Source organism: Geothrix sp. PMB-07, from assembly GCF_030758935.1.
In the GTDB taxonomy this organism is placed as follows: domain Bacteria; phylum Acidobacteriota; class Holophagae; order Holophagales; family Holophagaceae; genus Geothrix.
The window spans coordinates 1,987,643-2,045,313 of the sequence record NZ_CP132333.1; the positions used below are offsets into that span (position 1 = coordinate 1,987,643).

Here is a 57,671-nt window from a genome sequence, read left to right on the forward strand (position 1 = left end):
TGACTGGGGGGAGCTGAATCGCTACCGCTCGGAAAACCGGTTGCTGCCACCCCCGAAGGCCGGGGAGGCACGGGTGGTGTTCCTGGGGGATTCCATCACCGAGGCCTGGCCGCTCCAGAAATCCTTTCCGGGCCGTCCCTTCGTGAACCGGGGCATCAGCGGCCAGACCACGGCCCAGCTTCTGCTGCGGTTCCGGCCGGATGTCATTGATCTGAAACCCCAGGTCGTCTTCATCCTCGCCGGTACCAACGACATCGCAGGAAATACCGGTCCGGTGACCGAGGCGGAGATTCTCGGCAACCTGGCCTCCATGGGTGAGCTGGCCCAGGCCCACGGGGTTCGGCCCGTCTTCTGTTCGGTGCTACCCGTGCACCGCGCCACACCTACCAGCCTCGATTTCTGGGCCACCCGGCCCATGTCCCGCATCCGTGCCCTCAACCAGGGCCTGCAGCAGTTGTGCAAGTCCAAGGGGTATACCTACCTTGACGCCTTCACCCCGATGCTCGATGAGGCGGGCCAGCTGAGGCCCGACCTCGCAGACGACGGCTTGCACCCCAACGAGGCCGGCTACCGGCAGCTGGGGACCCTCGTCACGGCCGCGCTCCGGGGCCTCCTGGGCGGGGGTTGAGGCTAGTCTAAAGAGATGACGCGCCGCGAACGCACCCGCCTCCTCCTGCTCTGGGTTTTCCTTGGCTTCCTTCCCTTGCTGGTACGCCCGCTGTGGGAGCCCGATGAAGGCCGCTATGCAGAGATCCCGCGGGAGATGCTCGCCACGGGCGATTGGCTGACCCCCCGCCTCAACGGCGTGCTCTATTTCGAGAAACCGCCACTGCAGTACTGGCTGTCCGCGCTCAGCATGAAGCTCTTCGGGCTGAATGGCGCGGCGGCGCGGCTACCCCTGGCCCTGGCTTCTGGGCTGATGATCTGGGCGGCCTGGCGGCTTGCCAAGCGGCTCGGCGCCCGGGATCCCCTTTGGGCGCCTTTCATGGCCGCCACGGGGCTGCTGGGCTTTCTGGTGGGTCAGCTGCTCACCCTGGATGCCCTCTTCAGCGCATTCCTGGTGGCGGCCGTCGCTGCGTTCGTGGAGGCCGTGGCGCGTCGGCGGGAAGGCTCGCCCGCCCGGGCCTGGACCCTGCTGACCTTCCTGCTGCTGGCTGGGGCCATGCTTACAAAAGGCTTGGCGGAATTGATCCTCACCGGAGGCATTCTGCTGTTCTCCCTGGCTTTTGCATGGAAGGACCCGGAATTGCGCCGCACCGTCATCCGCACGGCGCTCGATCCGCTGGGTTGGCTGCTCTACCTCCTGCTGGCCGTGCCCTGGTTCTGGGCCGTCAACCGCGCGAATCCTGGTCACGCCCAGTTTTTCTTCATCCACGAACACTTCACGCGTTTCCTTACCCACGAGCATGCGCGCCAAGGCTCCAACAACTGGTTCTTGGACAAGCTCTACTTCGTGGGAGTGCTGGCTCTGGGCTTGCTGCCCTGGCTGTCGGCCACCCTGGTGGGATTGAAACGCAGCTGGATTTTCTTGAAGGGCAGGGGCCCCCAGGGGCAGGATCAGCTGGCGCGCTGGATTGTCGGCATCACTGTGCTGGGCTTCCTCTGGCCATTGGCTTTCTTCAGCCTTTCCGGCTCCAAACTCGCCCCTTACATCCTTCCCGCACTGGTGCCCCTGGCGGCCCTGGCCTGCACCTTCGAGCGCGAAGGCGAGGAGGGCGCGGCCCTGCGGCGCATGGGCTGGGAATTGTTGGTGCTTGGCGGTATTTTCCTTCTTGCGGCCTTTCTGTTCCGGAAGGATCTGGAGGGCCTGGGCTGGGTGCTGGCCATGGGAGCGGGTTTCGCAGGCCTGGGGCTTTGGGCCCAGAGGCCCTCCGGGCTCTCCGCACCGCGCCTCCAGGCAGCTCTGGGGGTGGCGCTGTGGCTGCTGGTGTTGGCCGTGCAGTCCGCCGCCGGGCCGGGCAAGGCCGTGGCCGATCTGGTGCGCAAGGCGCCAAAGGATGCTCAGTGGATCAGCTATGGCAACTATTTTCAGGGCCTGCCTTTCTACGCCCACACCAGGGCCGTGGTGGTGGCGGGGACCGGCGAGCTGGCTTTTGGCCGTGACCGCCTTGCGGATGCGGAACGCTGGTTCAGCGAGGATCCCATGGCCCTTGGGGCCGTGGCCGACCGCCTGAAGCGGGAGGATCCCAGCCGCCCCGTTCTGGTCATGGCCAAGGCTTCCAGCTGGGAGCACCTGGATGCCGCTGAGAAGGCCCGTTGGGCGGAATTGGTTCGCAATCCCGCTGCCGTGGTGGCCCAACGGCGCTAGGGCCTTCGGTTGCAGCCCGATCCTACTTCACGGCCTCTTTCACGCCCCTGGCCGCTTCCTTGGCGCCCTTGGCGATGCCTTTGCCGGCCTGTTTGGCTCCGCGGCCCACGGCCTTGCCCCCTTCGGCGGCGGCCTGGCCAACGGTTTTACCGCCCTTTTTGAACCCTTGGCCGATCTCTTTACCTGCCTGCTTGAGGTCGGCCTTCACGCCATCGGGATCAAGGATGGGCGTGGCCAAGAGGCACAGGCTGAGCAGGGTGGGAGTCATGGAGCCATTCTAACCGGGTGGCGGGAAGGCTTTTCCGGGAGAAGATGGAAGCATGCGTGGCATGAACCCCCGGCAGTCCTTTCTCATCCGTTGCACCGTTTGGTTGCGCGCCCACGCGCCGGAGCTGCTCATGGCCGCGCTCCTTCTGGCGGTGCTACCCATGCGGGATCTCTGGACCCCAGATGAGCCGGATTTCGCGCAGTGCGTGAAAGAAATGAGGCTGCGCGGAGACTGGCTGCTGCCCTACCTGAACGGTGTGCCCTACAGCGAGAAGCCGATTCTGTATTACTGGGTGATGAAGGCCTCGGCGGTCACCATGGATGCCCTGACCGGGGGCCTGGGTTTCACCCAGGGTGTGGCTGCCTGGGCGCTTCGGTTGCCATCGGTGGTGGTGTCAGTGGCCTTCCTGTCGTCTTTCCGCCGCTGGGTGCAGCGTTTCATGGAGCCGGGCCTCGCCGAACCCGCGGCCCTGGTTCTCGCGACCACGCCCCTCTGGTTCTGGCAAAGCCAGTTCATCCAGATCGACCTGCTGTTCACGGCGCTGCTGGCCTGGAGCTGGCTGTGCTGGCTGGCGGGCTACCTTCTGCTTCGCGGTCCGAATGCGTCGGGCAAGGGTGAGGAGCACCGCCTCTGGTTCCTGAAAGCCTACGTGTGGCTGGCTCTGGCCTTCCTGGCCAAGGGACCTCTGGCACCTGTGCTTTCGGTGCTTCTTCTGGTGGCCTTCCTGGCCTGGCAACGCGATTTCCCGGTGCTGCGCAGGGCAGGGCTTTTCGCAGGGTTGGCGCTCATTGTGCTGTTGGTGGCGCCCTGGTACGTGGCCGCGGGCTGGCGCGGCGGAGCGAGGTACGCCTACGAGCTGATCGTGTTCCAGAACTTCGAGAGAGCCACGAAAGCCTGGGATCACATCCATCCCTGGTGGAAGTACGGCGAATACATCCTGGGGGACTTCTTTCCATGGGTGCTGCTGCTACCTGCCACCCTCCTGCATCTGCGGCGGGGAAACCGACTGACGGATCCGTCCAGGCGCTTCCTTCTGCTGGCCTTCCTGGTACCCGTGGTCTTCCTCAGTCTGGTGCAAAGCAAGCAGGGCAAGTATCTCCTCATGGCCTATCCTTTTCTGGCCCTGCTGGTGGCAGACCTCTTCCATCAGGTGGACCCTGCTCGGGACCGTCGTTTGGGGGGATGGCTCGGCGGCGGCCTGGCCCTGCTCGGGGCGGCGCTCACCGCCCTGGCCCTCGGCGTGGGGGGAGCCGACCTCCAGGCCCAGCTCGCTCCCTTTCAGACGCCCGTGCGCATCCTGGCCATGGTCATGATCTCTGGCACGGCGTACGTCCTTGTTCAGGCCACCCGGGGGCGTGGGGCCCGGTTGATACCTGGCACCGCCATCACCCTGGGGCTGCTCTACCTCCTGGGTGGCACCTGGGGCTTCCGTCTGTTGGATCCGATGAAGTCCTACCGGCGTTGGACAGCCGCTGTCCAACCACTTATCCACGGCCGCCAGGTCTTCACCTGGCAGACCATCCGGAGTGGGTTCATGGTCTACACGGACCATCTCATGCCGGAGCTTCGTTCTGCGGAGGCTCTGGAGCACATGGATTTCGAGGCAAGACTGGTGGCCCGCCGCGGGGATTGGGAACAGGATGCCTGGGGTATGACACCGGCTTTGCGTGCCGGGTACGAGGTGATCCTTTCCGTTCCCACAGGCGGGGATGAGATCCTGCTGTTGAAGAAGCGCCCGCGATCCGTTTCCCAGGAGGCCCCATGAGCCCCAATGTGAAGGCCATCCCGCTCATCGTCCTGGGGGTGCTGCTCAATGCCGCCGCTCAGATCTGCCTGAAGAAGGGGCTGCAGGCGGCCGGCGGCATGCAGGTGGCCGTGGGTCCCCTGTTCCGCCTGATGCTTGAACCATGGGTGTTGGCAGGACTGGCCTGCTATGCCGTGAGTGTGGTGGTGTGGCTGGGGGCGCTGTCCCTGGTGCAGGTGAACTACGCCTACCCCTTTCTGGCCCTCGGGTTCATCGCCAACGCCCTCATGGCCCGGGCCTTCCTGGGCGAGGCCATGACCCCCATGCGCTGGGTGGCCCTGGGGATCATCGTCCTCGGCGTGGGTTTGCAGGCCCTGAGCGGACGAGGGAACTAAAGGCCAGGTGGACCTTCCGGCTTGTCCAGTGCTCCGCCATTCCTTGATATCCTGACCCTTCACTACCCAGAGGTCCCCCCATGAATCCTCTCTGGCTTCTGGCCACTGTGCCTGTCCTGGCTGCTCCTGCGCCCAACGCTTCGCCTTCATTGGCCGTGCGGTGGGAACTGCTTTCCAACCGGGACCAGGGCCAGGAGAAAGTGCGCATGGCCTTCCACCTGCGCAACAGTGGCAAGGAGCCCTGGGCCATGGAGGGGTGGTCGCTCTATTTCCACTTTGCCATGGCGGCGCACAAGGAGCCCCTGGCTTCAGGCCTGCGCATCGAGCATGTCTCTGGCGATCTGTTCCGCCTCCGCGCGCAGGGCGCGCCGGCGCTGGCCCCAGGCCAGATCCTGCGTGTCGAGTTCACCAGCGATCCCTGGGTGATCAAGCAGTCCGATGCGCCCAGCGGGGCCTTCCTCGTATTCGATTCGGCCCCGGCCAAGGGACAGCCCCTGGCCCTGGAGATCACGCCCCTCACCAGTCAGGCTTTGGAGCGTCCCGCGGGCCAGCGCACACCCGGCATCTCACCCGAGCAACGCTACGCGGAGAACGCTCGGCAGGGCCATCAGGCCCCGGCGGACTTGCTTCCCACGCCCGTGTCCCTCAGCCTGGGCCAGGGCACCTTCAAACCTGCGGCCGACTTCCAGGTGGTGGCAGAGTCGTCCCTGGCGCAGGAAGCTCAGCTCGCGGCCGACATCCTCCAGCCGCGGTTGGGACGCAGGCCCGTCGTAGCTGCCCAGGGACACGGCTTGGTGTTGGCCCTGGGCGCGGTGCCCGGTCAGACCAGCCCGGAGGCCTACCAGCTGAGTGTCCGCGAAGGCGGGCTGCGGTTGACTGCACCCAGCCCGGCAGGGCTCTTCTATGGCCTGCAGTCGCTGCAGCGTCTGTGGCCATCCAAAGGCTCCCTGCGCCTGCTGGAACTCACGGATGCGCCCCGCTTCGCCTACCGTGGCTTCATGCTGGATGTGGCCCGCAATTTCCAATCCAAGGAAGCTATGCTGCGGGTGCTCGATTTGATGGCCCGCCTCAAACTGAACACGCTGCACTTCCATCTCACCGACGACGAGGGATGGCGGGTGGAAATCCCGTCGCTCCCCGAGCTCACCCAGGTGGGTTCCCAGCGGGGCTTCGGTAACGGCACAGCCACCCTTCCGCCCGCCTGGGGGTCAGGTCCCGAGGCCGGGAAGGCCCCTGGCAGCGGGTTCTATTCGCGCAAGGATTTCATCGAGATCCTTCGCTACGCCACGGCTCGTCACATCGAGGTGATTCCCGAAATCGAGATGCCGGGCCATGCCCGGGCGGCCGTGCAGTCCATGAAGGAGCGCACGCGGCGCCTCCAGGCGGCAGGTGATCCCGGGGCCGCGGCCTTTTTGTTGCAGGATCCCGGCGATCAGTCCAAGTACACCTCCGTCCAGCTTTATTCCGATAACGTGATGGATCCGGGAATGCCCTCCACCTTTGCCTTCATCGAGCGGGTGGTGGATGAGGTGCAGAGCCAATTCAAAGAAGCCGGTGCTCCCCTGCGCACCTTGCACATGGGCGGCGACGAGTTGCCTGGGGGGGCCTGGACGGGTTCGCCAGCCTCCCTGCGGCGCGTCGCTGAAGCCAAGCTGAAGGGGCCTGACGACCTCTGGTACGACTTCTATGATCGCGTGCAGACGCTGCTGCAGCGGCGGGGCATCGCCACCGCAGGCTGGGAGGAAATCGCCCTGCGCCGCACCACCCTGGATGGTCAGCCCCACAACATCCCCAACCCCGATTTCGCCACGCGCAACCTGCGCAGCTATGTCTGGAACAACATGATCGGATGGGGCGCCGAGGATCTGGCCTACCGCCTCGCGAACGCCGGCTATCCCGTGGTGCTTTGCCCGGTGTCGAATCTCTACTTCGACATGGCCTACGATCCCGATCCCCGCGAGGCCGGCTACTACTGGGGCGGCTTCAATGATCTGGACAAGCCCTTCCGCTTCATTCCCCTGGACTACCTGCGCAACACCACCGAGGACCGCCTCGGCGCGCCGGTGGATCCCAAGGTCTTCGTGGGCAAGGACCGGCTGACGGCCTATGGCGCCGAGTGCATCGCGGGCATCCAGGGCTGTCTATGGTCCGAAACGCTCACCTCGCCCGAACGGCTGGACTACCAACTGGTGCCCAAGCTCTTCGCCCTGGCAGAACGGGCCTGGGCGCCCAATCCCGCTTGGGCCACAGAGCCCGATGCTGCCAAGGCCGAAGCCCAGTACCAGGCCGCCTGGGGCACCTTTGCAAGCACCGTGGGTCTGAAGGAACTGCCCCGCCTCGATGCCGAGGGCCCGACCTTCCGCTACCACATTCCCACGCCGGGCTTGAAGGTGGAGCAGGGCCTGATTTACGCCAACCTGCAGGTGCCGGGCTTCACGCTGCGCTACACCACCGATGGCAGCGAGCCAGGGCCCACCAGCCCGGTGTGGTCGGCACCCGTCAGCCTCCACGGCACCATCCGCGTGGCGGCCTTCAATGCCAAGGGGCGCAGGGGACTCAGTTCCTCCGTGACCATGCCCTGAGGCTTCAGACCTTCGGCAGTTCCAACCAGAAAATGGCTCCTTGGCCCTGGCCGCTCTCCACGCCCACGGAGCCGCCCATGGCTTCGGCCATGCGCTTCACCAGGGAGAGCCCCAGTCCTACTGACGCCTCTCCGGCGGTAGGCTGGGCGCTGAGGCGGGCGTACTCGCAGAAGACCCGGTCCATGTCCTCGGGAGTGAGGCCGGGCCCCTGATCCTGCACCGAGACCCGCCACCACAGCTCCGAGCCCTCCAGTCGAAGGGTGACGGTGGTTCCGGGGGTTGAGAACTTGGTGGCGTTGCTGAGGAAGTTGTCGAGGATCTGGCCCACCTGAGCGGCATCGCCCTTGGCCAGGGCGGGGCCGGGTGACTGCAGGGCCAGGGCGATGCCTTTGCGCTCGGCAGCTTTGCGGGCTCGCTCAAGGGCGCCTGCAAGGATGGCGGCGAGGTCCAATTCGCTCATCTCGGGCGCGGCGGCATGGCCCGCCTCGATGGCGTGGACATCCAGCAGGCGCTGGATGAGGCTTCGCATGGTTTCGCCCAAGGCCCGGATGGCTCCCACGGTTTTCCTGCCTTCTGGATTCTGCACATCCTCTTCCAGGAGTTCGCAATTGAGGAGGATTCCGGAAAGCGGGTTGCGGAGATCGTGGGCGGCGAGCCCGATGATTCGATTCTTGGCGTCGTTCAGTTCGTAGAGGCGGCGGTTCACCAGCTCGAGGTCCCGCTCTCGAGAGCGCAATCCCTCCGTGGCTTGCGCCACAGCGAGGCTCAATTCCCGGTTGCGCTGGTTGATGCGGCGCATGCGCCAACGGACGGCCAGCCACAAGCAGCCCAGCGCCAGCAGGCCCCACAGCGCGTAGGCGAGGGGATGCTGGTACCACGGGGGCCGCACGTGGATTTCCAGGCTTCGACTGGGCCCGGTCTGGCCCAGGAAGGACACCATCCGCACCTCGTAGGTGTGGTGCCCTGGGGAAATCTCCGGGAATTGCAGCGCCGTGCCCGCCAGGGCGGCCCAGGTACCGCCCGGTTCCCGGAATTCGAATTGGGCCCCTTCTCCCCGCACCGCACCAGGGAATCCCAGTTCCCAGACCACAGATCCCTGGCCGTGGCCAATGGTCAGGACTGGCTCCGGGCCGGGCCGCACCCAGGCCCCGCAGCGGGCTTCCAGCAACAGAGGCGCCGCCAGCGGAGGGAGGGTGGATACCTTGTCAGCCCTGATCTCGCCAAGGCCGAGGGCCGTGCCCACCCAGATGCGGTCTCCTTCCAGCAGCAGGGCATTCTGATTGGTGTCTTCGGCGGGCAGTCCCAGATCGCTGCCGAACCGCTGCAGTTGCCAAGGGCTTCCCGAAGCGCGAACCACGCCCCGGTCTGTGTTGAGCCAGATGGCGCCCGCCGCATCCTGGCGCACGGCATACAGGGTGCCGATGCCTGGCAGGGCCTCCGGGCCCAGGAGGGTGCGCAGCGTCCAGCCTGAGGCGCTCCGCTCCAGGCCAAAGACTGTCGGAGGATTGAACTGCACGGCCAGCCCCTGCGTCGGAGTGGGGAAGGTGAGATCCACCAACCGTCGCCCCTGCATCGGGATTTCCTCCCAGGTGCTGCCGACTCGGCAGAACACCCGATGTTCATGGATCAGCCATGGGCGACCCTGCTCATCCATGAGGAGCCCTGGATTCCCGCCTGCCGGGGCCTGCAGAGCTTCCCAGCCCCAGACCCAGTGCCGGGCCTTCCAGGTGGCCACGGCCAGCCGACCTTCTGGATCCACCACCCACAGGTGATCGCCCTGGATCACCGGGCCCCGCACGACATCCATGCCACTTGGCTCCAATGCGATGACCAGCACTCTGGCTTGAAGGGTGCGGGGATCCACCCGTAGCAGCCTGCCCCGGCTCCGCAGGTACATGCAGCCATCGGGTCCCGGCTCCAGGCCATGGGCGGAGGGCGTGTTCGGCACGGACCGCCAGCCCTGGCCGTCCTGGCGGAAAAGCCCCGCCTCCGAGGTCACCCAGAGGGCACCGGAGGGATCCCTCTTGATGTTCCAGATTTCCTTGGCCGGCGGAAAGCCGGGTCCGGCGTGGGCCGAGACCAGGCCAGGCACGGGGATCCTCACGAGGTCCGTCCGCGCGATCCAAAGGTTGCCCTCCGCATCCAGGCAACGGGCCTCGGCCCCATACAGGCTCAGGTCTCGCGGCATGGGAAGGCTGATCAGGGTTCCGGCTCGCCCACAGTGCGCTTGGCCATCCTGCAGAATCCAAATCCGCCCGTCGCGGAGGCTGGTCATGCGGTTGCCATCTCCGGCGGGTGTGAAATCCAGCGTCCGCCAGCCCAGGCCGCCCGGCGGAAGATGGCACAACCGACGATTGGTCAGGAGGTAGAGATGCCCCTCGGCATCACAGCGCAGGGGCCCCTGCACACGTTCGGCGCCGATCAGTTCCAGCGTGGGCAGGGCCGCCCACCCCTGGCCATCCTCCCGCCAACAGCGCCCCCCGCGGTTCGCCACCAGGCGATTTCCCTGCCAGGCCAGGCTGGGGGAACCTTCGGCCTCATCACCGGGAAGGGCCAGGGGTTCCGGCGTTCCGCCGGGCGATAAGCGAAAAGCCCGCCCCGAGGCCACCACCGCCAGGGTTCCGTCGGGCCGTCCAAAGAGCCCCTCGGTCCGGCGGCGGCTCTTCACGGCGCGATCCCGAATGCTGGTATCCACCCGCCAGGCTCCGTGCTCCCAGCAACCCAGGCCCGCGATGGACAGCACCCAGATGCGGCCATGGCCATCCTGGGCCATGTCACCAATGCTTCTCCCCTTGAGTGCCTCGGGAAGCTCCACCTTCAGGAAGCGGAGGCCGTCGCCCAGGAAGAGGCCCCCCAGGTCTGTGGCCACCCAAAGGCGGCCCTCGGCATCTTCGACCACGGATCGGGGATAGGCGCCTGTGAAGCCGCTTCGCGGCGTGAGAATCTGCGCCGAGGGAAGGCCCTTCGGAGACGGCGCTTCCCCCGCCCAGGCCAAGCCCAGGAGCAGCATCAAACCGATGGGACGGAGGTCCATTTCACCTCCGGGGTGTGGGTGGGGAATCCCGGTATCTGCCTATCGGGGGGTGTCCGAACAGGCATGAGGAAAGGCCGGCGGGTTCCTGCCGCGGGTGGAGGCTGGGAACACGAAGGGGGCGCGGCCACATGGCTGACTTTGCCGGGCACCGCTTCCAGGGGCCCTTCTGCGCTAACGTGGTTGAGGCTCCGGTATTGATGCCAGAGCTGAACCTGCTTTGAAGCCAACCCCGTGCGAGAAACCCCGGCGAGCCCTTCTTTCCGCGACTGAGCCAGTACCAGCGTAAAGTGCCCGAAGCCTTTGCTTCGCGGCATGAGGGATCCTTACTCTTGGACGCGTCATGCCCCATCAGCACCTGATCGACATCTTCCGGCAGCATGCGCGGGACTGGGCGGATCAGCCCGCCCAGCGGGTAAAGGTGGAGGGCGCCTGGCGGGACACGTCCTGGGCTGAACTGGGCGGGGCCATGGATGCCGTGGCCCGGGGCCTCATCCGTCTGGGCCATCAGCCTGGCGACATGGTGGGCCTCTGCGCTCGCAACATGCCGGAATGGACCCAGGCCGACCTGGGCATCCTCGCGGCCCGGGGCGTCACTGTGCCGCTGTATCCCAACAGCACGCCGGATCAGGCGCAGTTCATCCTGCGGGATGCGGGCATCCGGATCCTCTTCGCGGGAGAGCAGCCAGAAGCTGATCTGGGGCTGCGCTTCCTGGCCTCCGGCGACATCGACCACCTGATCGCCCTGGACCCGGCTGTGGATCTCCATGGCCACCCAGCGGCCATGACCTTCGAGGCTCTGCTGGCCCTGGATGCGGATGGTTCCTGCGGGGAAGCCTTGGCGGAAAGGGCCGCCAACCGCCGCATGGATGATCTGCTGACCCTGGTCTACACCTCGGGCACCACGGGCGAACCCAAGGGCGTGATGCTGGATCACGCGAACCTCTCCGAGGCCATGCACCTTCATGATCTGCGCCTGAAGCTGGAGCGGGGCGATGTCTCCCTGGCCATGCTGCCTCTCTGCCATATCTTCGAGCGGGCCTGGACCTTCTACGTGCTCTACCGCGGCGCGGTGAACGTCTACCTGCGGGATCCGCAAACCGTCATCCAGATCATCGGCGAAGTGAAGCCCACGCACATGTGCGCGGTGCCGCGGGTGTACGAAAAGGCCTTTGCCGGCATCCATGGCCGCATCGCCAAGGCTGGCTGGCCCGTGCGGCGCCTCTTCCGCTGGGCCATGGGCGTGGGCACCGAGGTGGTGAAGCTCCGTCTGGCGGGGCGCAAGCCCACGGGCTGGCTGGCCCTGAAGCACCGTCTGGCGGAGCGGTTGATCTTCCGGAAGCTGCGCGATCTGTTTGGCGGTCGCTGTCGCTTCTTCCCCGTGGCGGGGGCGGCCCTGGCCGATGACGTCAACGTGTTCTTCCAGGCCATCGGACTCAACCTGAAGTACGGCTACGGGTTGTCCGAAACCTGCGCCACGGTCTCCTGCTATCCCGATGACACGCTGCCCATCGGGACTTTGGGGCAGCCGCTCGAAGGGCTGGAAGTGAAGCTGGGCGAGGACAACGAGATCCTCGTGAAGGGGCCCACGGTCATGCGGGGCTACTGGAACCGCCCGGAGGAGACGGCCAAGGCCATGACGACCGATGGATTTCTCCGCACCGGGGATGCGGGATCCATGGATGCGCGCGGCAACCTCGTTTTCATCGAACGCATCAAGGAGCTGATGAAGACCTCCAACGGGAAGTACATTGCCCCTCAGAGGGTGGAGGGAACCCTCGGCAAGGATGCCTTCATCGATCAGATCGCCATCATCGCGGATTCCCGGAACTTCGTGTCCGCCCTGATCGTGCCCCACTTCGAGGGGCTGGAGGAGCACGCCCGGTCCATCGGACTGAAATACCGCACGCTGGCGGATCTGGTGGAGCACAGCAAGGTCGTGGAGTTCTTCGAGAGCCGCATCCAGCATCTGCAGAAGGAGCTGGCCCACTTCGAGCAGGTGAAGAAATTCACCCTGCTGAAGCGGCCCTTCTCCATGGAGATGGGCGAGCTGACGCCCACCCTGAAGCTGCGCCGCAAATCCATCGAGGCCGCGTTCAAGGCCGAGATCGAAGCCATGTACCGCAGTGCGAAAGCCTGATCTCCTTCGCTGAGGGAGAGGATCCGGCACCATGCAAAATTCCTGTTGGGATGTCTACGAAAATTATCGTATCATGACCAAACCCCAACCAGGAGCATTCATGACAGCCATTCTGAGGCGCATCCTGTTCGTGACCATTCCGCTTCTGCTCGTGGCCCCTTGGCTCTGGGCGGGAGATGTCCAGGCGCCGGTGGCCAAGCAGGTGGAGGCCTACCTGCGGAGCGAAATGCACGAGCGCCGCATCCCGGGGCTACAAGTGGCCGTGGTGCAACACGGAAAGATCGTGCAGTTGGGTGCCTACGGCCTGGCCAACCTCCAGCACCAGGTAGCCGTCACCGACCACACGGTCTTCTCCATCAACTCGGCCACCAAGGCTTTCACGGGCGTGGCCATGATGCAGCTGGCCGAGGAAGGGAAGGTGGATCTCGATGCGCCGGTATCCCGATACCTTGAGGGCCTTCCCGCACCTTGGCAGCCGGTCACCCTCCGGCAGCTGCTGACCCATGTCTCGGGCATTCCCAACATCGTGAATCAGCGCACGTCGAATCTGACGCGGGAGGGAGGCGATGAGGCCGCTTGGGCCCACATCCAAACCGTACCCGTGGAATTCCCCGCGGGTACCCGGTTCAGCTACAACCAGACAAACTATCTCCTGCTGGGGAAGATCATCGACAAGCTCAGCGGCATGCCTTTCACAAAGTTCATCACGAAACGGCAGTTCAAAGTGGCGGGTATGGCAGGCAGCGGGTTTGGTGATTCCCGCGATGTCATTCCGCAGAAGGCCGATGCCTACCGAGTGCGGCCCGGTGGTGGATGGGGCACCGTCTATGAAGAATTCCCCGCCTTCCTGCGCACAGGCGCGGGCTTGAACAGCACCGCCGAGGAGGTGGCCCGATGGATCCTCGCCCTACGGCAGGGCCAGTTGTTCAGGCAGGCTTCCAGCTTGAAGGCGCTCTGGACTCCGGGCCAGTTCAAGGATGGCACGCCAGCCCCCTGGGCTCTCGGGTGGCCGACCATCCGGCGCCCCCAGCATCGGGCCGTGGCGGGAATCGGTGGTGCCCGGTCGGCGTTCTACGTGTACCCCGAAGATGATTTGGCCGTGGTGATCCTCAGCAACCTGTCCGGCGGATCGCCGGAAGAATTGATCGATACGGTAGCCGGGTTCTACCTTCCGGCATTGCGTGAGGTGAACGGCAGCGGCTTCGCCCTTTATGAATTGCGCACTCGGCTGGAGCAGCGCGGATTCGGGCAGGCTGCCCAGTTGGTGCGCGAGGCTAGGCAGAAGGATCCGAATTACCAGTTGGGAGAGAACGACCTCATCGCCTGGGCCTACCGCCTGCTTGAACGGCGCCAGACCGCTGAAGCCATCCACATCTTCCAATTGGCCGCCAGCCTCCATCCCGCCAGTTCGAATGCCTACGACAGCCTGGCGGAGGCCTATGAAGCTGCATCGGACAAGGCCTCGGCGCTATCGAACTATCGGCGTTCCCTGGAGCTGGATCCGAAAAACGAGCACGCCATCGAGCGAATCAAGGCGCTGCAGTCAGTCACCGGTGGGTCTCCGTCCAAGTGAGGAGCGGCTCAGCCCTAGCGGAACTCCCCGAACCGGATGAGCTGCAGCACAGGCTGCCTCGCCTCCCGGGAGGCGGCGAGGTCCACTTCCACTTCCAGGGCCCAGTCGTTCAGTTCAGCCCGGTCCACCAGCATCTGCTGCACCACGAGGGTGCCCGCATCGTCAGCCTTGGGCTGGACGTAGGTGTGGCGGAGGTTGCGGCCTTCAGGATCGAAGCGTGGGCCTTCGTGAGTGGCGGCGTACGACGCGGTAAGGGCTTTAAGACGGTCGGAGGTCCACGGTTCGCCTTCACCATCACAGGGCTCGCTCCCCGCACCAGTAGCTTCCTGCAGCACACCCATGGCCTCCTCCCAGTCCTGGGCGTGGAGGGCGTGGAGCAGGGCGAAGAGGCGGGCTCGGATGGCGGCGGTGAAGGCCTTGCGGTCGCGGGTGATGTCCCGGGCTGCTTCTTCGGCGCCGGGCATGGCCAGGGCCTCCTCTCTGCGCTCGAAGGCGGGGTTCTGCATCTGTTCCCAGGCATCCAGCAGGCTGGAATCCACCTGACGCAGCATGGCGGCGAGGTAGGCCTCCATCTCGCGGACTTCGTCGGTTTTCGCGGCGTCGGGCACGGTCCTGGCCAGCACCTTGAACGTGCTGTTGATGTGCCGCAGCAGCAGGCCCTCCGCCCGCTGCAGCTCGTAGGTGCGCACGTAGTCGGCGAAGCTCAGGTAGCTCTCGAACATCTCGCGCACGATGGATTTGGGGCGGATGTTTTCCTGGCCCACCCAGGGATGCTTGTCGGCGAATTCGTTGAAGGTGGCATAGATGAAATCCCGTAGCGGCTTGGGGTATTCCAGCTTCTCCAGTTCCTCCATGCGCTGCTCGTATTCGATGCCCGCCAGTTTCATCTCAGCGACAGCCTGGCCCTTCAGCTTGTGGAGCTGGCTGCGCAGGATGAAATCGGGATCCTCCAGGATGCTTTCCACCAGGGTGATGAGATCCAGGGCGTACTCCGGCGATTGGGGATCCAGCAGCGGCAAGGTGTCCAGCAGGTAGAGGCTGAGGGTCTCGTCCATGCCGAAATCCGCCTGGAGATCAGCATTCACCCGCACTTTTCGTCCTGCTTCGTCAGGCGCCTGGAACTCGACGATGCCGCGCACCACCAGGGTTTTGAAGAGCTGCCAGCCGCGCCGGAAATGCACTGCCTTCTGGAATGCCGTTTCATGGCAGTCGTGAATGAGCCGACGCATGGCTTGGCACCCATCGCCCCGGCGGCTCAGCACGTTCAGCAACATGCCGTGGCTGACCTGGAAGCGGCTGACGAGGCGCTCGGGGGCCGCAGCCTGCAGCTTCTCGAAGGTGGTCTTGTCCCAGTGGGCGTAGTTGCGCTCCGGGGCCGGGCGCTTGACGAACTTCTTCCCGGGCTTCTGCGACAGGCGCATGTTCTCGATGACATGCTCAGGGGCCTGGGCCACCACGTACCCCACGCGATCGAAGCCCTTGCGGCCGGCGCGGCCCGAGATCTGGTGGAAGTCGCGGGCCGAGAGAATGCTCGTCTTCTGGCCGCCGTACTTGCAGAGCTTGGTGAAGAGCACCGTGCGGATGGGCACGTTGATGCCCACGCCCAGGGTGTCGGTGCCGCAGATGACCTTGAGCAGACCCTTCTGGGCCAGGCGCTCCACCAGGATGCGGTACTTGGGCAGCAGGCCCGCGTGGTGCAGGCCGATGCCCTGGCGCAGCCAGCGCTTGAGGTCGGGGCCATAGGGGCTGTTGAATTTGAAGTCGCCGATCTCCGCGGCTAGGGCCGTCTTCTCGTCGCGGGTGCTCACGTTGAGGCTCGTCACATCCTGGGCGCTGGTGGCGGCTTCGGCCTGGGTGAAATGCACCAGGTAGACCGGCCCCTTGCCTTCCAGGAGCAGGTTCTCCAGGGTGCTGGAGAGGGGCAGTTCTGCGTAGGTGAACTCCAGCGGCACTGGCCGGTCCGTGGCCTTCACGGCCACCGTGGGCAGGCCGTTGAGGCGGGTGAGTTCGGTCTCAAAGAAACTGGTGTCACCCAGCGTGGCGCTCATGAGCAGGAAGCGGGTCTGCGGCATGGCCAGCAGGGGCACCTGCCAGGCGAAGCCCCTATCCCGGTCGGCGTAGTAGTGGAACTCGTCCATCACCACATCCTGGATATCTGCCTCGGCACCTTCGCAGAGGGCCATGTTGGCCAGGATTTCCGCTGTGCAGCAGAGGATCGGTGCGCCGCGGTTGACGGTGGCATCCCCCGTGGACAGGCCCACATTCTCGGGGCCGAACTCGCGGCAGAGGGCCATCCACTTTTCGTTCACCAGGGCTTTGATGGGGCAGGTGTAGATGGAGCGCCGCCCCGCAGCCAGGGCGCCGAAATGCATGGCCGAGGCCACCAGGGATTTGCCCGACCCCGTGGGCGTGTTCAAGATGACGTTCTTCCCCTCGAAGAGTTCGAGGATGGCCTCCTCCTGGGCCGGATAGAGGCTCAGTCCCTTGGCATCGGCGTAGGCCAGGAAGGCGCCAAGAAGGTCATCAGGGCTGGTACTGCCATCGGCGGGCAAATGGGCGATGAGGCTGGACGTCATGCAAAGGCTCCAGAGCCATCATCGCAGGTGCGGCGGTGGATCTAGGGTTCCGGGCTGACGGCGACCTCCACCAGGTGCAGCAGCTCTTCCACCACCTCGCGGCGGGTGGAGTCCAGCTCGTAGAGGCCTGAGACCTTCTTGCGGGCGGCGGCCACGTCGCCGCAGGCCTTGCCGCGGGCGATGAGCTCCTTGCAGCGCTCGGGCATGGGCCCCCAGCTGCCGCATTCCACGAACCGCTCGCTGAGGAAGATGAACTTGGGAATGGCCTCTCCGCCGTTGGTGAGGAAGCGCACGAACACATGGGGATGCTGCTCGCGACTGATGTAGCGCACCTTCAGGGCAGGGCCCGCCTCGGCCATGCGTTCTAGCACGGGGGCGTGGCGCACCACATCGCCGCACCAATCCTCGGCGATGGCCACCACATGCACGGGCCGGGGCAGGGCGGCCAGATAGGCGGCGACGGGCTTGTCTAGATTCAGAGCCAGTCGCTGGGCTTCGATCTTGTCCCGCTGATCGCCTGATTCCGCAGCATCAAGCCAAGCCTGGTAGCCCAGCCCGGAATCGAAGATGGCCTTCCAGTCAATAACAGGCAGCGTGGCGGGGCGGGGCATGGGACCTCCAGGGGAAGGGACGCGACTCTCGTTCCGCATCCTACACCTGGCGGCAGGCAGTACCCCGGGTTCATGGCGCGCCATCATGAGCCGATAACTGGGCATTCACCTGATCCCAGCGAGGCCCCATGATCCTCAACCGACGCCATCACCCGCGCATCATGCTGTCTATGGCCCTGAAAGCGACGTTCCAGTTGGAAAGCGGCGCGAGCGTCGAGGCACACATCGATTCCATCGGGCTCGGCGGCCTGGGCGGCTGGCTGGATGACCGCCACCAGCCTGATTTCGGTCCGGAGACAAGGATTCGGAACCTTCATTTGGACCATGCGGCCTTCCCATCGCCAGTTCCCGATCTGCGGGTGGTCTTCAACACCCAGAAGGGACAGGGCTCCAGGCCGGGGCTCATGATGTTCGGGGCCCAGTTTCTTGAGCCTTCGCCCCGATTCCAGAGTGCTCTGAAAGATTTCTTGGAGCTGGCGAATCTGGACTGAAGGACCGCTTGCGGGGCTGCTTGCCTCGCGGCGCTGGGCCTAGGCCAGGGTCATACCTTCCAAACTTGGCTTTTGCTTCACCTTACCGAAAAGGAGGGAAACAAGCTGCTGGAGGCAAGCATGCGCGGTTCTTGGTTTGACAACTTGATGATCAGGCGCAAGCTCCTGCTGACTTTCGGCTGTCTCATCTTTCTGCTGGTCGCCGTGGGCGGAGCAGGTCTCGTGGCCCTGTGGAAGGCTCAGGCCGCCTCCAAGGCGGCCTACGAAGAGAATTTCCTCCCTGTGTCCGCTCTGGCTGAGGCGAATGCCACTCGGCTGAGAATGCAATTTCGAGCGGCCCAGCATGTGGTAAGCCTCAGCGAGGCCGATATGGCCGCGGCTGAAGCAGCCATCAAGGAGTTGGATGCTGCGTTCCAGAAACAGATCGTGCCCTTTGAGAAGGCCATCTCAACGGATGTCGAGCGAGAGGTCTTCCCAAAATTCAAGAGCACCTATGGCCGTCTTATCACCATGCTGAATGCAGAACTTCTTCCTGCCTCACGAAGTGGTCAGAAAGCGAAGGCAGCTGAACTGCTTTCATCACAGCTGGTGCCGCTCAGCCAGGAGATGAATGGGTTCGAGACGAAACTGCGCGGCGCGAACTTGAAAGAAGCCGAAGACCAGGTCGAGGCGACGGCTCGAAACTTCAGCCTAACGCTTACGGTCATGATCGTTCTCGGCGTGACTTCGTTTCTTTTCGCGATCTGGCTCGGATGTTGATCTTCCGAAGCATTGCAGGTCCCCTGCACGCCTTTAGCGAAGTGCTCGAGACCATCGCCCAGGGCGATCTGCGGGCCCGCTGCGCCATCAGCACCAAAGAGGAATTTGGTGCCATGGCGGCGTCCCTGAATACCATGGGCGAAAGGCTTCAGGGCACGGTGAAAACCATTGCCAGCGCAGTGGACCAAGTGGCCAGCGGCTCCCATGAACTGTCGGCGGCTGCTGATGAGATGGCGCGCACCACGGCTTCCATCGCCCAGAGCTCCAGCATCCAGAAGGAGGGCTCCGAGCGCATGGCGGCGGCCATCACGGAGCTTAGCGCCAGTATTTCCGAAGTGGCCACCGGGGCCACCCAGAGCCAGCGCCAGCTGCAGGAGACCGAGCATGCCACGGATCATGGTGTGACCTCCGGCGCTTCCACCACTCAGGCCATGGCGGACATCACCCGCACGGCCACTGACATTTCCCGGGCGGTGACGGTCATCCAGGAGATCGCGCGCCAGACCAACCTGCTGAGCCTCAACGCCGCCATCGAGGCCGCGAAGGCTGGGGCCATGGGCAAGGGCTTCGCCGTGGTGGCCGAGGAAGTGCGGAAACTGGCCGAACGCTCCGGGGCCGCCGCCAAGGAGATCGGGGGTCTGCTCCAGGAGGCCCAGGATGCCGTGGCCAAAGGCGACACCACCGTGGCCAGCACCGTGCAAGCCCTGGAGACCATCCAGCGCAACTTGCATGGGTTCGGGCAGGTGGTAAGGCACATCACCCAAGCGACCTTGGAACAGAACCGCACGGGCGAGGAGGCGGCCCGGCAAGTGGAGGCCGGGGTTTCCGAGGCCATGCAGACGGCTTCCGCGGCCACTCAGCTTTCCGCCACCACGGATGAGATCGCCCGCACAGCGCAGAGCCTGGCCCAGCTTTCCCAAAACCTGGCGGCCCAGACCGCAGGGTTCAAGGTCTGATCAGGCGGTCCACCGGTAGACAGCCACCTCATCACCGGGCGTCAGTTCCATGGTTTTCTGGAACTGGAAGCGCAGGGCCTCCAGCAATCGGATGGAGCCCGCATTTCCGGGCGAAACGATGGCCAGCACGGATTGCAGCCCCTTATCATCGCGGCCCCAGGCCAGACAGGCTTCCGCGGCTTCCCGGGCATAGCCCAGGCCCCAGAATTCGGGGCAGAAGGCATAACCCAGATCCACTTCCGGCAAGCTGTCGCGCTTGATGAGGCCGCACATGCCCATGGGCTTGCCCGTGGTCCCGTGCTGCACCATCCACAAGCCGTGGCCATGGGTGGCGTAGCTGGCCAGGGGGCCATCGGTCAGATAGGCCTCGGCCTGCGCCAAGGTGCGCACGCCCTTGTCGGCGATGTTGTCGATGAAGGAGGGCTCGTTCAGCAGCCGCAGGATGAAGGGGGCATCCTCCAGGGTGAAGGGGCGGATGAGCAGCCGTTCCGTCGACAGGGGCGTCATGCGTCCAGGATCGCCGGAGAACGGCCCCTTGCCAACCGTTGCGCACTTGGAGGTGCCTGTTGGGCAGTGGGGCTAGAGTGGAGAGGTCACCCAGGAGTTCCCATGACCCTCGCCAAAGCCTATGCCGCCTTCGCCGCCAACACGCCCCTGGGGCCCTACGAGGTCGAGCGCCGAGCGGTCGGCCCCCAGGATGTCCAGATCGAGATCGCCTACTGCGGCATCTGCCACTCCGACCTGCATCAGGTCCGCGACGAATGGAAGGGCGCCAAGTTCCCCATGGTGCCCGGCCACGAAATTGTCGGCAGAGTCACCGCCGTGGGCGCCGAGGTGAAGCGCTTCCAGGTGGGCGACCTCGCAGGCGTGGGCTGCCTCGTGGACAGCTGCCGCACCTGTCCCAGCTGCCAGCGCAACCTCGAGCAGTTCTGCCAGAAAGGCGCCGCCTTCACCTACAACAGCACCGAGATGGACCGGAAGACGCTCACCTACGGCGGCTACTCCTCCAGCGTGGTGGTGACCGAGGCCTTTGTCCTGAAGGTGTCGCCCAAACTGGATCTGGCGGCGACGGCGCCGCTGCTTTGCGCGGGCATTACCACCTACTCGCCCCTGCGCCACTGGAACACCAAGAAGGGCGACAAGGTGGGCGTGGTGGGTCTGGGTGGCCTGGGCCACATGGCCGTCAAGCTGGCCGCGGCCATGGGCGCCGAGGTCACCATGCTCAGCACCTCCAAGGCCAAGGAGGAGGATGCCCGCAAACTGGGGGCCCACCACTTCGGCCTCACGTCCGATCCCGTCACTTTCAAGAAGCTGGCGGGCCAGTTCGATCTCATCATCGACACCATTTCTGCGCCCCACGACTACAACAAGTATCTGGGCCTGCTCCGCATCGAGGGGGCCATGGTGCTGCTGGGCGTTCCACCCGAGCCCACGCCGGTGGCCGCTGGATCGCTGATCTTCGGCCGCAAGACGCTCAGCGGCTCGCTCATCGGTGGCATCGAGGAGACCCAGGAGATGCTGGATTTCTGCGCCGAGCACAACATCGTTTCCGAGATCGAGCTCATCCCCGTGCAGCAGGTCAACGAAGCCTACGAGCGCATGCTCAAGAACGATGTGCGTTATCGCTTCGTGCTGGACATGAAGACGCTTTAGGTCAGTCCGCCACCACCCGATTGCGGCCGCCCGCCTTGGCGCGATAGAGGCGGGCGTCCGCCAATTGGAACAGGGCCGCGAGGTCGGAATCCGTTTCCGCGGTGCTGGCCACGCCGATGCTGATGGTCACGGAGATGATCCGGCCCTCCCAGGAGACCTCCATGGCCTCCACAGCCTGGCGGATGCGCTCGGCCACGGGCGCCGCGAATGATTGGTGGGTATCCGGAAGGAGCACGGTCAGTTCTTCGCCCCCGTGGCGCCCAGCGCCATCCCGTTCCCGCAGATGCTGGTGGAGCAGGTCTCCGAGGGATTCCAGCACCAGGTCGCCAGCGCCATGGCCATAGGTGTCGTTGACCCGCTTGAAATGGTCCACGTCCAGCATGAGCAGGGAGGTGAACTGCCCCTGCGTGCGCGCCCGCGCCAGCACTCGCGTGGCGTAGGCCTCGAAGCCTCGGCGGTTGGACAGGCCTGTCAGCAGGTCTGATTGAGCGAAGCGCTGCTGCCGCGCTTCCAGGCGCTGAGCCAGCACCAGGGCCAGGCCCAGTCCCATGAAGGCGTAGAGAATCAAGCCTGCCACGAGCATGGGCAGGCTGATGGACAGCACATCCAAGGGCCCAACTCCGGTGGGCATCCGATAGAGCTTCAGACTCTGGCTGAGTTCGGCCAGGCCGAACCCCAGGAATACGGCCGCGCAGAGCCAGCGGGGGCCGACCCAGACCTCGTCGCGGGATTTCCGGCTGAATTCCCAGGCCACGGCCAATGCCGTGACGCCCAGCAGCAGGCTGGCCAGGGCGAGCCGGGCCTGGGTGTTCTCCTGCAGGAAGGTGATCCGGAGAAAGGCGAAGCCAACCAGGGCGCCCGCCGCCAGCGGATACCAGAAGCTAACCCTGCGGCCGTAGAACAGTCGAACGGCGAGGAAGAGGTGGCAGGTTCCGCCGAGGAGCAGGGCGTTGCCCAGGCCGATGACGAGGGTTGCTGGAAGGATGTTCCGGAACACCAGGGCCAGACCTGCGCCCAGCGTCTGGCTGAGGATGGCGAACCCTGCATGCTTGATGCCCCGCTCCTGCGGGTGTCCCAGGGCCAGGAAAAGCAGCGCGGCTGCGGCCTGGGCCATGAGGAACACCAGCACAATGGCAAGCGTCAGGGGGTCGATGGACACGGCATCTCCGGGAACCAAGGGACTGATCGGCTCGAAGGCGGAAGGGGATGATTATGTCCAGCCGAGGGATCTACAGATCTTCTGGCGCCAGCAGTGCCTTGGTCATCTGCACGAGGTGCAGGGGCCGCAGAGCCTTCTCTGGGCGCGGGAAGGGCAGGATGGCCACGGGCGTGAAGCCCAGTCTGAGGTAGAAGGGGAACAGATCCTTGCGCAGGTTGACCACGGAGATGTCCAGGAAGCGGCAGTCCTCCTGTCGGCAGCGCTCCTCTGCGGCGAGCACCAGTGCCTTGGCCAGGCCCTGACCCTGGAACGCCGGGTCCACGGAGAGCGTGCCCAGGTACCCCCGGTCGGCCTCGATGGAGAGGTAGGCCAGGGCGCTCAAGGTGCCCATCTGGCCCGGCACATCAATCACCAGGAAGCGCCCAGTGCGCATGCGGGAGGCCACATCCGGGGTGTCGGTGCGGTCGCCGCGCAGGCAGAACTGCTCGACCACGTAAGCCTGGTTGGTCACCCGGACAATCTCAGCCACATCCACGGCGGAGGCGACGCGGATGGGAGGGATGGCATCAAGCGATGAGCTGCTCATGGAAGCGTCCCAGGCGATTGGGCAGGAGATGTCAGCGCATTGTGGCAGCAGTCCCGGCCTGTGGGTATGACCGGAATGGGGGGAATCGGCGCTCAGTGGATAGAGATGTGGATGAAGACGGTATCGTCTGGCCCATAGGATTCAAAATCCGTCTGGAACTGCCGCCTGGGGGCTTCCGGGTTCTCAAAGTAGGACCAGACCCGGGCCCAGGTGTCCATGACCGCCTGGGGCAGGGGACCGCGGCCCTCGAACACCAGGTACCGCCCCGCGGCGACGGTGACCGAATCGAAGGCCGGCTGGGCGTGCGGGACTGTCACGCCCACCGTGATTTGGTAGGAGCCACGATGATCGGATTCATAAGCGGAATACACGCCGTGGATGGCTGGAGATGCGCCACCCAGCTTCCCGGCGAGGTCCTCGGCCATGAAACGCTCCCAGAGGCCGGGGATGCGTGCGGCGGCGAGATCAGCTTCCTCCGCATTATTCGTCCGCAGGCTGTGGCCGGACACGGTGAAGGGTTCGAGCAGGACGCTTCGGGGTTCCATGGAGGGGCTCCTCGAGTGGGACTTAGCCCGTGGGGCCGGGCCTCTTGGGCGGGAAGGTCTCGTCCAGGGCGCTGAGATCCAGGTGCTCGAGGCTCAGGGTGGGGGGCGCAGCCACGTAGACGTCCGGCGCTTCCTCCTGCAGGTGGCGGCGGGTGCGGTCCATGAGCGATTCGACTTCCCGGAGGAATTTCAGCCGCTCCATCTTGAGGCTGCGCAGCTGGACTTCCATCTCCACCACGTGCTGCTGGGCCTCGCGGATGATCTCTTCGGCCTTGAACTGGGCCTCGCGAAGGATCAGTTCTTTTTCGCGGTTGGCCCCATCCAGCACGTCCTCGCGGGTGCGCTGGGCCTGGAGCAGGGTCTCGCGGAAGATGCGATCCTGATCCTGGTATTGGCGCAGACGCTCACGGCTGTCGAGGATTTCCTCCTTGAGCTTCTGGTTTTCGGCCAGGACTTCCTCCCATTCCCCGGCGATCTCGTGGAGGAAGGTGCGGACCTCGGCTTCTTCGAGGCCCCGGAAGGCCTTCTCGAATTCCCGGCGTTGGATGTCGAGGGGGGTGTATTTCATGGATGCGCCTCACTGGCTCAGGAAACGAGGGCCCGGAGGAAGACCCGCTGGATGACGCCGAGCAGCAGCACGGCGATGAGGATGTCGAAGCTGAAACCGCCGATGGGGGGGACGATGGCCCGGATGGGGTGGAGGATCGGATCGGTGATCGAGTGGAGCAGCCGGATCCAGCGGTTCCGGGGATCGATGGGGAACCAGGAGAGGATGGCCACCGCCAGCAGGAGGTAGATGAGGACATCCAGGGCGTGGTAGGCGATGGTGAAGAGAAGAGGCATGGGCATGATCCTGGGAACCCGATCATCATAGCGGGGAGGGAACCCAATCCATGCGCATAGGCATCTCCTGCTACAGCACCTTCGGCGGCTCGGGCGTCGTGGCCACGGAAGTGGGCAAGGCCCTGGCCGCCCGCGGCCACGAGATCCACATCCTCAGCCCGAGCCTTCCCCCCCGGCTGGTGGGCTTCGAGGACCGCATCAATTTCCACGAGGTGCGGGCCAGCCCCTACCCCCTGTTCGAGGACGCCCCCTATTCCATCGCCCTGGGCTCGAAGATGGCGGATGTGGCTGAACACTACGGCCTGGATATCCTCCATGCGCACTATGCGATTCCTCACGCCATGGCGGCGCTGCTGGCGCGCATGGCCATCCCCAGCCTGAAAGTCGTGACGACCCTCCATGGCACGGATATCACGGTGGTGGGCAGCGATCCCAGCTACCTGCCCATGGTGAAAATGGCCATCCGGGAAAGCGACGGCGTCACCGCGGTTTCAGAGTATCTGCGCCAGGAGACCATCCGCACCTTTGAGGTGGATTCCCGCATCGATGTCATCGGCAATTTCGTAGAGCCCCCCGGGCAGGAGCGCCCGGATTGCCGTGCCTGGCTGGCCCCCAAGGCCGCCTTCGTGATGACCCACATCTCCAATTTCCGCCCCGTGAAGCGGGTCATGGATGTGCTCAAGGTCTTCGAGCAGGTGCGCCAGGAGGTGCCCACCCGCCTGGTGATGGTGGGCGATGGCCCGGATCGCATGGAGGCCGAGGCCTTCTGCCGCGATAAGGGCTTCGCTTCCGAAGTGCGCTTCACGGGCAAGCAACTGGATATCGGCACCGTGCTGGCCTGCTCGGATCTCTTCATTTTGCCCAGCGCCACGGAGAGCTTTGGTCTGGCCGCCCTGGAGGCCATGGCCCATCGCGTGCCGGTGATCGCCAGCCGCGTGGGTGGCCTGCCCGAGGTGGTGCGCCACGGGGTGGATGGTTACCTCGAAGAATTGGGTGATGTGGAGGCCATGGCTGCCGATGCGGTGCGGCTGCTGCGGGATGAAGATCTCCGCCTGAGCATGGGCCAGGCTGCGCGCGAACGGGCCCTGGGCACCTTCGCGGAAGGCCCCATCGTGGATCAGTACGAGGCCCTGTACCGGAGGGTGTTGGGCCAGGCGTGATGGGCGGGCTATAGCCTCGGGTTGGATTGTCAATTCCGAGCAGCGGCGGCCGATGAGTAGGATCTTAAGGAGTGTGCGTGAAGGCCTTGCGGATCCTGCTCGTGGTTATGGCCGCATGGGTGGCCTGGGCAGGCGAGGGCTGGCGCAGGCCGTTCGCCCTCTACGGGCCGGACCAGGGCCTGCCCAGCGGCGGCATCATGTGCATCGCCCAGGATGCCGATGGCTTCATTTGGCTGGGAACGGAGCATGGCCTGCTGCGCTACGAGGGTGGCCGTTGTTCCCGGTGGACGCGGGACCAGGGTCTTCCTTCCGATCATGTGGAGCACCTCTTCGCCTTGAAGGATGGCGGGCTCTGGGTATCCACGGCCCAGGGTCTGGTCCGCTTCCGGAATGGGCAGGTGGAGCCGACGCGATTTGCGGGAGAGGAGGGTTTCCCGGGCCTTCGCGCCATGGCCGAGGATCCCTTCGGGCGCCTCTGGGTGGCCACGCGGAAGGGCCTGTTTCTTCAGTCCCAGGGCCTGGATTTCGTCCGGCACCCGCGGGCCCCGGCCGGGGAGGCGCTCGCACTGGCCAATGGAAGAGCTGGAACGATGCTGGTGGGCACCGATCTGGGGTTGACCTCCTTCACGCCCTACGGCATCGGGGAAACCTGGACCGAGGCCCAGGGGCTTCCCAAAGGCGGGGCGGCCTTGGTGGGAGAAGATGGAACCGGCCGGTTGTGGGTCTGTTCCGGCCGTACGCTGGTGGTGAAAGAAGCAGGGGCGGCCCGATTCAGCGATCAGTCCCGCCTCATGAAGGCTGCAGCGACGCCGTTCGGTGCCTTCTTCAAGGACCGCGATGGCGCTCTGTGGCTTTCCACGCTGAAGGGGGCCTTGCGCTTGAATGGCACTGAGGCCAGCCTGCTGGATGAATCCGCCGGTCTGCCCATGCGCTGGGTCGGCGAGGTGTTTCGCGACAGGGAGGACGGCCTGTGGATTCTGGGTACCACCATCGCCCGCCTCCAGGGAGAGGATCGTGTGTGGAACCATCCCCTGTCGACGGGATCTTCCGGTGAACTGGTCTGGTCCATCCTGCGGCACCCTCAGGGCGATCTCCTGGTGGGCACGGATGATGGTGTGATCCGGATGATGGCCTCCGGCAACCGGAGGATCCCGGGAACAGAGGGATGTCGGATCAACGGAATGACCGTGGACCGTTCCGGAGTGCTGTGGATGGTGGGCGCCACGGGCCCCGCCCTATGGCTTAGACCCGACGAGGGCAGGGCCAGGGTGGCGCCCCTCGGGGCCCTCGGCACAGGCCTGAACTCCGTGATGACCGATGCTTCAGGACAAGTCTGGGCGGGCCACGTCCGTCAAGGCATCCTTCGCTGGAACCCGGGCGAAAAGCGCCTGATCCAGGTGGTTGGCCCCGATGGAAAGCGGGCCAAGACCCTATGCGCCTTTCAGATCCGGGAGGATGCCTCGGGCCGCCTTTGGGTGGCCAGCACCCTGGGCCTCCACCTTCGCGAAAAGGGCGGTGGCTGGCGCCTGTTCACCGAACAGGATGGCCTCCTCCCCTTCGGCCTTCATGGGTTAGCCTTCCTGCCGGATGGCAGTGCCTGGATTCATCCCATCGAGCCTCAAGGGATCATGCGGATTCGCATCGACCGGGACAAAGTAACGGTTCTGGATCGGCGTCACGCGGGGCAGGGCCTCAGTTCGGATCTGGTCTATGCGGTGGGAGTGGATCCCCTTGGCCGCACCTGGGTGACCACGGACCAGGGGTTTGATTGCCTCGACACCCAGGTCCACGTGGGCCGCCGCCAGGGGATCATCTCGGAGGACTGTAACCTGCTGGCCCTGCTGCCGGAGCGGGATCGCATCTGGGTGGGGACTTCCGCCGGATTGGTTCGGTATGAAGCCCATGTGGACGAGCCCAAGCTCGTGGGCCCTGTGCCGCACATCTTGCAGGTGACCCTCGGGGATCGGCTCATCGAGGGGCCTGCCACCAGTCTTGGTTCCATCCAGCCCGAGCAGGCCACCCTGGGTTTCCGCGTGGCCGTGCCCACGTATCAGCACGAAGGCCAACTGAAACTCCAGGTGCGCATGGTGGGGCTGCAGGAGAGCTGGAGGGATTTGGAAGCCCCCGTGACCCGCTACTCGCACCTGCCGGGAGCCTCCTACCGTTTCGAGGCCCGCGCGGCCCAGCCCAACGGCAGCTTCGGCCCGCCCGTCAGCCTCTCCTTTAAGGTGCTGCCCGCCTGGTGGGGCACCTGGTGGGCGCGTTCCCTCTGGGGCCTGGCTGGCCTGGGCTTCATCCTGCTGATCGTCCGCCTCAGGGTGGCGAAGCTGGCGCGGAGAAAAGCGGAACTGGAAATACAAGTGGAGGAACGGACCTGGGAACTGCAGAACCGGAACCAGGAACTCACCGATGCCTTGGGAAAGGTGAAGCAGCTGTCGGGCCTGCTGCCCATTTGCGCGTCCTGCAAAAAAATTCGGGATGACCGCGGCTATTGGAACCAACTGGAGCACTACTTCAGCGAACACACCGAAGTGGGTTTCTCGCACGGGATCTGTCCGGAATGCGCGGATACGTTGTATCCGGGTGCCCGCAGCCGGAGGGCGCGGCAATCCTCCGAGCCAGAGCGGTGAGGGGGCGAATTCGTAGGCCTTCCAGGTGTCCAGCCCCATCGATCTATTCGATTCAAAGGTATAAAAAATAACACTTTGTAGCCTTTGATTACTTTTTGCGACACTTGCAGCCATTCAGGACTAGGCTGATCGTTCTTCTCTGCATCCCTGGAGGCGCGCGTGTCGAGGCAGTGGAAGTCATCCTTCTGCTCTCAGGATCCCCAAATCGATGAGGATCACCAGGCGCTGTTCAAACTCCTGGACCGGCTGGCCACCCATCGCCGGGAATCGGATATCGAGGATTTGAACGGGCTGCTGGACCAGTTGCTGGAGCACACCTTTTCCCATTTCTTCAGGGAAGAGGCGGCCATGCGTGTCCAGGGCTATCCGAAACTGGCGCGGCATGCCGAGCAGCATGAGGTCATGCGGAAGGCCCTGATCGAATCCCTGCGCACCGTGACGAAAGGCCAGCTGGCCCTGCCCACCTTCATCCAACACCTGAAGGACAGCTTCATCTATCACTTTGAAACCGATGACATGACCTTCGTGACTTGGCAGAAGGCGCAGCAGACACCGGCAAAAGGAAACGACCTGCCCATCCAGGCTGGTCGGCACCCCAGGCCAGGGCCGGTGCCGACGTATTCCCTAGGACCCGGCTGCTGAACGCAGCTTAGAGATGCGCCTTGTTCTCCAGGGCGAATTTCAGCAGGCTATAGCTGCCATGAATGCCCAACTTGGAGCTGATGTGGGCCCGGTGGTTCTCCACGGTTCGTTGGCTGATGGAGAAAGCCTCGGCAATCTCCTTGCTCGTTTTCGATTCGGCGATGAGCTTCAGGATCTTTCGCTCCGTGGGGGAGATGCCATTGGGCAGTGTCTGGCGGAGGGGCACCGCTGGTTGGGACCGCCGCGCCACCATGAGGTCCATCAAGAGGGGGCTGATGAAATGGCGCCCGGCCACCACGGTTTCAATGGCGGCCACCACATCGTTCACGGCGGATTCTTTCGAGACATAACCCATGACGCCCAGATCCATGGCGGCATTGAAGGTTTCCTCATCGTCGTACATGGTCAGAAAAATCACATCGGTGGCCAGGTTGCGCTGGCGCAGTTCCCGCGCGACCTGCAGGCCGCTGAGCCTGGGCATGCGGATGTCCATCACGGCGAGGGCGGGCTTTTCCGCCTCGATGGCCCGAAGCGCCGCCTCGCCATCGGAGGCCTCAGCCACCAGCTGCAGGGTGGGCACTTCTTCCAGGGTTCGCCGGATGCCGGCCAGAAACAGCGGATGGTCGTCGGCGATGAGGACCGTGACTTGATTAGGCTCCATGCAGGCCTTCCTTGATGGGCAGGATGACGGAAAGGGTGGTGCCCAAACCGGGATCGGACTTCAGTTCGAACTCTCCCCCCATCATATTCGCCCGTTCCGCCATGATCATGAGGCCGAAACTGGCGTGGCGTTCGGCGCCGCGGGTCAGAGCCTCGACCTCGAATCCGCAGCCGTCATCCACCACGCGGAGCAGCACGCTGTGGCCCGTCCGCCGCAGCACAACGGTGACCGCCTTGGCGTCGGCGTGCTTCACGACATTGTTCAGGCTTTCCTGGGCGATGCGATAGAGATTGATCTCAGCATCTTTGGCCAACAGCCGATCCACGGGCTCGATATCCATCGTGGCCGCCAGTTGAGAGCTGCGGGCCAGGCGGCGGACCATGGATTCGATGCTCTTGCTCAGGCCCAACTCGTCGATGAGGTGCGGCCGAAGGCTGTGCGAGATCTCCCGCACATCCTGAAGGGCTTCGGTCACCAGCGCGAGGGCTTCGTCCAGGTCCACTGCGGACTCTCCCTGCTGGGCTGCCCGGGAGGCGAGCAGCATGTGGTTTTTCACCAGCAGCAGCTTCTGGCCCAGGTGGTCGTGGAGTTCAGCCGCGATTCGCTTGCGCTCCAGTTCCTGCGAATCGATGAGCTGCCGCGCGAATTTCTGGTGGACCAGGCTTTCCCGGACGGCCTCCTCCATTTTCTTATGGGAGGTGATATCCCGGCTCACGCCCACCAGGCCGATGACTTCTCCCTCCAGATTGCGCAGGGGAACCGTGGTGGTCAGGTGCCAGCCCCAGGTGCCGGTCTGAGGGTAGTAGTTGGGCTCTTCCCGGCTGATGAGCGGGGTGCCGGAAGCCATGACCCGCTGCTCGTCCTCGTAGAACTGCCGGGCCAAGGCCTCAGGGAAGAAATCGAAATCGCTTTTGCCGTTCACCTGCTCGGAAGTCATGCCCAGGTTTTGGGCCACGGCCGCGTTGTTGACCACGAAACGGCTCTGGCGGTCTTTCACATAGATGTAGTCAGGCACGATGTCGATGACGGTGCGGAGCAGGCGTCGCTCCGAGCCCTGGTCCTCCGCCTCCGGCCGGTGTTGGCCAGGGGCGTCAGTCGGCGCAGAGGAGGGATTCAGGTCAGGCACGGCGGCTCCAGGCGGAGATCGTGGGTGGGGCGTCCCATTCTCACAGCCAGAAGGGCCAAGCTCCAGCCCAACCATGGGCAGGCCATGCGTCAAGACCGAAGGGCCGATATATGCTGGGCTTCCAGACAAAGGGCGGCCGCGCCGAGCACGGCGATGTGGGGTTCTTCGCTCACCCGAATGAGGAGCCGCCGGAGTGCGTGCTGGTAGGCGTAGCCACCCAGGGTCTGGCGCATGCCGGTCTCGAAGAATGGGAAGGCTTTGGAAACGGAGCCACCGAGGACGATGAGTTCGGGATCAAAGGCGTACAAGGTGGCCATGATCACCTGTCCGAAATCCCGCCCGAAGGCCGTCAGAATCTCCAGGGCCTTGGGGTCGCCCTTCATGGCGCGGGAGTGGACCACGGATCCTGCGAGGCCGAAGTCCCGCTCGAAGGTCTGGCCGCTGGCGTAGTGTTCGAAGGTGTGGTCGCGGTAGGGCATGGTGCCCAGTTCCCCGGCGCCGCAGTTGGAGCCCGTGTAGAGCTGGCCGTTCATGATCACGCCGGCGCCGAGCCCCGTGCCCACCACCATGCCGATCATGTGGCGGAAGCCCTGGCCCAGGCCGAAGTGGAATTCCCCCACGGCGAAGCAGTTGGCGTCATTGTTGACGAACACGGGTCGGTCGAATCGCCTCATGAGGAATTCGCCCAGGTGGACTTCCTGCCAGGAGGGGATGTTCTCCACGTGGTAGACGATTCCCAGGGTTTCATCCACCACGCTGGGCACACCCACGCCAATGGCGCTGACGTTCGGGGTGAACACCTCGGCGATGAGGGCGGCGAGGGCCTCCAGCACAGCCTCTTCCGGGGCGGTGGCCGGGGTTGACCGGGAGGCGAGGGCCACGACTTGGCCGTCCTCGATGCGTCCCACGCGCATGTTGGTACCGCCGAGATCCACACCAATGAGGGTTTTCGATTCCATGATGACCTCAGGCGGGATCGGGCTGGGCGTTCTTGGACTGGCCCAGGGTGGCGTTGGAAATGAGGGGGCGGGCCCAGAGGCCGATGCTGATGATGTAGCCCAGGGTTCCCAGCAGGGCGAGCATGCCGAAGCGGAGGCCGAAGGCATCCCCCAGGCGGCCGACCAGGGGGGGCAGGAAGGCCCCGCCCACGATGGCGGTGCAAAGAATGCCAGCGAAGGATCCGTGGTGCTTGTCCACAGAATTCAGGGCCAGGGCGAAGATGAGGGGCCACATGACGGAACACCAGAAGCCCATCAGCGGGAAGGCCACCAGGGCCACTGCCCGCGAACCGAAGAGGGCGGTCAGGAGGGTGGCCACAGCACAGAGGCCGAAGACGAAGAGGATTTTCCGCTGGTCAAAGAGTTTCAGCAGCACGAGCCCCAGGGCGCAGCCCACCATCATCAATCCCCAGAAACCGGCCACGGCGCTGTGTCCGCCCTGGGCCGGATCCACGCCATGGTAGGTTTCCAGGAATTTGGAAATCCAGAATGCGACGCCTTGCTCGGTGCCTACGTAGCAGAAGATTCCGATGAAATAGAGCCAGACGATGCGGTTCTTGAGAAGCGTGCCCAGGGTGGAGAAGGATTCCACGCGCTCGTCATCCTTGAGCTCCATGCGGGGCATGCGGATCAGCGCCACGACGAGGATCATGACCAGCATGATGACCGCGAACACCCAGTAGAGAGACAGCCAGGGAAGGCTTGGCGGCACCATGCGTCCCAGCGTGGTGGTGACCAGGTTCTGGGAGAGGTGGGAGTCCTTCAGGTGCTGCACCAGGTAGGAGTAGACATGGGGGCTCAGGAAGGAGGCCCCGCCGAAAACCAGCTGGGAGAGGTTGCCGAAGAAGGCGTAGTGCGCCTCACCGCCCGACGTTCGCAGCAGGGGATTGATGACCACCTGCAGCATGGCGAAGCCCACCGCGATGGTGAACAGCGAGGGCAGGGCCACGGCGTAGGATGGCCACAGGGCGAAAACACTGGAGCCGAGAAAGGCCAGCACAAAGGCTGCGAGGAGCACGGGCTTGGCGTCGAAACGCTCGATGAGCATGCCCGCGGGAATGGACATGACACCATAGGCCGCGAAGAAGGCGAAGGGCATGAGCCCCACAGCGAAGGCGCTGAGCTGGAACGATGCCTGGATGTTGGGTTCCAGTGGATCCAGGATGTTCGTCACGAACGAGATGACGAAGAAGGTGAGCATCACCAGCAGGACCATAAAGCGATTGCGGGCCATGTCCAGCTCCGGTCTAGGATTTCGGCGGCGTGTTCCAGCCGCGGAGGGTGAGGCGGGGTTCAGTCCCGCGAAGATCCACACCCGGCAGGCGCACGTGAATCTTCCGCTTCTCTCCGGGCAGCAGGGACAGGTCGTTGTCATCCCAGAGGACCGGCACCAGGGACTCGCCCTTGGCATCCACCAGGCCCAGTTCCAGGAAGAAGGCGATGTGGTTCGAGGTGTTGGTGAGGGTCACCTCAGCCTCCCAGTCCTGGCCCTTGCGGGGGCTCATTTCCAGGCGAATCTCGGTTGGAGGCAGCTTTGACAGCGAGGTGAAATCCGCGAAGGACTTGTTCGGCGTGAGGTACCAGTTGGTGCCGGCCTCGTCGAGCACATCCGGCTTGGCGGACAGCCAGTAGAAGTTGGTCGCCAGCTCCTGCCCGTTGGCCCCGGTGAGGCGAAGGTCCAGGAAGGAAACGGGCGTTTCCGGAGCGGGCGGAAGGGTCAGAGCCTTGTGGCCACTTCCTGCGGGCTCATCAGCCGCCACTTCCCGGTCGAACACCAGGGTGCTGTTCTGATCATAGAGGCGCACCCGCAGGCGGGCGCCTTCCAGGTTCTTCATGGAATCATTGACCACGTACACTGCGCGCTCCACCGGATGGAACACCGCTGCCACCGGCTGGGCGCCTTTGCGGGCCCCATAGAAGGCGCCATTGGGCATGAGGAAGTGATCGTAGAGCTGCCAGTAGAACTTGGGCCAGGCGGCGTTCAACATCCACTGGATGAGACCTGTTGTCCGGGGGCGGTTCACGGCAAAGGCCTCGTACATGGCGCGCATGGCCTCGTAGTTGGCGGCCTGGGCCTTGAAGGCGAACTCTTCGGCGGAGGCTGATTCGCCGTAGCGGGCCTTGAAGGCTTTCAGGTAGGTGTCCAGGCTTCCGAATTGGAATCGTCCGCAGTGGTAGTTCCAATCCTCGTTGATGGGCCAGAGCTTTTCCGGCGGCAGCATCCGCTTGAGCGAGGACATGGGCGGAATCTGGGGACCAGGGCCCGTTTCGGTGTTGAAGCCGTAGGCGCCGCCATTCTTGGTGTCCTCCCACCAGTAGTTGGGGGTGACGTAGTCATAGGGGCCGGCCATCTTCACTGCGCTGGGGCCGCTGACCGGGCTGGTGAGGGACTTGCATGACGTCAGGAGGGGCCTGGAGGGGTCCAGGGTCTTCAGGTCCGCGATGTAGCGGGCCTCCACCTCGGGCCAGGGCAACTTGTCGCTGCCCACCACCCACACGAAGAGGCTGGGATGGTTGCGCAGCCACCGCACCTGATCACGAAGGCAGGCGGTGACGAGGTCGACGTCCTTGGGGGCCTTGGGGCCGCCGAAGGTTTCATTCTCCACAATGGCCGAACCCATGTATTCGGGCCATTCCCACTGGCAGCTCCAGCCCACCATGAGCAGCACACCCTCGCGGTCGGCCAGATCGTAGAGGCGCTGGCTGCTGCCCCAGAAGCCTTCCAGACGCACGGTGTTGAGGTTCAGCTGCTTCACATACTGGAACTGGGCCTCGAGGTTTTTGGGATCCTCGCGGAGGAAGAGGTCGTCCACCCAGCCGCCGCCCAGGATCAGGAGCTTGCGCCCGTTGATGATGTAGCCGCGGTGCCCTTCGGGCGTGAGGTAGTCCGACACTTGGCGGATGCCGAAGGTCACTCGCTTTTCATCCAGGGGCTGGCCCTTTTCCAGGGCCTTCAGATCGAGGGTGTACAGCTCTGGTTTGCCCAGGGTATGGGGCCACCAGAGGCGCGGCTTCTGGATTTTCAGGCCTGGGACTTCGTGCGGCCCCAGGTGGAGGGTCTTCTGCTCCTTGGCCGCCAGATGATAGGGCACCTGGAACTGGATGGATCCGATGGTTCCATGCAATGAACCGGATACGGGCCGGTCTTCGTGGTTCACCAGCCGGGTTTCGATCTGAAGGGCGGCCGAGGCCAGGGTCTTGAGATCAATGGCGCTGCGGACAAAGGTGTCATCCAGCGACACGGCGCCGCTGCGCCGGAGCCGGACTTCACGGAAAAGCCCCATGTTGCGGTCCGGGGGCAGGGGGTTCCAGTCCACGAAGCCCATGGTGAAGTCGCCAGGTTTGGGCGGATGCACCTCCACCGCGAGGGCATTTTTTCCGGCTTTCAGGAAAGGCGTGATGTCCAGATCGAAAGTCCGGAAGGCGCCAAAGACCTGGTCGGCTCCCGCCACCTTCTGCCCGTTCAGCCAGATGTCGGCCCGGTAGTTGATGCCATCAAAACAAAGCCGTGTGTGGGCGTCCTTGGCAGGAGCCTCATCGAATTCGGTGCGGAACCACCAGGAGGTTTTGAACGGCTCGGGAGAGATGGCTTCCAGGTTCCGGCCAAACAGGGGTTCCTTGTGGACCTCCAGACGTGTCAGGGCGCCCATGACGGTGCTGGGCACTTCGGTGGCATACCATTGGCCCACGTCGAACCCAGGCTGGGAGAGGGTGGCTCCCGGGGAAGACACCTTGACTGAAGACTGGATCGCCCACCCGCGAGAGAGCACCCGGTCTGGCGCTGCCAAGAGGAAAGTGGCGCATAGGCAGAGCAGCACCGTGCGGGCGCTCATGAAGGCCTCCTGTTGCTGGATATCGATGTTGATTTAGAAGCGCCAGCGCAGGTCGAGCTCAAACCAGCCGGGATTGACCCCGCCGCGGCGAACCTGGGGATCTGAAAGGTCCTTGCCCGCCAATTCCGTCTGCTGGTAGAGCACTTCGAGGCTCCAGTGGTCGGACACGGTGAAGGCGGCACCCACGCGCAGGCCCAGCTTCATGCCACTGGCATCGCGGACGGGGAAGTGATGGTCCACATCGGCCGGGTCAGCGGACTCGGTGCCCGTGCGGGACATGCTGTAGTGGTTCAGCGAGAGTCCCACCAGGCCGTGTACGGACGGGGAGCCGGTATCGATGAAGACATCCCCGTGGAGCTGGGTGAGGGCCAGAGACGTCTTGAGCCCATTGGATTCCTTACCCGGCATGGAGGCGAAGGCAAGGCCCAGGCGGGCTGGAACCTCCGTTCCGATCACGCGAGTGCCGTAATCCGCCCCCAAAAGGAATCCGGAGGACTGGTTGGTGGCCTTCTTGAGACTGTCACTGCCCGCCAACAGTCCGCCGGCGAGGCTGAATCCTGCGCCCTGGGCCGCGAGGGGCAGCGCCAGTAAGCCGAGCACAGAGGTGCGAAGGGTCTTGATCATGGGGTCTCCTTCCTGTGCCAGGGATCAGAACTTCAGGCCGACGCTGAATTCGGTGAAGGTGCGGCCGCCGCTGTAGTAGGTGTTGTCGCCAGCAAAGCCCCAGGGGGTGCTGAAGCCGCCCAGGGGGCGACCATTGATGGGGGCGCTGCTACCGACGGAACCGCCTGTTCCGAATTCAGGCGAACCGTTGGGCGAGCCGCTCCAGTCGTAGACGCTGACCCGTTGCAGGTGGTTGAAAATGTTCCTGACCTGCACGTACGAGGTGAGCATCAGCTTGCCTGCCAGCGGCATCTGGGCCTGGAGCTTGAAATCCACGGTGCTGATGTCGGTGCCCCGGGTGAAGGCGCCCACGGGAGACAGATACTTGTTGTAGTTCAAGTTGATGTTCTGACCCGCGATGGAATCAATGGGTGCCACGCTGTGACCGCCGAAGGCCGGGTTGGATTCATCAATGGTGGCAACGTTCAGGGTGCCCACGCCGTTGGGCTGACGCACGCCGGAAGTGGAGTAGGTTCCCAGCAGTGAGGCGGAGACGTTGCCCTTGCCCACGGGATACACGTAGGTGAGGAAGGCATGCACCACGGTTGAGCGGGTGAGCACCCCCTCTGGTGCAAAGGTGTCCTCGCTGAGGCCGTTGCGCAGCTTCTCGTCGCGGTAGTTGTAGTAGTCGATGGAATTGCGCCCGGTGATCTGCGAGTAGGTGAAGTTGCCGCCGAAGTTCAACCGGGATGTGATGTTCTCGTTCCAGGCCACCTCGACGCCACGGTAAACCTGATCCAGACCTGAATTCAGGAAGCGATGAGTCTGCTGCCACTGGGACATGCCGGATCCGCTGGGATCGTGAACCAGGGTGAGGTATTTCGTGGGGTTGCTGGGATCGTAGTAGCCATCGTGGATGAAGGACAGCCACTCCTTCTTGTAGGTGCGCTGGACGAAATTGATACGTGCCGAGCCTGTGTCGAAGTTCCGCAGATAACCCAGCGAGAATTCGATGGCGTAGGGCACCTGAAGCCCTTCGGTCATCGCGGTCTGGCTGAGGTCGATGATGGCATCGGGCGGGCCGTAGTTGTTCGGATCGATGAGGGTGTTATAGTCCACCCAGCGCACGCCTGCAGTGGGATCGCTGGCGGCTTGGGGGCTATCCACAGCGGGCTGACCGGGCAGGCCCTTCCAGGAGTGGACCGTGCGAGTGGTCCAGCCATTGGTGCGGAACCAGGCGGCCATCTCATCCGAGTAGGCGCTGGCCGGCTTCGCAGCGGTGAAGGTGTAGACCTCCTTGCCCTTGCCATCGGGGTTCCACTTCAGCTGGAGGCGGGGCTCTGTGACATTGATGTTGGCCAGTTCCTTTTCGTTGGTATCGCGGATGGTGAACTGGTTGTAGCGCAGGCCCAGCATGAGCACCCAGGATGAATTAAAGGTCCAGCTGTCATTCACCCACAGGCCGTTGCTCTTGTTCCTGGCGGCTGCCTGGCCGGCCCAGTAGCGCTCCATGTGGGCGCTGGGCCCGCGCATGGGCAACTCACCGAACTGCACCAGGGCCGGGTCCGCCGAACCGTTGGCATCCACGGGCACCAAGGGGGTGCCAGGACTGGCATAGAAGGTGGGGTAGAGGTAGTCCTTCGTGTCGGGGTTGTAGATGAAGCCGCCTTCGAAGATGCCTCGATTGCCGCTGCGTTCACGGCCGAACTGGTGTTTGGTCTGGAACAGTTCGGCGCCGAAGTCGATGTCGTGCTGCCCTGCGGCCTCCTGGAAGGTCTTGATGTTGAAGGTGAAGGCCTGGTTGCCGCGAATGTTGGGGGACACATCGCTGGAGGAACGGCGGTTGTAGAAGACGCCGAAATAGGCGGCCTGGCCGTTGCCCGAGGCCAAGCCCTGACCATCGGTGCTCTGGATCTGGATGTTGGGATCGCCGCTGCTCAACTGGGACTGGACGAAGATCGGGTACTGGGTGGGGCCATGCACATCGCCGAGGGTGACTTCGGCTTTGAAGGCGCGGGCCTCCAGGAACCACCGCTCGTTGAGGGTGGAATTCCAGCCCAGGGTCCAGGCCTTCGTCTCCGTGGTGAGGGTTCCGACGAAGGCCTGATCGACGGCGACGTTGGGAGGATAGGTGCGTTCGCCAGTGCGGCCACCTTGTTCGGTCTTGTCATAGAGGTAGGTGAGAGAGAGGGTGTTGTTCTGATTCACCAACCCCGTGAGCTTGCCCTCGTACTTGTGGTACGTGGTGTCGGCGGGAACCACCTTGTTCCAGTCGGAATATTTGGCCAGGTCGTAGTTGCCGTACCCGGTGGGGTAGGGCGTGCCGACGCCCTTCAGAACGTTGTCGACGTTGGGGAAGGCGCCCCAGGTGATCAAGGGGTACTTCATGACGCTGGGCAGCGTGGCACCAGGAATGGGCTCCCACTGCCCGGCGTTGTACTGAACCGGATTGCCGTTCCAGCCCAGCGTGGCTGTTCCCGACTGGGAGGGCTGGAGGCGGGTGCCCACATAGAACCAAAGCCTGTCCTTGATGATGGGGCCGCTGAGGGTGATATCGGTGTGCCGGGAATAGCTCTCGTTGGCGCCGCTTTCGTAGGCCGCGTTGCCGCTGCCCGCCACGGGCCCATGGGGCAGGTCGGTGGTCCAGGAATTGCGGCTCAGGGTGGTGCGGACACTGCCCTCGAAGGTGTTGGAGCCAGACCGTGTGACCACATTCACCTGACCACCCTGGCTGCGGCCATTGCGGGCGTTGAGGGCGGACAGCACCACCTGGACATCCTCGATGGAATCAGGCAGCGGTTCATAGAGCTGGGCACGCGCGGGGCCATCCCACTGCGTTCCCGAATCGTCCTTCACATCGATGCCATCGATGCGGTACATCACCTGGGAGTATCCGCCGCCACCCTTGGTCTGGCCGCCGAAGCTGCCGCCGCGGATGCTGGTGCCGAGGCCGTTGCCCATGACGCCGGGGGCCAGGGCGAGGGCCCCATCAAAGGAGCGGTCGGTGGGCAGGCGGAGCAGTTCCTCGGCGGAGTAGTTGACGCTGACCTTGTCCGAGGTCTTGGCTTCTTCAGCGGAGGCGACGATCTCCACCACAGCACCTGCCTGCTGCACCGGACTCAGGGTGAAATCCAAGGCGAGTGTGCTGCCCAGGCCCACGCGCACATTTGTGGCGCTCTTGCCCAGCCAGCCATCGGCGCTGACCTTGACCGAGTAGGTGCCCACGGGCAGAAGCTGGCCGCGGTACTCGCCATTGGCATCGGTCTTGTACTCGCGAGGCCGGAAGAGGGCCGGGCTTTCCAGAGCGACGCGGACCCCGGCCAGGGGCTTGCCCTGGTTGTCCGTCACCCGGCCGCTGAGGGCTCCGGTGGTCACTTGGGCCACGAGGGTTACCTGCCCGGCGATAAGCAGGGCAAGGGTGGAGAGGTTCCTGACGCTTCGGCAATTCATGATCATCCTCCGCAGATCGACGGCCCAGGGCTAGAAGTGGAAGACGTAGCCGAACTCGAGGTGCGGCACGAGGCGGTTGGACTTGGTGAGCGTATCGGTCGGGAAGGCGTTGTGGGGCGCGATGCGGCCCACGGTGGCATCCGACGCGGGATCCGTGTCCAGAGCGTATTGCCCGGTTCCGGGCTTGTGCTGGTAGCTCACGGCCGTGTAGTTGAGCAGCATGAGGTTGATCTCCAGGCTGGAGTGACCATTCAGCTTCCAGCTGGTGCCGACGTAGGGGCTGACCTTGATGCCGCCCTCCACCGGCGTGCCCGAATAGGTGTCTCGCCAGGAGGTGGGATTGGTCGCGACCCAGTTCTGGCCTCGGACATCCCCGAAATACTCATGCTTGAAGCGGGTTCCGCCCAGCATGGCGCCAGCCTGCCAGCTCCAATCCGCATCGATTTTCTGGGAGTAGGATAGGCGCAGGGCCAAGCCGTCGAGCTGGTTGCGGCGGGAATCCCCGGCATTGGGCAGGTCCACAGGATCGAGGCCTGCGGGGGGCGTCCCCGCCACGGGCTCGATGAAGATGTCTCCGGTCTTGTAGTAGTAGCCCACCTCTGCGGCATAGGTGCCTGCCGCCGTCGTGTAGGCGAAATTCAAACCGAAGCCGAGGGAGGATTGGCGCAGGTTGTCCTTGGCCTGCGGCGCCCAGGCGGTCCGGATCTTCAGATCCTTGGAAAAGCCAAGCTCCTGGGCCCCGAGCATGCCGGTGGCCATGGCCATGGCCACGGCCATAAGCCCCTGGCCGAATCGGGAAACGCGTTGCTTCGACATGGTGCGACTCCTCAGCCTGAAGTGGACGTGCATTCAAATTCACTCGTTTACGCGGAAGATACAATAGAGGAACACTCACGAATATCATGAGTAGTTCTACTTAATTTGAAGCCAATGCAAGGCACAGAGGCTGTTTAGCCCCTTGCTCCAGGACGCATTCCACCCTCAGTAGGATTCGGGATGCACCACACGGTCATCGTCTGGAAGTTTGAAGGCGGTGGGTTTGGTGCGCAGGACTTCGCGGAGCCAATCTTCGGGATATCCCAACTCTTGAGAATGGCCCTTGGCATCCTGCACATAGCCATCGTTGTAGCGCGCGAAGAGGCTCTCGCCCAGCTGGCGCCAGCGTTTCACCACCATTTCACCGGAAGTGACTGAGTAATCCGTAAGGATTTGCCGGGCTGCTTGGGGATCCTTTTTGTAAAGGTCCAAAACCGCCTTTTCGAACACCGGCTGGAAGCGGAAGAAACGCGATTCCAGATCCTTCTGAACGGTCTGGATGTCCTTCACCATGTAGCTGTATTTCAACTGCGCGTAGTTTGCGACGAGGCTGAACACCCAGAAGGCGCCATCCCAGCTGAAGCGATTCAGACTGCCTCCTGCACAAGATGGCGGTACCGCGGAGATGCCTGCATACAGCGGGAAGTAGCAGGTGGTGTAGGTATCGTCGAGGCCGTACCACAACACGCCACCGATGGCATCCGGCAGCCAGCTCCGACATTCGGCAAGGTAGGAACAGGCGGTTTGCGGTGTGGAGATGGGGCGCTCCCAGGTGTAGGCTTTGGCGTCCACCTTGAAGGCCATGGGCCTCGCCCGGTAGGGGGATCCGAAAGGCCCCGCATCCGCGCCCTTGGTCATGTCGTAGGGCGTGCCTTCGTAGTGATCACGCATGAGCGCCATGACATCGGCGGCATCCAGCTTGTGATCAGGAGTGATCCAGAGGGGGTAGCGCTTCGCCCCCGGCACACCGCGATGGTAGTCAGGGCTGAAAGCCTGAGTGGGCGCGGCACGGCGGAACACTGACCACACGCGGGTTTCGGTATAGCGCAGCTCCTGCGCGGTGGCGGGACAGTAGGCTTCGCAGAAGCGGAAGGCACCGTCCCGCTTGGGATCGTAATAGCCCTTGGCTTGGGCGAAGGATACTACCTCCGAAGAGTAGAGGCAGTTTTCAGGATCCTTCAGAGGAAAGGTGCCAATGCGCGCGCGGTTGGCATGGGCCGCGATGGCGCCATCGGGTACGCGGATCGCCACCCAATGGGCACCATGTCCGCCTTTTCCAGGGCCAATCATTTCAAGGATCCAGGCTTCGTTCGGATCGACGATGGAAAAGGATTCGCCGGTGGAGCAGTAGCCGAATTCGGCCACCAGATCGGTCATGACCTTGATGGCTTCACGGGCTGTGCGCGCCCGCTGCAAGGTGACATCCATGAGGGTCCAGTAGGGGAAAGCCCCATCCGGATTTTCCAGTTCGGGGCGACCATCGAACGTGGTTTCACCGATGGCCAGTTGATGCTCGTTCATGATTCCGAAAATGGCGTAGGTGTGGCTGGGCTGCGGGATGCGCAGGCGCACCTTGCCATTCCAATCCGTGATGTCAAAGGTGGCGCCGGGGACGTGGTCCTTGGCGGGAATGACCTCCAAGGAGGGATGGAATGGGCCATCCACGGAATAGGTCAACAGGGTGGAGCCCGTTTTAGAGGCACCCTTGGTGACGAGGATGTTGGTGCAGGCGAATGCCCCAGGCGCGAATGACACTGCGCTGAACGCAGCCAACAAGAGGGCGAAGGATAGCCGGAGCGCGTGCACAGAACCTCCAGGGGGATGCTTTTCATTCTGGCGCGATGGATTGGAACCAGCGCAAGAAATCGGGAGCGGCGCTCGCAATGAACTCCGAAAGACTGGCCGCCACTCAGGCTCTTCCTCGCATCGCTGGCAGAAAAACCGCATGAAAAGTGGACCACCGGATTATGTGATGGGTGGATCTACCTCTTTTCAGGGATTGGGCCAAAGATTTTCACCAATCCAGATGACGACTTCACGTCTTCCCAACCCGTCTGCGACCCGGGAAATTCGGGTCGCCCCACCGGGGCCTCCCGGAGAGGGACCGGCCCGCCGAAACGCTGATGGGCTCGCGGAAGGGACCCGACTTCTGCCTAACGGAGTGCCCATGATCAGGCCCATGCCCAAGTCCATCCCATTCGTGTCGAATCCGGATCATCGGGGGGTATCGGGGTGACGCCCTGGGGCTGCTGCAGTGTCGGTTCGGAGGGACCTCAGTCGAGGGGAGCCCCATGGGATCCGCCTGGAGCCACGGCTTGGCATGGGCGAAGGCTGGAAATGGTGTGTGGGCATGGCCATCTCATGGTTCAGCTATGAACTGATTCGGAGCTTCAGCTCCGGGGCCATCCCCTCTCTGGTCATGCTGCTCCGGATGGCCATCCATCCCGCGGCCTTCCTCTGGGGGAGCTTTGTCCTTGCGCCGACCCTTTGGAGCGCTTTGCCATGGAAGGGCGCCCTGCGGGGGGTTGGGTGCCTGGCCTGCGCCATGGGCTATTGGGCCCTTCTGTGGCGGATTGAAACCTTGATCGTCAAGGTTTATCTGGAGGCGCCTCCCTCATTGTCCGGTCTCTATCGGGATGTGATTGTGCTGGCACCGGCCATGCTGGGAGTCGGCGCCGCCCTCACCGAGTGGTTTGCCATGAGCTCGGATCGCGACCGCATGGCCGAGCTCATGGTCCAGGACCGCTGCAGCCTTCTGCAGAATCAACTGCATCCCCACCTGCTCTGCAATGCGCTCAACGGACTGGTGGAATTGTCCAGAACTCATCCAGGCCTGGTGGAGCCTTCGCTGCTCGACCTGTCTGATTTCCTTCGCAAGCTCAGCGAAGCGTGCGTTCGATCCCTTCACTCCCTGGAAGAAGAAGGCGAATTGCTGGCCGCCTACCTTGATCTCCGCTGCCTAAGCTCCGGGCGCGCCGTCCCAGTGGAATGGGATTGGGATGACGCTCTGAATGCCTGCCAGGTCCCCACCCTGCTGCTTCAGCCGCTGCTGGAAAATGCCCTGAAACATGGAGATCTAAGCTCGCTTGGGGCTTGTGTTCGTTTGCACGCCAAGTGCGAGGCGGGAAACCTGGTGCTGGAAGTCTGGAACCCTGGATCCCTAGGCCCCCAACTGGAAGCCAAGGGCATTGGGCTTCGAAACCTGGAGGAGCGGCTTGAGGCGACCTACCAGGGGAGGGCTTCGTTCAGCCTCTTAGGCGAAAGGGGCTGGATCCTGGCCCGGGTCAGCCTGCCCATTGAAGTCCGGAAACAGGGCCATGCCGCTTAGGGTGGCGGTTGTCGATGACGAACCTATGGGCCGCAGCCGCCTCGTGCGCCTGATGAAAGAACAGGGCTGTGAGGTGGTGGCGGAACTTGAGAACGGCCCTGACTTTCTGGCATGGCTCGGTCTGGAAAGAGACAGCTTGGATGGCGTCTTCCTCGATGTGGAAATGCCTGGGGTCAACGGGCTCGAACTGATGGCCGAGTTACCGGCGATGCTTCCTGTGGTCTTCGTGACCGCCCATCCGGGGCATGCCGTGCAGGCCTTCGAGTCGGAGGCGGTGGACTACCTGATGAAGCCCGTGAGGGCCACGCGCCTTGAGATCGCCCTGGCCCGCCTGACCCGCCGGAAAGGCGAGCCATTGATCCAAGACCGAAAAAAGGGAGCGCCGCCCGCACCTGAAAGAACCCAGCCGGGAACGCGGTTCCCGGTGCGGGCTGGGAAGGGGCAGCTTCTGATCGAATTCCGGAAGGTTACCCGTTTCGAGGTAAAGGGCGAAATCGTGTGGGCATGGGTGGAGGGTGAATGCTACCGTACCTACTGGACGGCCCTCACCCAGTTGGAGCCCAAGCTCACTGGCCTGGGATTCATCCGCATCCAACGGAGCATGCTGCTGCGCATGAGCACGGTCATCGGCATGAGGTCCCTGCCCAGTGGGCGCTGCATGGCGCGGTTGAGTGATGGGGTGGAAGTGGAGGTTAGTCGGCAACAGACCCCCTCCTTTAAACGGGCTTTGGGAGTTTGTTGAGGCCCATGAGGATCCATTAGGCCTGCCTGGTCGGTCTCCCCGACGTTCTTGATTCCAGTCCATGCCCGCACAGTGGTGCGATAGATCTGATGGCGGAATGAGGGCTGCCCGTCGGAGCTTAAAAGGCGCTTGCATTGCCCGCCGCTTAGACGAGGTGGACATGGCTCCGGCTCATTCGATTTGCTCAATCGGGGGCCAAGTGGACCACCCGATTTTGTTCTCAAGTGGACCTACTCCTTTCGGTCGAGCCGAATGAAGATCAATGATCAACCACATGCCCCACACGACCGGGAAGGCCAGTCTTCGCTTAGAAGGTTTGCGTGTGTCCGAACCGAACAGGCACACCCAGTCCGGTTTTCGGAGTGTTGTCCCTCCCATCCCGAAAAGGCATGTGATTCCCGTGGCCTCTCAAATCATTTTTGAAAAGTCATAAAAACCATGCCTTTCCCTAGCATGCTGCCTCGCTCATATAGGTCCCTCGACGGGGTCCGGGGCTTCGCACGCTCCCTCCCCGGCCGGATTCGACGAACCTCGTTCGAGTCCGAATCCAGATTCGCCCATGTGTCTTAAAGTCGCCCTGGTTGACGACGAGTCCTGGGGCCGTGAACGACTGGCCAGCCTCCTCAGGGACCTCGATTGTGAGGTTATCGCGGAACTGGACCATGGACTGGCCTTGCTGTCCTGGCTGAAATCGGGCCCAGCAGTCGACTGCCTGTTCCTTGATGTGGATATGCCGGGAGTGAACGGTCTGGATGTATGGGCGGCCCTCGTACAGCCACCCCCGGTGGTGTTCATTTCTGCTCATTCCGGCCACGCCTTTCGGGCGTTCGAATGCGAGGCCCTGGACTACCTCCTCAAGCCTGTGATGCTTCCGCGCCTTCAACAAACCATCACCCGTTTGAATCGAATCAAGGCTGGCATGCCGGGGGCGCTTCAAGTCCTTTCCAAGGATGAACCCACCCGCTCGAAAGGTGATCGTTTCCCTGTGAGGGCGGGGAAGGGGCAATTGCTGTTGGAAACCCGCCGGGTGATCCTCTTCGAGGTCGAGGATGAAACCGTCTGGGCCTGGTGCGGCGGGGAGCGCTTCCGGACGTTCTGGAAATCGCTGTCGGAGGTGGAAGCCGAACTGCCCATGTCAGGCTTCGCCAAAATCCACCGCGGCGCACTGCTTCGCCTTTCAGCGGTGGTGGGGGTCCGCCCCTTGCCCAGTGGCCGTTGCCGGGCCCGGTTGAACGATGGCACTGAAATGGATGTAAGCCGGGTGATGACGCCCACCTTCAAAGCCGCTCTGGGGGCGCGGTGATTTCGAGTGAGGCCACGGCTCCGTATCGTCACGGAAGCCTGGAGCTGTCGTTCCTCCTGCAATCCCTGCAGTCTTGTGAGCACCCGATATGTGCCACTCAGCTATCTGAGCATGTCACTCAGCCTGATCTTGGTGCCAAGCAGCCCCTGCGGCAGTTCCATCCGCTTAGGATCACTTTCACAAACCCCCGGATCCCGACGGATCCCCAAAAAATTGGAGGCTTCCATGGAGAAGCAGGACGGCAAGAAGAAGTTGAGCTTGAACAAGGAAACGCTCAAGTCCCTGACCCAGAAAGAAGAGGGTGAGGTTGCTGCCGGTGGCCTGTCTTATTTTGTTTGCCGCACGGATTACTGTGGGACCAAAGGCCGTTCCTGCTGGTGCTAGGCGGTTAAATCCTTCCCAAGGCCACGCGGCTTCCTGCTTCATCCGCGTGGCCTTGGTTTGTACAAGCCATGGTGCTGCTGCCATCCGGCCATGATTTCATGGCGTTTCAGAACAGGTCGGGATTGGGGATGATCCATCGTGGTGGTTTCCAGATTCAGAAAGCAGCTCTTCATGGCTGGCGTAGATAACCGTGCGACCCGCCAGGAAGGGGCTATGGATGATGCGGTTCCGGCTGATCCAATCCAGGTTGGAAAGGGCTTCGTCCAGCAGCAGCAGGGGTCGATCCGAGGCGAGAATGGCGGTGATTGCCACCAGTTGGCGTTGCCCTCCCGAGAGGTTCTCGCCTCCGCTGGCCACCATGGTCTGATACCCCATGGGGAGGGTGCCCACCCAGGCATCCAGTCCCGTCTGCTTGGCCACTTTCATGAGATGGGACTGGTTTGCCCCGGCCGAGAAAAGTTTCAGATTTTCAAGAATGGATCCGCTGCTTAACCCCGGAAACTGGGGGAGGAAGGCCGTGAGGGACGAGGCGGAAAAAGTATCCAGTCCGCCAATGCTGATGTTCCCTGCTTCGGGTGCGTAGAGTCCGGCCAGCAGTTTCAACAGAGTGCTCTTGCCCGAACCTGACGCCCCCTTCACCTGATGGAAGGTGCCTGGTTGTACCAAAAGCCTGGCGCCCTGCAGCACCCAGGGGGCTTCGGGGGCATATCGGAACCAGACCTCATCCGCCTTGATGGGGCCGCTCAAATCCTTGGGGCCCCGACGGGGCAGCTTGGGCGACCGCGTCTCCGCAAAGGTTTCTTGCACGGCCTCAAGTTGCGGTCGCAGAGCCAGGAAGGTGACACCGGTTTGTGCCAGGGCCAGGAGGGCCGCGGTGAAGGCACCGCTGAGCTGCACAAATACCAGCAAACTTCCCAGGCTGAGTTCCCCGGCCAGCACCCTTTGGCCACCCCAGATCAGAACCCCTGCCAGAAGCCCCTCATTGAGCAGGATGTTGCCTCCCTCAGTCCAAAGGCCGTGACGTTCCCGCCTTAGGCCGTGGTGGAGCTGAAGGCGCAACCGCTTCGCCCAGCGTTTGAAGGCCCAGGATTGGCTGGCGGTGGCCTTGAGGGTGGTGGCGCCTGTCAGGAGTTCCAACAGGGCGCTGTTTTCGGCCTGGGCGGCTTTCACTTCCTGCTGTTGTTCTCGGGCCTGCAGGAAGCCCACGCCGAAGGCGAGAGCGCTGATCGCCATCGCTCCCGCCAGGACCACCGCAGCGGGACCAGGCATGACCAGGGCCATGTAGGCGAGGTAGAACACCGCTGCCACACCACTGAACAGGGCTCCGAGCCCCTGATCCAACAGCAGTGAACGCGCCCGGCGGAGGCCGCTGAAGGTCTGAAGCAACTGCCCCAGGGTTTTTGATTGAAGGTATTTGAATGGCAGTGCCAGCAGGTGTTCGCAGAGCCCTTTTTCGAGAGTGGCTTCAAACGGCGTGGTGAAGGCCAGCAGGCTGACCTCTCGAAGCCAACCGACCCAGGCTTGGAAAAGCGATGCCAACAGCAGGCCCAGGCAAAGGATCGACAACAGGCTCGGCACTCCCCTTGAAAGGGATAGATCCACGAGTTTCCCCGTGAGCCAGGGCGGGAGCAGCGCCAACCCCTGGCCCACCAGCGTGATCATGGCCACTTGCCCGAGCACGCGGCGGTGCCGCGGCAGCAGGTTTCCCATGCGTGACCAAAGGCTGCCAGTGGGGGCCAAGGGCTCTGAGATGTCGATGGCGGGACCAGCCAAGTCCTGGCTCAGCCTCCCCAGCGGCGCGAGCTGCAGGCCTCCCATGCCCTGTTCCACAAGGTAGCCCCGGGCCACCCGCTTCCTGAGGAGAATCCAGCTGCCGTTGGTGAGCTGGGCGAGGGTGGGCAGCTCCAGGTGATGCAGGTCCTGCTCCTGGATGGTGATGCCCCGGGCCTCGAAGCCCCTGACCTGGAGCTCCTGGACCAGGTTTTCGAGGCTGAACTCCCAGAGCAGCGTTTCCTCGAGAGCCTGCAGCGATACCTCGATGCCCTTGAGCGAGAGCAGCCGCCAGAGGGCCAGGTTGCCGGGGATTCCCACCAGGGGCATCCGTTCAGACACGGTTTTCCTCCCGGGCCAGGACCACGTCCCGGAGCACCCCGGGCTGCGCGCACAGCGCCTCGAAGGTGCCTTGCTGGACGATGGCGCCATCCTGCATGGCCAGGATGCGGTCCGCATCCTTCAGGGTTTCCAGGCGGTGGGCGATGACGATGCGGGTGCAGCCCAGCTTGGCCAGGTTGGCATGCACCAGGGCTTCGGTCTCGAGGTCCAGGGAACTGGTGGCTTCATCCAGGAGCAGGATGGCCGGCTGGCTGGCGATGGCGCGGGCCAGGCAGAGGCGCTGGCGCTCTCCGCCGCTCAAGGTGCGGCCGTTCTCGCCAAGCCGGGTCTTGTACCCCGCAGGCAAGCGCTTGATGACCTCGTGAACCTGGGCCAGGCCCGCAGCCCAGCGGATGCGCTCCATGGGCATGTTGGGATCGCGGAGGCTCAGGTTCGCCCGGACCATATCGTCGAACAGAAAGGAATCCTGCAGTACCACCCCCAACTGGCTTCGCAGTTTCGAGAGGTCCAGCTGCCTGAGGTCCCATCCGTCGAAGGTGATGCGTCCTGCCGTGGGCAGCAGCATGCCCATGAGCAGCCGGGCCAGGGTGCTTTTCCCAGCCCCGCTGCGGCCCACCAGGGCGATCTTTTCTCCGGGGCGGATGGCGAGGTTGATGTCCTTGAGAATCCAGGGTGATCCCTCGGCATAACGGAAAGAAACACCCTCCAGGGTGATGGCGCCACAGAGTTGGCCTGGGTCCTGGGTTCCAGACGTTTCCTGGGCGTGCTCCAGCACATCGTCCAACCGTGCCAGATGGCTGCCGAGGAACTGGAGGTCGGTCAAAGCCCCCAGCAGGGATTCCAGGGGCCCCAGGAAGAGGGCCTGCAGGGAAAGGAAGGCCGTGAATACCCCTAGGGTCATGCGCTCGTCCAGAACCTCCCTGCCGCCCACCCAGAACACCGCCACGGTGGCCATTCCCTGGAGCAAGGTCATGAACTGGTGCGCCGCGATGCGGATCTTCTGGCGTTCCATGGCCACGTTCAGGCGGCGCACCATGCGCGGTGTCCACCGCGAGAGGACCTGCTCCTGGGAGGATGTGGCCTTCATCGTCTCGATGCCGACCAGGGCCTCCACCAGGATGGATTGCTCCTGACCGATGACGGTCAGTTCGTTGGCCATCAGCTGCTCATTCTGCCGGCGCAGGAGAACAAGCAGGGCGACCCGGAGGCTCGCCAGCAGAAGCACGATGGCCCCCAGGCGCCAGTGGTAGGCGAGCATCAGGGCGGCGTACCCCAGCAGCAGGAAGGCGTCCAGGAGGGAGGACACGGTCCGCGACGACAGCAGGTCGCGGATCTGGGTGTTGCTTTCGACCCGGTTCACCAGATCGCCTGGCCGGCGCTGAAGGAAGAAGCCCAGGGGGAGCCGCACCAGATGCTCCACGAAGCCTTCCATGAGGCGGGCATCCATGGCGTTCTGCACGCCCTGCAGCACAAAGCTGCGCAGCACCGAGATCAGGGCCTTGGCCACCACCGCGCCCCCCAACCCCAGGGCCAGTCCCCAAAGCCAGGGCAGGTACTTCGGCATGATCACGAAATCCACCAACAGCTGGTTGCCCAGGGGGAAGACCATGCCCACCACCTGGAGCATCAGCGAGGCCGCCAGCATCTGCGCGAGGGAAGGGCGCATGTCACGGATCAAGCCCAGGTACCGCCTCAGGCTGGGAAAGCGCCTTGGGCGCAGGGCAAAGCCATCGTCCGGGGCGAACGCGAGGGCCACGCCCGTGAAGCGCAGGCCCAGATCGGATTGACTGATGAACCGCCTTCCTTCGGCCGGATCGACAATCCTCACGCCCTTGGAGGTGAGTTTCTCCAGCACGACGAAGTGGCGGAACTCCCAATGGAGGATGGCGGGAAGGGGGAGGTCGCCCAGGTGCTCCAGCTCCACTTTGACGGCCTCCGCCTCCAGCCCGTAGGCCCGCGCAGCCTCCAGCAGGCTTGCGGCGTTGGCACCATCCCGGGAGACCTTGCAAGCCTCGCGCACTTCCGGGAGGGGGGCGTGGTGGCCCCAATGGGCCAGGATCATGGCCAGGCAGGCAGCTCCGCATTCGACCATCTCCATCTGCGGGATGTAGGGCACACGGTCGTAGGCCACGGGCTACTCCAGCCAGCGGCGGAGCGGATCCAGCGCCAGCGTGATGATCGATTGGCGTTTCAAAGTGAACCGGACCTGAAGCAGCATGTTCGGCCGCAGGGTCACATGCGAGAGGCGTTTGGGGCGATCCGGGAGGATCTCGATCTCCACGCGGAAGGAAGGCACCTCGAGTTTGGCTTCCTCCCCGAGAACCTCCCGGATCTCGTAGGGGGAAACCAGGTCGTTGCCGATGCGGGAGACTCGCCCTTTCAGGGTGCCGTGCTGGGCGAAGGGATAGGCTTCCAGCTCCAGGTTCACCAGGCTTCCGGGCCGCACGTAAGGCCGATCCTTTTCGGCGAGAAAGGCCACCGCCTGCAGCGTTGAATCCTCGGGGATGAGCTTGGCCAGGGTCTGGCCGGCTTGCACCACATCTCCGGGTCGGGCCACCAGCGCCTCCAGGAAACCGTCCACCGGGGCGAGGATCTCTGTTTGGCGAAGGGTGGCATCCAGGGCATCCCGCTTGGATTGAATCCCACTCATCTCCTGGGAATGCTGCCAAAGCTGGCGCTGTCTCGCGCTTTCCAGGGCGCTCAGTTCTTGCATGATCTGCACCAGCTGCTGTTCGGCGGCTTCCTGCTGGCGCAGCCCGGCATTGAGGGCATCCTTGGCTTCCGCGACGTCGCTCTGGGAGGTGTAACCCTCTTTGAGGAGCCTCTCGGACTTCTGGGCTTTTCCGCGCAGGTGCTCGACCGAACTCCGGAAGCTGGCGATCTGGGCCTTCTGCTTGGCAATCTTGCTCTGGATGGCCTGGATCTGATCCTGGGTCAGCTTCTCTTCGCGGGCTGTGAATCCCTGGCCTTCTGACCGCAGCAACTGCAGCTGGCGATCCGTTTCGATGAGGGTGCTCTGCAGTTGTGCGGCCTCGATGCGGGCGACGGGCTGACCCTGGCGCAACCGGTCGCCGCTGTGGCCATAGAGCTTGCTTACCACCCCTGCGACTTGGGCCTGCAGCTGCCTGACGCCGGCGGCGGGCTGGAGGATGCCGTGGCTCGTTGAGATCATCTCCACTTTCCCGAAGATGCTGACGGCGATGGAGGAGGCCACGAGGGCCGCCATGACCCAGAGCAGGGACCAGGTCCACGGGGGAGACACCCGGAGTGGCTCCCGGACGTCCTCTTCCTGAAACAGGTGTTCCAGGGCTTCTTTACGGAAGAGGGATTCCTTCGGGCCTTGGTTCGGGTCCAAAACGGGCTCCGTGAAACGCTTGAGGATTGAGGCTCAGGCCGATAGGACGTCGGGACGGTTATTGGCTGACCGAGCTAAACGGGATTCGTACAGTCGCTCAAGAAAGTCGTAGAGGACGAATTCCTGGGCCCTCTGGGAAGAGCGGAAGAGGCGGTTGAGATGCATGTGGATGTAACTCCGGACGAGGGCCTCCAGAGGCTGAGTCAGGCGGCCTTCGGTTTCCTTCTGCCGGAGGCGTTGAAAGCATTCAGAGGTGCTCTGGTTGAAACGGTTCAGGAGCGCCAGACCAGGCCTGAGGTCGTCCAAAGGTTCCGCTTCCGCGAACAACCAGGCATCCATCTCCTTCCGCCACTGCCTGAACCGTTCCCCCAATTTCACATCCAGTCCACGCTTTGACTGGAACTCCTGAGCAAAGGCGATCCGCGCCTTCCGGACGATGTCAAGCCTGGCAGGGAGGTCGAACCCCAAACCAGACAGGAGGCCATCCATGGCTTTCAAGCCAAGGCGCCAGCGGTGGGCTCCGCCAGCGTCTCCCGGGTAGGTCTGCACGAGGCCCAGCACCAGCTCGCTGTCGTGCCAGAAGAAATCCTCGGCCAGTTGGAGTCCCTCCACGCCGCCGTACCGTTCCAGTTCAGGCTCATACGTATCCGATTGCAGTTTCCAGCACCATCCATCGGCCATCAGGGGTGCCAGCATCGCGTGGGCCCGAGGAAGCAACTCCTCCATCAGGCCCTTGGGGTTTCCATGGAATCGCAACCTCAAGTGGTTCCCGGGGTCGCCGTAGCGCAGAAAGAACCAGCGGTCCCATAGGCCCCGGGTCTCCTCGAGAAGAGGCACCAGACCTTGGATCAGGATCTGGTCGGCGGTGCTGGAACCGGCATATAGCTTGAGGTAGAGCCACTCGGATCCCGGCGCGAAGTGCCGAACAGGGGCGTCGGCGTCTGGCACGAGCTTGGCCCAGGCCGCTTCTGGGTTGCGGCTCCGGAGCGGCTGTGGTTCGGGCGACCTGGTGTAGGAGATGACCAACTCGTGGGTATGGCGTCCTTCTGGACTCTCGGCCAAGAGTTCCTGCGGGGAGGGATAGAACTCCTGCAGTTGGAACCCTGGACGTTTGGCCACCAATCGCAGCAGCGTTTCCACCCATGGCGCGTGGTCCAGGTCTGCGAGAAGTTCGTTGTCGCCATCGGCCAACACCACGAAGCGGGGCAGGTTCCGACTTGTCCGGAAGGATTGGAATCGCAGGTACGCCTCGGATCCTGTGGTATCGAGGATGGCCTTGATCTCCTTGCCTTCGATATTCCACCGCGCCTTGGCCAGGATGTGGCGTCCCCTGCGCACTCGCGGCAGGTAAGGCAGGTCCGAAAGGCAGCCCCAGTCCCATCCCGCGAACGAGCCGTCCTGATCCTGCAGGCGACCCAGGAAGCGATAGACGCTCAGGCCTCGGGAGTAGCTGTGAGCCGACGTCAGCCGGGGGATGACCTCGCAGCCAAGCTGTCTGGACCGGAGGGCCACGCGAGAGCCCACCACGGAGACCAGAAGATCCTGCATGGGGATCTGGCAGGAGGGCTGAGCACCACCTGCGCCCAGAAAGGGAATCTCATGGTCCCGCAGCAGAGGGCGGCACAGGACATTGCCCATGCGCCCTTCGGGCAGGTGGACTACCTCCGCGTAGATGGCTTCCGGTCGGAATTTTGCCTCAGCCTCCAGATGCGCTTTCACCTGGGCTTCGAGCTGAGGGTCACCATGGCAGAAGCGCCCGAGGAGCCGGGCCCCGGAGGGGCCGGAATAATTCCCCAGGATGAACTGGTAATCGCCAGCGTCCACAGCCTCGGCCGAGGCCGCCACCAGGGTGGCCATGGCGGCAAAGGCATCAGGCAGGGCTGGTGGGGCGGGATTTTCCAGTGCCTTGAGATCCTCATCGGTGAGCTCCCACTCAAGAGCCTTGCCGAGTGCCAATAGGCGTTTCGAAAGGAAGGCATCTCGCGGCGTGAAGCGCGGGTAGTCGGGCTCACCCGTGGCGGGGAAGGGCAGGCCCTCCAGCAGGGGGGTTGCCTCCATTGCCACAGAGCCACTGGACTCAAATCCAATGCCGGTCTCCTCGTCCAAGGCCTCCAGAAGCGGCACCCAGCGGGCCTCGTAGCGTTCGTGGAAAGCGCTTCTGAAGGCCTTCATGGGGTCGGAGGTCCGGGAGCCGAGACGGTGCAGGAGGGCGATGCCATCGTCCAGATCCTTTCGGACGCGCGAGCTCAGTCGGGCTTCTGGTGCAGGTCGGTTGAGATCTACCTGGAAGAGGTGTTTGAGATTGATCTTGACCGGCAAGGATTCAAGATCCTTCGCCAAGGCGCGGTAGGCCTTTGGGGAATGGCCAAGCCCGGCCTCATCGATGCTCAGAAGGGCATCCCGGATGGAGGCCAGCTTCTCTCCGAGCCGGCGGGTTTCCTCCTGCGAGGCCAACTGGGCGATCACACCGTGGATCGGTTCTTGGCCGGTGACAGCCGGGTACAGATTCGAGACCAGCACCTGGCTGTCGATGAGTTCATGGATGAACGCGCCGGCATCCTGCTCATCCACCTCTTCTTCGAGCATCAGGGAATGCGCGAGAGCAGCCATGGAGGTACCGTCAGCGGCGAGTTTCAGCACCGCTGCCAGGTAGTCGGGGCACTCCAGGGCCACCAGATGGTAATTCCGGCCCCGTTCCGCACCGAGGCGGGCTTCGGCGTAGCGGAGTCGCCCGGCTGCCTTGTAGAGGCTGCTGTTGGGGCGATAGGTGAGGGTTCTTCGAACTGCTGGGTCTTTCTCGAGGGCCTCCACGAGCGCGCACAGGTAGTCCATATCCAGTCGAGTCCGGCGCGCGCACTGAGCCAGACCTTCCACCCTGAGATGGGTATCCTCACCCCAGCTGCCTGTGGAACAGGCCGCGAATAGGCCAAAGGGCGTCGGGCGGGAGGCCATACGGCTCAGATAGCGGATCAGGCTCTGTTCCAGGCGGCTGCGCTTGTCATCGGCGAGTGCGCCTTGCAGCCAGGGGTCGATCAGTTCGTCCAGGTCGGGAGAGGCCAGGAACAGGGCATCCCGAACTTCCGGCCGAAGGACGCTCTCTCTCAGGTGCTGACGCAGGCCCTCGCGGTCGGCCTGGAGGGCCGCTTCCAATTCGCCCCAGGTCGCCCCGGGAGCGCGGAGATCCTTGGACCAGCTGGACAGGACATCGAAGGGAAGGGTGGGTGTGCGAAACGCGAAGCGGGGATCGGAGTGAAAGGGATGCGCCATGGCTGTCGTATGGTCGTTCAGCGGGTGGGGACAAGGGAGGGCGTGCTGATCAGCAGAAAGCGGTCCCAGGACAAGTCGGCGCCTTCCAGGAGGGACAGCAGGGCCAGGGCCACGCCCGCCGCGCCTTCCAGCAGGCCGGGGTCGGGGTGGCGATCCTGAGCGAGTGAGGGCGAGGTGGCGGGATCCGCGGGGCGGTAATGGTGGAACCCCGCGAAGCCTGTTCCGGGCTGGTGGGAATCCAGCACATGTTTGAGGTAGACCTGGCCCGCAGCCAGGAAAGCCAGATCGCCCGTGGCCTGGTGCAGGCGGTTGAAGATGTGAAGGTTCCCCGCGCTCCCGTGACAGAGCGACACATCCATCACGCCAGAGCGCTCGATGGGGCGGGAGGCAGCGAGTCGCGCCAGATTCAGCGCCAAGGCTTCCCAACGGACGTTTCCGACCAGTTGGGCGGTGTTCAGTAGGGCGATGGAAGCGCCCAGGTCTCCGTAGCACCAGGCAATGCGGTTGGAGGCCTGCGGAGCCCGGTCCATTTCGACTGGGCACCAGCCTGCGAGGTAGGCGCCACCGTCGGGATCCTGCAGCTGGGTTTTCAGCCAGGCCATCCCTGCCGTGAGAAGCCGTCCAGACCTCTTCGGGGCGATCCCGGCAGCGGCCATGGCCGCCAGCAGATGGAGCACACCAGGAATGCCGTGGGCCAATCCCAGATTCAGGTAACCCTGAGGGGCCTGCTCGCATTGCCATGACGGCAGGCGCTCCGGCGGAGTGATCCAGGCAAGGCCGGGCCCCCGGGGCGTGGCCTTGGCTTCGAGCCGGTCCAACACCTTCTCCAGAATCTTCCGCCCCGATGGTCTAGGCAGCCGCTCCAGGCCGTACACCCCCCAGCCCACCAGGCCGGAGATGAGATCGTATTCCTCGGTCCATCGGCCCGACGCAAGGTGTTCCAGGAGGATGTCATCCATGTCGGCGTTGGGATCGTCCTCGGTCTCCATGAATACGTGCCGATTCAGGTGCTCCAAACACCAGCCAATGCCCAGGTAGCCCCCATAGAGCGTTGGCGTCGGGGATTCCTCCACCTTGTCAATGGCCAGGGCCAGGAGATCATGGGCCCGTTGCCGCATGTCCTCGAAGCCGACGCGCCGCGATAGGTGCCCCAGGAGGAGGGCTGCGCCTGAAAGGCCTGAAGCCAGGCTCGGCCCCATCTGATCCCGGGCCTCCCACAGGGCTTCGGCGACCGACTCCACCAGGCCGAGGATGCGCGCGTGTTGGGCCGAGGACGTGGCGATGGTCAGGCGTTTCGTGGGCTGTGGGGAGATGACTGTCACGTTCGCATCCTTGGCGATGAGGTGGGACTCGCGTCCCTTGGGCAACCACGCATCGCCCGGGAACCTGCAGGGCGGCTTGGGTGCACAAGGGGGGTTCAAGGACTTTGAAGCCGACTCCAGCCCTGGACCTAGATCCACTTTGAAGATTTCCGAGTGGTCCACCTGAGGATGGCGGTCTTCGCCCCTCAGCGGTCGAACAGTCCCGGCTCCCGCACCACCTGAGGTTCGGGGGTTGTGAAGGGGGCATCGCATGGCTTCACCAGAGCCCCGGCACGGAGGCCCAGCAGGCGGATTTTTCGATCCAGGGGCACGCGCCTCAGGCAGGTTCGCGCGGCATCCCGAAGGGCTTCCGCATTCGCAATGGGCAGGGCCAGGGTGTGATCGCGGGTGATGGTGGAGAAATCTTCGTAGCGGAGTTTGATGCCGATGCACCCGGCCACATAACCCTTCCGGCCGAGGTCCTGGGCAAGGCGTTCACAGAGATCCAGGAGGATGCGGGTGAGGGCATCCCGATCCTGCTTCGGGTGAAGATCCCGCTCGAAGGTGGTTTCACGGCTGATGGATTTCGGTTCGCGGAAAGTGGTCAACGGTCGCTCGTCGCGGCCGTGGGCAGCTTCGTGCAGCCAGGCGCCGTAGCTTCGGCCGAAATGCTCCACCAGCCAGGTGCGATCCGCCGCAGCCAGCTCGCCGATGGTGCGGATGCCCAAGCCCTCCAGCTTCGCGGTGGCCTTGGGGCCGATGCCGTTCAGGGCTGAACAGCGCAGGGGCCAGATTCGGCTGGGGATGTCATCCAGGCCCAGAAGGGTGATGCCATCGGGTTTCTGGAGCTCGGATGCGAGTTTGGATAACAGCTTGTTGGGGGTGATGCCGATGGAGCAAGTCAGGCCCGTGGCCTCCCGCACCGCAGCCTTCAGCCGAAGGGCCAGTTCCCGGGATTCACCGGGCACCTCCGTCAGATCGATGTAGATCTCGTCGATGCCCCGATCCTCGATGCAGGGTGCGAGTTCCGCCACGGCGGCCTTGAACGCCCGCGACACCCGGCTGTAGGCCTCGAAGTGCGCGGGCAGGAGGATGGCCTCTGGGGCCAAAGCCGCCGCCTTCATCAGGCCCATGCCGGAGCGCACCCCGAAGGCCCGGGCCTCGTAGGTGGCCGTGGTGGCCACACCGCGGCCCACATAGTGCTTGAGCTTGGGGAAGGCTGCGCCCGCTTCCACCGCGCTCGCACGCCGCCCTCCCACTACCACCGGGAGCCCCTTCAGTTCTGGATGCTCCAGCAGTTCCACCGAGGCGAAGAAGGCATCCATGTCCAGATGGGCAATGCGGCGAGGTGAGGCGGAGGTGGACTCCATGCGAGGATCCTTGCGGGAATCCAGGGTAACGAAAAATAATCGAATCGGCCAGTTGGGTGTGAGTCTCTGCGTTGGTTTGAACCGCCCAGAGCTGCATGCACGCACATGGGGATGAATGCGTGCAGGTTCAGCGGAGTTGCTCCGGTCTGTGGGTTTAATACCGAGGATGTCCCTTCTGCAGTTGCTGCACCGCCGCCACCAGCGCATCCAGATCGCTCCGGGTGTTGTACAGGGCAAGGGAAGGACGGACGGAGGCCTCCAACCCAAATCGCCGCAGGGCGGGCTGCGCGCAGTGGTGGCCCGAGCGCACGGCGATGCCTTCCCGGTTCAAGGCGGCCCCCACCTCTTCGGGGCGATGCCCTTCGAGGAC

At 63.9% G+C, this 57,671-nt stretch carries 44 protein-coding genes (2 of these 44 running past the window's edge); 18 read left to right on the forward strand and 26 right to left on the reverse strand.

What is annotated here, in order from left to right:
• Nucleotides 1-628, forward strand: partial view of a GDSL-type esterase/lipase family protein gene (locus Q9293_RS08880; RefSeq protein ID WP_306252161.1) — the 3' portion only. Its footprint begins 152 nt before the window's first position; the window shows 628 of its 780 coding nt (coding positions 153-780); its start codon lies off the left edge, out of view; its stop codon occupies nt 626-628.
• 15 nt (nt 629-643) lie between these two features.
• On the forward strand, nt 644-2,308 hold the full coding sequence (locus tag Q9293_RS08885; RefSeq protein ID WP_306252163.1) for a glycosyltransferase family 39 protein: 1,665 nt from the start codon (nt 644-646) through the stop codon (nt 2,306-2,308).
• A 22-nt stretch (nt 2,309-2,330) separates the two neighbouring features.
• Here the strand turns inward: Q9293_RS08885 and Q9293_RS08890 are convergent, their stop codons facing one another.
• Entirely contained in the window at nt 2,331-2,576 is a 246-nt protein-coding gene (locus Q9293_RS08890) for a hypothetical protein (protein WP_306252165.1), read from the reverse strand.
• Between the two features lie 52 nt (nt 2,577-2,628).
• On the opposite strand from Q9293_RS08890, the gene Q9293_RS08895 reads away from it, so the two are divergent.
• From Q9293_RS08895 to Q9293_RS08905, 3 genes are all read left to right on the forward strand, one after another.
• Nucleotides 2,629-4,341: a glycosyltransferase family 39 protein gene (locus tag Q9293_RS08895; protein ID WP_306252167.1), complete on the forward strand. Its 1,713-nt coding sequence runs from the start codon at nt 2,629-2,631 to the stop codon at nt 4,339-4,341.
• Nucleotides 4,338-4,715, forward strand: coding sequence for a hypothetical protein (locus Q9293_RS08900; RefSeq protein WP_306252169.1), 378 nt, complete (start codon nt 4,338-4,340; stop codon nt 4,713-4,715). The genes Q9293_RS08895 and Q9293_RS08900 overlap by 4 nt, the downstream gene beginning before the upstream one ends.
• Before the next feature lie 80 nt (nt 4,716-4,795).
• Nucleotides 4,796-7,297: a family 20 glycosylhydrolase gene (locus tag Q9293_RS08905; protein ID WP_306252171.1), complete on the forward strand. Its 2,502-nt coding sequence runs from the start codon at nt 4,796-4,798 to the stop codon at nt 7,295-7,297.
• A 4-nt stretch (nt 7,298-7,301) separates the two neighbouring features.
• On the opposite strand, the gene Q9293_RS08910 is transcribed toward Q9293_RS08905, so the two are convergent.
• The gene (locus Q9293_RS08910) at nt 7,302-10,331 is read right to left on the reverse strand and encodes an ATP-binding protein (protein WP_306252173.1); all 3,030 of its coding nucleotides are present in this window, start codon (nt 10,329-10,331) and stop codon (nt 7,302-7,304) included.
• A gap of 340 nt (nt 10,332-10,671) precedes the next feature.
• Here Q9293_RS08910 and Q9293_RS08915 point away from each other — a divergent pair, with 340 nt between their 5' ends.
• Complete coding sequence (locus Q9293_RS08915; protein WP_306252175.1) at nt 10,672-12,468, forward strand: long-chain fatty acid--CoA ligase; 1,797 nt, start codon at nt 10,672-10,674, stop codon at nt 12,466-12,468.
• 100 nt (nt 12,469-12,568) lie between these two features.
• The gene (locus Q9293_RS08920; RefSeq protein WP_306252178.1) at nt 12,569-14,041 is read left to right on the forward strand and encodes a serine hydrolase; all 1,473 of its coding nucleotides are present in this window, start codon (nt 12,569-12,571) and stop codon (nt 14,039-14,041) included.
• A 14-nt stretch (nt 14,042-14,055) separates the two neighbouring features.
• Here Q9293_RS08920 and Q9293_RS08925 read toward each other — a convergent pair whose 3' ends face one another.
• Complete coding sequence (locus tag Q9293_RS08925; RefSeq protein WP_306252180.1) at nt 14,056-16,617, reverse strand: RNA helicase; 2,562 nt, start codon at nt 16,615-16,617, stop codon at nt 14,056-14,058.
• A gap of 41 nt (nt 16,618-16,658) precedes the next feature.
• Nucleotides 16,659-17,228 (reverse strand): thioredoxin family protein, encoded by a 570-nt coding sequence (locus Q9293_RS08930; protein WP_306252182.1) that lies wholly within the window; start codon nt 17,226-17,228, stop codon nt 16,659-16,661.
• Between the two features lie 128 nt (nt 17,229-17,356).
• Here Q9293_RS08930 and Q9293_RS08935 point away from each other — a divergent pair, with 128 nt between their 5' ends.
• The 3 genes from Q9293_RS08935 (at nt 17,357) to Q9293_RS08945 (ending at nt 19,434) form a co-directional block, all read left to right on the forward strand.
• Nucleotides 17,357-17,719: a hypothetical protein gene (locus tag Q9293_RS08935; protein ID WP_306252184.1), complete on the forward strand. Its 363-nt coding sequence runs from the start codon at nt 17,357-17,359 to the stop codon at nt 17,717-17,719.
• Between the two features lie 120 nt (nt 17,720-17,839).
• Nucleotides 17,840-18,478 (forward strand): MCP four helix bundle domain-containing protein, encoded by a 639-nt coding sequence (locus Q9293_RS08940; protein ID WP_306252186.1) that lies wholly within the window; start codon nt 17,840-17,842, stop codon nt 18,476-18,478.
• Nucleotides 18,472-19,434, forward strand: a complete 963-nt coding sequence (locus Q9293_RS08945) for a methyl-accepting chemotaxis protein (protein WP_306252189.1) — start codon at nt 18,472-18,474, stop codon at nt 19,432-19,434. Before Q9293_RS08940 ends, Q9293_RS08945 begins: the two co-directional genes overlap by 7 nt.
• On the opposite strand, the gene Q9293_RS08950 is transcribed toward Q9293_RS08945, so the two are convergent.
• Nucleotides 19,435-19,941, reverse strand: coding sequence for a GNAT family N-acetyltransferase (locus Q9293_RS08950; protein ID WP_306252191.1), 507 nt, complete (start codon nt 19,939-19,941; stop codon nt 19,435-19,437). It abuts the gene before it with no gap.
• Between the two features lie 102 nt (nt 19,942-20,043).
• On the opposite strand from Q9293_RS08950, the gene Q9293_RS08955 reads away from it, so the two are divergent.
• Complete coding sequence (locus Q9293_RS08955; RefSeq protein ID WP_306252192.1) at nt 20,044-21,087, forward strand: NAD(P)-dependent alcohol dehydrogenase; 1,044 nt, start codon at nt 20,044-20,046, stop codon at nt 21,085-21,087.
• 1 nt (nt 21,088) lies between these two features.
• On the opposite strand, the gene Q9293_RS08960 is transcribed toward Q9293_RS08955, so the two are convergent.
• From Q9293_RS08960 to Q9293_RS08980, 5 genes are all read right to left on the reverse strand, one after another.
• Nucleotides 21,089-22,246, reverse strand: a complete 1,158-nt coding sequence (locus Q9293_RS08960; protein WP_306252194.1) for a GGDEF domain-containing protein — start codon at nt 22,244-22,246, stop codon at nt 21,089-21,091.
• Between the two features lie 70 nt (nt 22,247-22,316).
• Nucleotides 22,317-22,832 carry a GNAT family N-acetyltransferase gene (locus tag Q9293_RS08965; RefSeq protein ID WP_306252196.1) on the reverse strand — a complete coding sequence of 172 codons (516 nt, stop codon included), beginning with the start codon at nt 22,830-22,832 and terminating at the stop codon, nt 22,317-22,319.
• A 92-nt stretch (nt 22,833-22,924) separates the two neighbouring features.
• A complete protein-coding gene (locus Q9293_RS08970; RefSeq protein ID WP_306252198.1) occupies nt 22,925-23,377 on the reverse strand; it encodes a GyrI-like domain-containing protein in 453 nt (150 codons plus the stop codon).
• Between the two features lie 22 nt (nt 23,378-23,399).
• Nucleotides 23,400-23,945 (reverse strand): DivIVA domain-containing protein, encoded by a 546-nt coding sequence (locus tag Q9293_RS08975; protein WP_306252201.1) that lies wholly within the window; start codon nt 23,943-23,945, stop codon nt 23,400-23,402.
• A gap of 17 nt (nt 23,946-23,962) precedes the next feature.
• On the reverse strand, nt 23,963-24,220 hold the full coding sequence (locus tag Q9293_RS08980; protein WP_306252204.1) for a YggT family protein: 258 nt from the start codon (nt 24,218-24,220) through the stop codon (nt 23,963-23,965).
• 50 nt (nt 24,221-24,270) lie between these two features.
• Here Q9293_RS08980 and bshA point away from each other — a divergent pair, with 50 nt between their 5' ends.
• The 3 genes from bshA (at nt 24,271) to Q9293_RS08995 (ending at nt 28,652) form a co-directional block, all read left to right on the forward strand.
• Nucleotides 24,271-25,380 (forward strand): N-acetyl-alpha-D-glucosaminyl L-malate synthase BshA, encoded by a 1,110-nt coding sequence (bshA, locus tag Q9293_RS08985; RefSeq protein ID WP_306252206.1) that lies wholly within the window; start codon nt 24,271-24,273, stop codon nt 25,378-25,380.
• Nucleotides 25,381-25,457: 77 nt separating this feature from the next.
• Nucleotides 25,458-28,010, forward strand: coding sequence for a two-component regulator propeller domain-containing protein (locus tag Q9293_RS08990; protein ID WP_306252208.1), 2,553 nt, complete (start codon nt 25,458-25,460; stop codon nt 28,008-28,010).
• Between the two features lie 159 nt (nt 28,011-28,169).
• Nucleotides 28,170-28,652 (forward strand): bacteriohemerythrin, encoded by a 483-nt coding sequence (locus Q9293_RS08995; RefSeq protein ID WP_306252210.1) that lies wholly within the window; start codon nt 28,170-28,172, stop codon nt 28,650-28,652.
• A gap of 7 nt (nt 28,653-28,659) precedes the next feature.
• Here the strand turns inward: Q9293_RS08995 and Q9293_RS09000 are convergent, their stop codons facing one another.
• From Q9293_RS09000 to Q9293_RS09040, 9 genes are all read right to left on the reverse strand, one after another.
• On the reverse strand, nt 28,660-29,313 hold the full coding sequence (locus tag Q9293_RS09000; protein ID WP_306252212.1) for a response regulator transcription factor: 654 nt from the start codon (nt 29,311-29,313) through the stop codon (nt 28,660-28,662).
• Entirely contained in the window at nt 29,303-30,439 is a 1,137-nt protein-coding gene (locus tag Q9293_RS09005; protein WP_306252215.1) for a PAS domain-containing protein, read from the reverse strand. The genes Q9293_RS09000 and Q9293_RS09005 overlap by 11 nt, the downstream gene beginning before the upstream one ends.
• 89 nt (nt 30,440-30,528) lie before the next feature.
• Complete coding sequence (locus Q9293_RS09010; protein WP_306252218.1) at nt 30,529-31,398, reverse strand: ROK family protein; 870 nt, start codon at nt 31,396-31,398, stop codon at nt 30,529-30,531.
• A gap of 7 nt (nt 31,399-31,405) precedes the next feature.
• On the reverse strand, nt 31,406-32,671 hold the full coding sequence (locus Q9293_RS09015; RefSeq protein WP_306252221.1) for a sugar MFS transporter: 1,266 nt from the start codon (nt 32,669-32,671) through the stop codon (nt 31,406-31,408).
• Nucleotides 32,672-32,684: 13 nt separating this feature from the next.
• Nucleotides 32,685-35,270 carry a sugar-binding domain-containing protein gene (locus Q9293_RS09020; RefSeq protein WP_306252223.1) on the reverse strand — a complete coding sequence of 862 codons (2,586 nt, stop codon included), beginning with the start codon at nt 35,268-35,270 and terminating at the stop codon, nt 32,685-32,687.
• A gap of 33 nt (nt 35,271-35,303) precedes the next feature.
• A complete protein-coding gene (locus Q9293_RS09025) occupies nt 35,304-35,894 on the reverse strand; it encodes an outer membrane beta-barrel protein (RefSeq protein ID WP_306252225.1) in 591 nt (196 codons plus the stop codon).
• Nucleotides 35,895-35,918: 24 nt separating this feature from the next.
• Nucleotides 35,919-39,323: a carboxypeptidase regulatory-like domain-containing protein gene (locus tag Q9293_RS09030; RefSeq protein ID WP_306252227.1), complete on the reverse strand. Its 3,405-nt coding sequence runs from the start codon at nt 39,321-39,323 to the stop codon at nt 35,919-35,921.
• 30 nt (nt 39,324-39,353) lie between these two features.
• A complete protein-coding gene (locus Q9293_RS09035) occupies nt 39,354-40,139 on the reverse strand; it encodes a hypothetical protein (protein WP_306252229.1) in 786 nt (261 codons plus the stop codon).
• Between the two features lie 165 nt (nt 40,140-40,304).
• On the reverse strand, nt 40,305-41,945 hold the full coding sequence (locus Q9293_RS09040) for a dipeptidase (RefSeq protein ID WP_306252232.1): 1,641 nt from the start codon (nt 41,943-41,945) through the stop codon (nt 40,305-40,307).
• A gap of 544 nt (nt 41,946-42,489) precedes the next feature.
• Here Q9293_RS09040 and Q9293_RS09045 point away from each other — a divergent pair.
• The 4 genes from Q9293_RS09045 (at nt 42,490) to Q9293_RS09060 (ending at nt 45,896) form a co-directional block, all read left to right on the forward strand.
• Entirely contained in the window at nt 42,490-43,467 is a 978-nt protein-coding gene (locus Q9293_RS09045; protein WP_306252234.1) for a sensor histidine kinase, read from the forward strand.
• Nucleotides 43,457-44,209 carry a LytTR family DNA-binding domain-containing protein gene (locus tag Q9293_RS09050; protein ID WP_306252236.1) on the forward strand — a complete coding sequence of 251 codons (753 nt, stop codon included), beginning with the start codon at nt 43,457-43,459 and terminating at the stop codon, nt 44,207-44,209. Before Q9293_RS09045 ends, Q9293_RS09050 begins: the two co-directional genes overlap by 11 nt.
• 559 nt (nt 44,210-44,768) lie before the next feature.
• On the forward strand, nt 44,769-45,512 hold the full coding sequence (locus Q9293_RS09055; protein ID WP_306252239.1) for a LytTR family DNA-binding domain-containing protein: 744 nt from the start codon (nt 44,769-44,771) through the stop codon (nt 45,510-45,512).
• A 225-nt stretch (nt 45,513-45,737) separates the two neighbouring features.
• Nucleotides 45,738-45,896, forward strand: coding sequence for a hypothetical protein (locus Q9293_RS09060; protein ID WP_306252241.1), 159 nt, complete (start codon nt 45,738-45,740; stop codon nt 45,894-45,896).
• 96 nt (nt 45,897-45,992) lie between these two features.
• Here Q9293_RS09060 and Q9293_RS09065 read toward each other — a convergent pair whose 3' ends face one another.
• From Q9293_RS09065 to Q9293_RS09095, 7 genes are all read right to left on the reverse strand, one after another.
• The gene (locus Q9293_RS09065; protein WP_306252244.1) at nt 45,993-48,008 is read right to left on the reverse strand and encodes a peptidase domain-containing ABC transporter; all 2,016 of its coding nucleotides are present in this window, start codon (nt 48,006-48,008) and stop codon (nt 45,993-45,995) included.
• A complete protein-coding gene (locus tag Q9293_RS09070) occupies nt 48,001-50,139 on the reverse strand; it encodes a peptidase domain-containing ABC transporter (RefSeq protein WP_306252246.1) in 2,139 nt (712 codons plus the stop codon). The genes Q9293_RS09065 and Q9293_RS09070 overlap by 8 nt, the downstream gene beginning before the upstream one ends.
• A gap of 3 nt (nt 50,140-50,142) precedes the next feature.
• On the reverse strand, nt 50,143-51,363 hold the full coding sequence (locus Q9293_RS09075; protein ID WP_306252248.1) for an HlyD family secretion protein: 1,221 nt from the start codon (nt 51,361-51,363) through the stop codon (nt 50,143-50,145).
• A gap of 33 nt (nt 51,364-51,396) precedes the next feature.
• Nucleotides 51,397-54,630, reverse strand: coding sequence for a lantibiotic dehydratase (locus tag Q9293_RS09080; RefSeq protein WP_306252250.1), 3,234 nt, complete (start codon nt 54,628-54,630; stop codon nt 51,397-51,399).
• Nucleotides 54,631-54,647: 17 nt separating this feature from the next.
• Nucleotides 54,648-55,952 carry a lanthionine synthetase C family protein gene (locus Q9293_RS09085; protein ID WP_306252252.1) on the reverse strand — a complete coding sequence of 435 codons (1,305 nt, stop codon included), beginning with the start codon at nt 55,950-55,952 and terminating at the stop codon, nt 54,648-54,650.
• 185 nt (nt 55,953-56,137) lie between these two features.
• Nucleotides 56,138-57,301 carry a DNA polymerase IV gene (dinB, locus tag Q9293_RS09090; protein ID WP_306252254.1) on the reverse strand — a complete coding sequence of 388 codons (1,164 nt, stop codon included), beginning with the start codon at nt 57,299-57,301 and terminating at the stop codon, nt 56,138-56,140.
• Between the two features lie 154 nt (nt 57,302-57,455).
• Nucleotides 57,456-57,671, reverse strand: partial view of a family 2A encapsulin nanocompartment cargo protein cysteine desulfurase gene (locus tag Q9293_RS09095; protein ID WP_306252256.1) — the 3' end only. The gene runs 1,311 nt beyond the window's last position; 216 of the gene's 1,527 nt are visible here — the last part of the coding sequence; the start codon falls outside the window, past its right edge; the stop codon is at nt 57,456-57,458.

Coding starts and splice junctions, on each gene's coding strand:
- Q9293_RS08940 (WP_306252186.1), top strand. CDS start 17,840: ATGCGCGGTTCTTGGTTTGACAACTTGATGATCAGGCGCAAGCTCCTG.
- Q9293_RS09045 (WP_306252234.1), top strand. CDS start 42,490: ATGGCCATCTCATGGTTCAGCTATGAACTGATTCGGAGCTTCAGCTCC.
- Q9293_RS08965 (WP_306252196.1), bottom strand. CDS start 22,832: ATGAGCAGCTCATCGCTTGATGCCATCCCTCCCATCCGCGTCGCCTCC.
- bshA (WP_306252206.1), top strand. CDS start 24,271: ATGCGCATAGGCATCTCCTGCTACAGCACCTTCGGCGGCTCGGGCGTC.
- Q9293_RS09080 (WP_306252250.1), bottom strand. CDS start 54,630: ATGGCGCATCCCTTTCACTCCGATCCCCGCTTCGCGTTTCGCACACCC.
- Q9293_RS09055 (WP_306252239.1), top strand. CDS start 44,769: ATGTGTCTTAAAGTCGCCCTGGTTGACGACGAGTCCTGGGGCCGTGAA.
- Q9293_RS08890 (WP_306252165.1), bottom strand. CDS start 2,576: ATGACTCCCACCCTGCTCAGCCTGTGCCTCTTGGCCACGCCCATCCTT.
- Q9293_RS08930 (WP_306252182.1), bottom strand. CDS start 17,228: ATGCCCCGCCCCGCCACGCTGCCTGTTATTGACTGGAAGGCCATCTTC.
- Q9293_RS08910 (WP_306252173.1), bottom strand. CDS start 10,331: ATGGACCTCCGTCCCATCGGTTTGATGCTGCTCCTGGGCTTGGCCTGG.
- Q9293_RS09010 (WP_306252218.1), bottom strand. CDS start 31,398: ATGGAATCGAAAACCCTCATTGGTGTGGATCTCGGCGGTACCAACATG.
- Q9293_RS08915 (WP_306252175.1), top strand. CDS start 10,672: ATGCCCCATCAGCACCTGATCGACATCTTCCGGCAGCATGCGCGGGAC.
- Q9293_RS08945 (WP_306252189.1), top strand. CDS start 18,472: ATGTTGATCTTCCGAAGCATTGCAGGTCCCCTGCACGCCTTTAGCGAA.
- Q9293_RS08975 (WP_306252201.1), bottom strand. CDS start 23,945: ATGAAATACACCCCCCTCGACATCCAACGCCGGGAATTCGAGAAGGCC.
- Q9293_RS09060 (WP_306252241.1), top strand. CDS start 45,738: ATGGAGAAGCAGGACGGCAAGAAGAAGTTGAGCTTGAACAAGGAAACG.
- Q9293_RS08935 (WP_306252184.1), top strand. CDS start 17,357: ATGATCCTCAACCGACGCCATCACCCGCGCATCATGCTGTCTATGGCC.
- Q9293_RS09030 (WP_306252227.1), bottom strand. CDS start 39,323: ATGAATTGCCGAAGCGTCAGGAACCTCTCCACCCTTGCCCTGCTTATC.
- Q9293_RS08980 (WP_306252204.1), bottom strand. CDS start 24,220: ATGCCTCTTCTCTTCACCATCGCCTACCACGCCCTGGATGTCCTCATC.
- Q9293_RS09035 (WP_306252229.1), bottom strand. CDS start 40,139: ATGTCGAAGCAACGCGTTTCCCGATTCGGCCAGGGGCTTATGGCCGTG.
- Q9293_RS09015 (WP_306252221.1), bottom strand. CDS start 32,671: ATGGCCCGCAATCGCTTTATGGTCCTGCTGGTGATGCTCACCTTCTTC.
- Q9293_RS08925 (WP_306252180.1), bottom strand. CDS start 16,617: ATGACGTCCAGCCTCATCGCCCATTTGCCCGCCGATGGCAGTACCAGC.
- dinB (WP_306252254.1), bottom strand. CDS start 57,301: ATGGAGTCCACCTCCGCCTCACCTCGCCGCATTGCCCATCTGGACATG.
- Q9293_RS08905 (WP_306252171.1), top strand. CDS start 4,796: ATGAATCCTCTCTGGCTTCTGGCCACTGTGCCTGTCCTGGCTGCTCCT.
- Q9293_RS08955 (WP_306252192.1), top strand. CDS start 20,044: ATGACCCTCGCCAAAGCCTATGCCGCCTTCGCCGCCAACACGCCCCTG.
- Q9293_RS08895 (WP_306252167.1), top strand. CDS start 2,629: ATGCGTGGCATGAACCCCCGGCAGTCCTTTCTCATCCGTTGCACCGTT.
- Q9293_RS09000 (WP_306252212.1), bottom strand. CDS start 29,313: ATGGAGCCTAATCAAGTCACGGTCCTCATCGCCGACGACCATCCGCTG.
- Q9293_RS09020 (WP_306252223.1), bottom strand. CDS start 35,270: ATGAGCGCCCGCACGGTGCTGCTCTGCCTATGCGCCACTTTCCTCTTG.
- Q9293_RS08885 (WP_306252163.1), top strand. CDS start 644: ATGACGCGCCGCGAACGCACCCGCCTCCTCCTGCTCTGGGTTTTCCTT.
- Q9293_RS08950 (WP_306252191.1), bottom strand. CDS start 19,941: ATGACGCCCCTGTCGACGGAACGGCTGCTCATCCGCCCCTTCACCCTG.
- Q9293_RS09050 (WP_306252236.1), top strand. CDS start 43,457: ATGCCGCTTAGGGTGGCGGTTGTCGATGACGAACCTATGGGCCGCAGC.
- Q9293_RS08970 (WP_306252198.1), bottom strand. CDS start 23,377: ATGGAACCCCGAAGCGTCCTGCTCGAACCCTTCACCGTGTCCGGCCAC.
- Q9293_RS08920 (WP_306252178.1), top strand. CDS start 12,569: ATGACAGCCATTCTGAGGCGCATCCTGTTCGTGACCATTCCGCTTCTG.
- Q9293_RS09025 (WP_306252225.1), bottom strand. CDS start 35,894: ATGATCAAGACCCTTCGCACCTCTGTGCTCGGCTTACTGGCGCTGCCC.
- Q9293_RS08900 (WP_306252169.1), top strand. CDS start 4,338: ATGAGCCCCAATGTGAAGGCCATCCCGCTCATCGTCCTGGGGGTGCTG.